The 56985-nt window shown below is 72.3% G+C and carries 52 protein-coding genes and 1 pseudogene (1 of these 53 only partly in view); 33 read left to right on the top strand and 20 right to left on the bottom strand.

All coding sequences use genetic code 11. The features are described 5' to 3' along the window. From ACZ404_RS12505 to ACZ404_RS12490, 4 genes are all read right to left on the bottom strand, one after another. A protein-coding gene (locus ACZ404_RS12505) for a cellulose binding domain-containing protein (protein WP_468438825.1) crosses the window boundary here: on the bottom strand, positions 1 to 108 show its start. The gene continues 1365 nt to the left of window position 1, outside the view; only the first 108 of its 1473 coding nucleotides appear in the window; the start codon lies at positions 106 to 108; the stop codon falls past the left edge of the window. A 269-nt stretch (positions 109 to 377) separates the two neighbouring features. Continuing rightward, positions 378 to 1706, bottom strand: a complete 1329-nt coding sequence (locus ACZ404_RS12500) for a radical SAM protein (RefSeq protein WP_468438823.1) — start codon at positions 1704 to 1706, stop codon at positions 378 to 380. Positions 1707 to 1870: 164 nt separating this feature from the next. Continuing rightward, positions 1871 to 2932, bottom strand: a complete 1062-nt coding sequence (locus tag ACZ404_RS12495) for a LacI family DNA-binding transcriptional regulator (protein ID WP_468438821.1) — start codon at positions 2930 to 2932, stop codon at positions 1871 to 1873. A gap of 55 nt (positions 2933 to 2987) precedes the next feature. Further along, positions 2988 to 3995, bottom strand: a complete 1008-nt coding sequence (locus ACZ404_RS12490; protein WP_468438819.1) for a hydroxyacid dehydrogenase — start codon at positions 3993 to 3995, stop codon at positions 2988 to 2990. Positions 3996 to 4102: 107 nt separating this feature from the next. Here ACZ404_RS12490 and ACZ404_RS12485 point away from each other — a divergent pair, with 107 nt between their 5' ends. The 9 genes and pseudogenes from ACZ404_RS12485 (at position 4103) to ACZ404_RS12445 (ending at position 15984) form a co-directional block, all read left to right on the top strand. Next, the gene (locus ACZ404_RS12485) at positions 4103 to 5356 is read left to right on the top strand and encodes an FAD-binding protein (RefSeq protein ID WP_468438817.1); all 1254 of its coding nucleotides are present in this window, start codon (positions 4103 to 4105) and stop codon (positions 5354 to 5356) included. A 237-nt stretch (positions 5357 to 5593) separates the two neighbouring features. Further along, complete coding sequence (locus ACZ404_RS12480) at positions 5594 to 6838, top strand: ROK family transcriptional regulator (RefSeq protein WP_468438815.1); 1245 nt, start codon at positions 5594 to 5596, stop codon at positions 6836 to 6838. An 11-nt stretch (positions 6839 to 6849) separates the two neighbouring features. Further along, entirely contained in the window at positions 6850 to 8742 is a 1893-nt protein-coding gene (locus ACZ404_RS12475; RefSeq protein WP_468438813.1) for a glycoside hydrolase, read from the top strand. 245 nt (positions 8743 to 8987) lie between these two features. Next, positions 8988 to 10250 carry an ABC transporter substrate-binding protein gene (locus ACZ404_RS12470; RefSeq protein ID WP_468438811.1) on the top strand — a complete coding sequence of 421 codons (1263 nt, stop codon included), beginning with the start codon at positions 8988 to 8990 and terminating at the stop codon, positions 10248 to 10250. Between the two features lie 20 nt (positions 10251 to 10270). Continuing rightward, positions 10271 to 11236, top strand: coding sequence for a carbohydrate ABC transporter permease (locus tag ACZ404_RS12465; protein WP_468438809.1), 966 nt, complete (start codon positions 10271 to 10273; stop codon positions 11234 to 11236). Beyond that, entirely contained in the window at positions 11233 to 12111 is an 879-nt protein-coding gene (locus ACZ404_RS12460) for a carbohydrate ABC transporter permease (protein ID WP_468438807.1), read from the top strand. The genes ACZ404_RS12465 and ACZ404_RS12460 overlap by 4 nt, the downstream gene beginning before the upstream one ends. A gap of 25 nt (positions 12112 to 12136) precedes the next feature. Beyond that, positions 12137 to 15040: a glycoside hydrolase family 2 TIM barrel-domain containing protein gene (locus ACZ404_RS12455; protein WP_468438805.1), complete on the top strand. Its 2904-nt coding sequence runs from the start codon at positions 12137 to 12139 to the stop codon at positions 15038 to 15040. 31 nt (positions 15041 to 15071) lie between these two features. Next, positions 15072 to 15308, top strand: a pseudogene (locus ACZ404_RS12450) (ABC transporter permease); the annotation flags it as partial. A 91-nt stretch (positions 15309 to 15399) separates the two neighbouring features. Continuing rightward, positions 15400 to 15984 (top strand): TetR/AcrR family transcriptional regulator, encoded by a 585-nt coding sequence (locus ACZ404_RS12445; RefSeq protein ID WP_468438803.1) that lies wholly within the window; start codon positions 15400 to 15402, stop codon positions 15982 to 15984. Between the two features lie 32 nt (positions 15985 to 16016). Here the strand turns inward: ACZ404_RS12445 and ACZ404_RS12440 are convergent, their stop codons facing one another. After that, a complete protein-coding gene (locus tag ACZ404_RS12440; protein ID WP_468438801.1) occupies positions 16017 to 16385 on the bottom strand; it encodes a VOC family protein in 369 nt (122 codons plus the stop codon). 130 nt (positions 16386 to 16515) lie between these two features. Here ACZ404_RS12440 and ACZ404_RS12435 point away from each other — a divergent pair, with 130 nt between their 5' ends. Beyond that, positions 16516 to 17058: a HEAT repeat domain-containing protein gene (locus ACZ404_RS12435; RefSeq protein WP_468438799.1), complete on the top strand. Its 543-nt coding sequence runs from the start codon at positions 16516 to 16518 to the stop codon at positions 17056 to 17058. Between the two features lie 40 nt (positions 17059 to 17098). On the opposite strand, the gene ACZ404_RS12430 is transcribed toward ACZ404_RS12435, so the two are convergent. From ACZ404_RS12430 to ACZ404_RS12420, 3 genes are all read right to left on the bottom strand, one after another. Next, complete coding sequence (locus ACZ404_RS12430; RefSeq protein WP_468438797.1) at positions 17099 to 17407, bottom strand: hypothetical protein; 309 nt, start codon at positions 17405 to 17407, stop codon at positions 17099 to 17101. 63 nt (positions 17408 to 17470) lie between these two features. Beyond that, entirely contained in the window at positions 17471 to 19180 is a 1710-nt protein-coding gene (locus ACZ404_RS12425; protein ID WP_468438998.1) for a DUF2264 domain-containing protein, read from the bottom strand. Between the two features lie 71 nt (positions 19181 to 19251). Next, positions 19252 to 20331, bottom strand: a complete 1080-nt coding sequence (locus ACZ404_RS12420) for a rhamnogalacturonan acetylesterase (protein ID WP_468438795.1) — start codon at positions 20329 to 20331, stop codon at positions 19252 to 19254. Between the two features lie 189 nt (positions 20332 to 20520). On the opposite strand from ACZ404_RS12420, the gene ACZ404_RS12415 reads away from it, so the two are divergent. The 4 genes from ACZ404_RS12415 to ACZ404_RS12400 all read left to right on the top strand — a co-directional run bounded on the left by ACZ404_RS12415 (position 20521) and on the right by ACZ404_RS12400 (position 23802). Beyond that, entirely contained in the window at positions 20521 to 22200 is a 1680-nt protein-coding gene (locus ACZ404_RS12415) for a rhamnogalacturonan lyase B N-terminal domain-containing protein (RefSeq protein ID WP_468438793.1), read from the top strand. 136 nt (positions 22201 to 22336) lie between these two features. Beyond that, entirely contained in the window at positions 22337 to 22636 is a 300-nt protein-coding gene (locus ACZ404_RS12410) for a hypothetical protein (RefSeq protein ID WP_468438791.1), read from the top strand. A gap of 9 nt (positions 22637 to 22645) precedes the next feature. Continuing rightward, positions 22646 to 23569: a homocysteine S-methyltransferase gene (mmuM, locus tag ACZ404_RS12405; RefSeq protein ID WP_468438789.1), complete on the top strand. Its 924-nt coding sequence runs from the start codon at positions 22646 to 22648 to the stop codon at positions 23567 to 23569. Next, positions 23566 to 23802 (top strand): substrate-binding domain-containing protein, encoded by a 237-nt coding sequence (locus ACZ404_RS12400; RefSeq protein WP_468438787.1) that lies wholly within the window; start codon positions 23566 to 23568, stop codon positions 23800 to 23802. The genes mmuM and ACZ404_RS12400 overlap by 4 nt, the downstream gene beginning before the upstream one ends. 1 nt (position 23803) lies before the next feature. Here ACZ404_RS12400 and ACZ404_RS12395 read toward each other — a convergent pair whose 3' ends face one another. Then, positions 23804 to 25366 carry a carboxylesterase/lipase family protein gene (locus ACZ404_RS12395; protein ID WP_468438785.1) on the bottom strand — a complete coding sequence of 521 codons (1563 nt, stop codon included), beginning with the start codon at positions 25364 to 25366 and terminating at the stop codon, positions 23804 to 23806. A 274-nt stretch (positions 25367 to 25640) separates the two neighbouring features. Between ACZ404_RS12395 and ACZ404_RS12390 the strand changes: the two genes are divergently transcribed. Then, on the top strand, positions 25641 to 25886 hold the full coding sequence (locus ACZ404_RS12390) for a beta-xylosidase family glycoside hydrolase (RefSeq protein WP_468438783.1): 246 nt from the start codon (positions 25641 to 25643) through the stop codon (positions 25884 to 25886). Between the two features lie 200 nt (positions 25887 to 26086). After that, positions 26087 to 27136: a LacI family DNA-binding transcriptional regulator gene (locus ACZ404_RS12385; RefSeq protein WP_468438781.1), complete on the top strand. Its 1050-nt coding sequence runs from the start codon at positions 26087 to 26089 to the stop codon at positions 27134 to 27136. Between the two features lie 88 nt (positions 27137 to 27224). Here the strand turns inward: ACZ404_RS12385 and ACZ404_RS12380 are convergent, their stop codons facing one another. The 5 genes from ACZ404_RS12380 to ACZ404_RS12360 form a co-directional block, all read right to left on the bottom strand. Continuing rightward, positions 27225 to 27488: a hypothetical protein gene (locus tag ACZ404_RS12380; RefSeq protein ID WP_468438779.1), complete on the bottom strand. Its 264-nt coding sequence runs from the start codon at positions 27486 to 27488 to the stop codon at positions 27225 to 27227. Beyond that, positions 27485 to 28348 (bottom strand): isocitrate lyase/PEP mutase family protein, encoded by an 864-nt coding sequence (locus ACZ404_RS12375; protein ID WP_468438777.1) that lies wholly within the window; start codon positions 28346 to 28348, stop codon positions 27485 to 27487. Before ACZ404_RS12375 ends, ACZ404_RS12380 begins: the two co-directional genes overlap by 4 nt. A gap of 160 nt (positions 28349 to 28508) precedes the next feature. After that, positions 28509 to 29159, bottom strand: coding sequence for a ThuA domain-containing protein (locus ACZ404_RS12370; protein WP_468438775.1), 651 nt, complete (start codon positions 29157 to 29159; stop codon positions 28509 to 28511). 86 nt (positions 29160 to 29245) lie between these two features. Then, positions 29246 to 31411, bottom strand: coding sequence for an RNA polymerase recycling motor ATPase HelR (helR, locus tag ACZ404_RS12365; RefSeq protein ID WP_468438773.1), 2166 nt, complete (start codon positions 31409 to 31411; stop codon positions 29246 to 29248). A gap of 196 nt (positions 31412 to 31607) precedes the next feature. Beyond that, on the bottom strand, positions 31608 to 32657 hold the full coding sequence (locus ACZ404_RS12360; protein WP_468438996.1) for a hypothetical protein: 1050 nt from the start codon (positions 32655 to 32657) through the stop codon (positions 31608 to 31610). A 148-nt stretch (positions 32658 to 32805) separates the two neighbouring features. On the opposite strand from ACZ404_RS12360, the gene ACZ404_RS12355 reads away from it, so the two are divergent. Continuing rightward, entirely contained in the window at positions 32806 to 33204 is a 399-nt protein-coding gene (locus ACZ404_RS12355) for a VOC family protein (protein WP_468438771.1), read from the top strand. On the opposite strand, the gene ACZ404_RS12350 is transcribed toward ACZ404_RS12355, so the two are convergent. Together ACZ404_RS12350 and ACZ404_RS12345 are read right to left on the bottom strand one after the other, a co-directional pair. Then, a complete protein-coding gene (locus tag ACZ404_RS12350; protein WP_468438769.1) occupies positions 33187 to 33873 on the bottom strand; it encodes a helix-turn-helix domain-containing protein in 687 nt (228 codons plus the stop codon). The two genes, ACZ404_RS12355 and ACZ404_RS12350, sit on opposite strands and share 18 nt — an antisense overlap. Positions 33874 to 34493: 620 nt before the next feature. Further along, positions 34494 to 35666 (bottom strand): YihY/virulence factor BrkB family protein, encoded by a 1173-nt coding sequence (locus ACZ404_RS12345; protein ID WP_468438767.1) that lies wholly within the window; start codon positions 35664 to 35666, stop codon positions 34494 to 34496. Between the two features lie 132 nt (positions 35667 to 35798). Between ACZ404_RS12345 and ACZ404_RS12340 the strand changes: the two genes are divergently transcribed. The 15 genes from ACZ404_RS12340 (at position 35799) to ACZ404_RS12270 (ending at position 50960) form a co-directional block, all read left to right on the top strand. Then, positions 35799 to 37436, top strand: coding sequence for an acyl-CoA dehydrogenase family protein (locus tag ACZ404_RS12340; protein WP_468438765.1), 1638 nt, complete (start codon positions 35799 to 35801; stop codon positions 37434 to 37436). 556 nt (positions 37437 to 37992) lie between these two features. After that, a complete protein-coding gene (locus ACZ404_RS12335) occupies positions 37993 to 39267 on the top strand; it encodes a helix-turn-helix domain-containing protein (RefSeq protein ID WP_468438763.1) in 1275 nt (424 codons plus the stop codon). Positions 39268 to 39433: 166 nt separating this feature from the next. Continuing rightward, positions 39434 to 40768 (top strand): hypothetical protein, encoded by a 1335-nt coding sequence (locus ACZ404_RS12330; RefSeq protein WP_468438761.1) that lies wholly within the window; start codon positions 39434 to 39436, stop codon positions 40766 to 40768. An 87-nt stretch (positions 40769 to 40855) separates the two neighbouring features. Then, complete coding sequence (locus ACZ404_RS12325) at positions 40856 to 41428, top strand: GNAT family N-acetyltransferase (RefSeq protein WP_468438760.1); 573 nt, start codon at positions 40856 to 40858, stop codon at positions 41426 to 41428. 92 nt (positions 41429 to 41520) lie between these two features. Beyond that, positions 41521 to 41604, top strand: a complete 84-nt coding sequence (locus tag ACZ404_RS12320) for a putative leader peptide (protein ID WP_309486338.1) — start codon at positions 41521 to 41523, stop codon at positions 41602 to 41604. A gap of 126 nt (positions 41605 to 41730) precedes the next feature. Then, positions 41731 to 43428, top strand: a complete 1698-nt coding sequence (locus ACZ404_RS12315; RefSeq protein ID WP_468438759.1) for a nitrite/sulfite reductase — start codon at positions 41731 to 41733, stop codon at positions 43426 to 43428. Next, a complete protein-coding gene (locus tag ACZ404_RS12310; RefSeq protein WP_468438758.1) occupies positions 43425 to 43604 on the top strand; it encodes a hypothetical protein in 180 nt (59 codons plus the stop codon). The genes ACZ404_RS12315 and ACZ404_RS12310 overlap by 4 nt, the downstream gene beginning before the upstream one ends. Then, positions 43601 to 44311, top strand: a complete 711-nt coding sequence (locus ACZ404_RS12305; RefSeq protein ID WP_468438757.1) for a phosphoadenylyl-sulfate reductase — start codon at positions 43601 to 43603, stop codon at positions 44309 to 44311. Before ACZ404_RS12310 ends, ACZ404_RS12305 begins: the two co-directional genes overlap by 4 nt. Then, positions 44308 to 44934, top strand: a complete 627-nt coding sequence (gene cysC, locus ACZ404_RS12300) for an adenylyl-sulfate kinase (protein WP_468438755.1) — start codon at positions 44308 to 44310, stop codon at positions 44932 to 44934. Before ACZ404_RS12305 ends, cysC begins: the two co-directional genes overlap by 4 nt. Further along, positions 44931 to 45866 carry a sulfate adenylyltransferase subunit CysD gene (gene cysD / locus ACZ404_RS12295; protein ID WP_468438753.1) on the top strand — a complete coding sequence of 312 codons (936 nt, stop codon included), beginning with the start codon at positions 44931 to 44933 and terminating at the stop codon, positions 45864 to 45866. Before cysC ends, cysD begins: the two co-directional genes overlap by 4 nt. 2 nt (positions 45867 to 45868) lie before the next feature. Beyond that, entirely contained in the window at positions 45869 to 47203 is a 1335-nt protein-coding gene (locus ACZ404_RS12290) for a sulfate adenylyltransferase subunit 1 (protein ID WP_468438751.1), read from the top strand. Positions 47204 to 47425: 222 nt separating this feature from the next. Continuing rightward, positions 47426 to 48529, top strand: coding sequence for an aliphatic sulfonate ABC transporter substrate-binding protein (locus ACZ404_RS12285; protein WP_468438749.1), 1104 nt, complete (start codon positions 47426 to 47428; stop codon positions 48527 to 48529). Between the two features lie 35 nt (positions 48530 to 48564). Then, on the top strand, positions 48565 to 49350 hold the full coding sequence (locus ACZ404_RS12280; protein ID WP_468438747.1) for an ABC transporter ATP-binding protein: 786 nt from the start codon (positions 48565 to 48567) through the stop codon (positions 49348 to 49350). Then, on the top strand, positions 49337 to 50221 hold the full coding sequence (locus ACZ404_RS12275) for an ABC transporter permease (RefSeq protein ID WP_468438745.1): 885 nt from the start codon (positions 49337 to 49339) through the stop codon (positions 50219 to 50221). Before ACZ404_RS12280 ends, ACZ404_RS12275 begins: the two co-directional genes overlap by 14 nt. 1 nt (position 50222) lies before the next feature. Continuing rightward, positions 50223 to 50960, top strand: a complete 738-nt coding sequence (locus ACZ404_RS12270; protein ID WP_468438743.1) for a sirohydrochlorin chelatase — start codon at positions 50223 to 50225, stop codon at positions 50958 to 50960. Positions 50961 to 51026: 66 nt separating this feature from the next. Here the strand turns inward: ACZ404_RS12270 and ACZ404_RS12265 are convergent, their stop codons facing one another. From ACZ404_RS12265 to ACZ404_RS12250, 4 genes are all read right to left on the bottom strand, one after another. Then, positions 51027 to 51353 carry a hypothetical protein gene (locus ACZ404_RS12265; protein ID WP_468438741.1) on the bottom strand — a complete coding sequence of 109 codons (327 nt, stop codon included), beginning with the start codon at positions 51351 to 51353 and terminating at the stop codon, positions 51027 to 51029. Positions 51354 to 51915: 562 nt separating this feature from the next. Continuing rightward, positions 51916 to 52554, bottom strand: coding sequence for a mycothiol-dependent nitroreductase Rv2466c family protein (locus ACZ404_RS12260; RefSeq protein ID WP_468438739.1), 639 nt, complete (start codon positions 52552 to 52554; stop codon positions 51916 to 51918). 55 nt (positions 52555 to 52609) lie between these two features. Next, positions 52610 to 53515, bottom strand: coding sequence for a sigma-70 family RNA polymerase sigma factor (locus tag ACZ404_RS12255; protein ID WP_468438994.1), 906 nt, complete (start codon positions 53513 to 53515; stop codon positions 52610 to 52612). Positions 53516 to 53597: 82 nt separating this feature from the next. Then, positions 53598 to 54182 (bottom strand): DUF1697 domain-containing protein, encoded by a 585-nt coding sequence (locus tag ACZ404_RS12250; RefSeq protein ID WP_468438737.1) that lies wholly within the window; start codon positions 54180 to 54182, stop codon positions 53598 to 53600. Between the two features lie 410 nt (positions 54183 to 54592). On the opposite strand from ACZ404_RS12250, the gene ACZ404_RS12245 reads away from it, so the two are divergent. Beyond that, the gene (locus ACZ404_RS12245) at positions 54593 to 56845 is read left to right on the top strand and encodes an MMPL family transporter (protein ID WP_468438735.1); all 2253 of its coding nucleotides are present in this window, start codon (positions 54593 to 54595) and stop codon (positions 56843 to 56845) included. The last annotated feature ends 140 nt before the right edge of the window (positions 56846 to 56985 follow it).

Below are 56985 nucleotides of genomic sequence, written 5' to 3'. Positions count from 1 at the left end.
CGTCAGGGAGCCGGAGGTGCACAGGTCGGCGTAGCTGAGCACGGCGTCCCAGCACTCCGAGAACAGCGCGGCCTCGGTGGCGTCCTGGGGGGTCGGCAGGTCGGGCATGAGACTCCTGCATCCACAAGCAAGGTCAACTCACCATAGGGGGAATGGAGTTGAAGGAACCCTCGCGGCGGCAGGAGCTTTTCACGTCACCGACACAACTGACAAGCGGCGTATTCAAAACCACCGGTGACCACCAGGTCGCGTGACGTGACCGCACTCGCCCGGGCCGACAACTCCGGCCCCTGATACGGACCGGAGCGCCGCTGCGTTCACCGCCCGGTGGAAAAAATCCCGGAGCCCCTCGGCCCCGGGGGTCCCGGAGTTCCGGCTCAGACCTCCGCCGGCTCCTCGGCGGGCAGGCTGTCCATGAAGGAGCTGACGGAGAACACCGCGCGGCCGGGTCCGGGCGGGCCGTAGCCGGGGGGCGAGGAGAGGCCGAAGTCGTCCATGGTCGCGCGGTACGCCTCCAGCAGCCGGATGTGGTACTCCAGCGGCGCGCCCTGCGGGTTGGCCTTGCCGAGCGGGGTGGTCGGCTCGGGGCACCAGGTGGTGAAGCGGGGCGTGATGCCGTGCGACATGAAGAAGCGCAGGCCCTCGGTGGTGGAGGCGATGGCCTCGTCGACGGTGGTGAAGCCGAAGGGCTCCGCCATCTCCACGCCGGCGACGAAGTTGGGGATGACGTTGCGGGCGCCGAAGACGTCGGCGGAGTCGAGGATCCGCCTGTGCCACTCGTCGCGGCCGACGTAGCGCTCCTTGCCGGGGCAGTACAGCTCGAACAGGCGGCGGTCCCACACCTCGAAGTTGGGATGGTAGATCTGCACGCCGTAGTCCTTGAACCGCTGCACGTCCGGCTTGGGCAGCGCCTGGGCGACGACCTTGCCGATCCAGCGGCCGGGGAAGCGCTCCTCGATGGCCCGGGCGTAGTGGCCGTAGAAGTCGGCCTCGTCGCGGCCCGCCACCTTCGACGTGATCGCGCCGCCGGTCAGGGTGTACGCGGTGGACGCCTTCTGGGTGTCGTACCGGTCGATGATCTCGAGGGCCTCGAGGACCTCCTCGACGTCCTTGACGCCGGTGTAGGGCCGGCCGGCGGCCTTGTGCTGGCGCCAGTTGTGGTTGATGTCGCAGTACTGGCACTCCTCCTTGGCGCCGAAGTACTGGCAGACCCGGAACACGGTCAGGTAGATCAGGTAGCCCCACTGGATGGTGGGGGCGACCTCCATGACGGACTTCCCGTTGGCAAGGGTGTGCCGGTAGTACTCCGGCATGGGGGGTACGCCGACGTCGGCGATGCGCCTGCCGTCGAGGTAGAGGCCGAGCATCCCGTCCTCGTTCGCGGCGACGCGGTACGGGGAGGCGGGGTTCACCCGTACGGAGACCACCGTACGGCGCAGGTCGTACGGGCCGCCGGTGAGGATGATCTCCTCCGGCGGGCGGCGCAGCGCGGCCTCGCCCAGTTCCGGCAGGGTGCCGTGGTCGAAGGAGAAGATGAAGTACGACTTCGGCTTGACCTCGCCGGCTGCCTCGTTGGCGGTATCGCTGAGGGCGGAGGGGTCGAAGGCGACGCCGCCCCGGAGCAGGTCCTCCTTGAAGACGGCCTCCCGCGGCACGTGCGGGAAACGCTCCATCAGATCCTCGACCAGCGCGGTGCGACTGCCCATCCGTATGTCTCCTCCCGGCTCAGGCGTTCACCCCTCACCGTATGCCCCCACCCCCGGCCGGACCGTGCCGGGTCCCCGCACGCCACGCGGGGGCCCGGCCGCCGGTCGCGTCGGCTCCGCCCGGTGGAGGGCCGGGCGGAGGGCGGCGGGCCCGGCGCAGCCGCTCAGGTTCCCCGTCGGGTGGAGTCGCGCAGCACCACGTGGGTGCCCAGGACCAGGTGCTGGCTCTCCGGGAGGTCGGCGCGGTGGAGGGCCAGGCGGACGGCGGCCCGGCCCAGTTCCTCCTGGGGTACGTGGACGGTGGTGAGGGACGGGTACACGTCCCTGGCCACCGGGATGTCGTCGTAGCCGGCCACCGCCACGTCGTCCGGGATGCGCCGGCCCGCCTCGCGCAGGGCCTGCACCACCCCACTGGCGATCATGTCCGTGGCGGCGAAGACCGCGCTGAACCGCTTTCCGGAGGCGAGGAGCTCCCGCGTGGCCCGGTAGCCGTACGAGCGGGAGAAGGCGCCGTCCACGATCAGCTCGGGGTCCGGGGCGAGGCCGAGGAGTTCGTGGGCGCGGGTGAAGCCCGCCAGCCGCTGGCCGCTGGTGGACAGGCCGGCGACCCGGCCGAGGTAGGCGATGCGCCGGTGGCCGCCGGAGAGCAGGTGCGTGGTGAGGGCGAAGGCACCGCCCTCGTTGTCGTAGTCGACCACCGTGGCCGGCACGCCGGGCCCGAGCGGCGGGCGGCCGACCAGGACCAGCCGGGAGCCCGCCCGGTCCAGCGCGTGCGCGAAGTGGGTCATGCGGTCCTGGTACGCCTTGTCCTCCCAGGCCCCGCCCACCACGATCACCGCGTCGGCCCGCTGCTCCCGCATGGTCTCCACGACCGCGAGGATGCGCTGCGGGTCGCCGTGCGTGGTGCACAGCATGCACAGCCGGCCCTCGGCGGAGGCCTGCTCCTCCACACCGCGGGCGATGTGGGCGTAGAACGGCCCCGTGACGTCGTCCACGACGAAGGCGACCGTGTTGTTGGTCGCGCCGCCCAGGGCGCGGGCGTGCGCGTTGACCACGTAGTCCAGCTCGCGCATCGCCTTGAGCACCTTGGCGCGGGTGGCCGTGGCCACCGGGTAGGTGCCGCCCAGCACCCGGGAGACCGTCGACGCGGAGACCCCGGCGCGCGCGGCCACGTCCCGGACGGTCGAGGTGTCCGGTCCTGCGCCCGGCTGCGCCTTCCTGGCCACTGTTCGGCTCCCCTTCCTGCTGTGTTCGGGTCACCCCGGAGGGCGGTCCGGATCCTTACGCCGCCCGCTCGAGCTGTGCCGGGTCGACGGTATGCACAAGCTCCTCGCCGGCCGACAGCCGCTCGGCTTCCTCCACCACCGTCCGCCCGAGCCGGGCCACCTCGTTGCCCTGGGAGCCGGCGAGGTGCGGGGTGATGAAGGCGCCCGGCAGCCCGAACAGCGGGGAGTCGGCGGGCAGCGGCTCGGGGTCGGTGACGTCGAGCACGGCGCTGAGCCGGCCGGTGCGCAGCTCGGCGGTCAGGGCGTCGTGGTCGACCAGGGATCCGCGCGCGGTGTTGATCAGCACCGATCCGCTGGGCATCAGGGCGAGCCGGCGCTCGTCGATCAGATGCCGGGTCTCGGGGGTCTGCGGGGCGTGCAGGCTGACGATGTCCGAGGTGCGCAGCAGGTCGTCCAGCGGCAGCAGGGGCACCCCGAGCCGGGCCGCCTCGGCCTCGTCGACGTACGGGTCGGCGAGGGTGACCCGCAGGTCGTAGGGGCGCAGGAGTTCGATCAGGCGGCGGCCGATGCGGGAGGCGCCGACGAGGCCGACCCGGCGGCCGTAGTTGCCGATGCCGGGGAGGATGTCGCCGTAGGGGAAGGTGCGGCGGGTGCGGAGCTGGTCGCGGTAGCCGAAGGCATCCTTGCCGGCCAGCAGGATCATGGCGAGCGTGTACTCGGCGACCGGCAGCGCGTTGGCGGCGGCGGCCGAGGAGACGGCGATGCCGCGCTGCCACACCTCGGGGGTGGTGAAGCCCTTGACCGAACCGGCCGCGTGCAGCACCGCGCGCAGCCTCGGGGCCGCGTCCAGGGCGGCCGGGTCCAGGCGCGGGCAGCCCCAGCCGGTGATCAGCACCTCGGTGCGGGCCAGGGTCTCCCGTACCCGGGGGTCGGCGAAGTCCTGCGCCACCAGAGTGGGATCGATTTCTACCTGCTCGCGCAGCCGTGCCAGCAGCTCGGGCGGGAAAAGGTGCGGCACGTTCTGGGCTGTCATGGCGAACATCGCCTGAGGACGCTCGGGCAAGGAAGTGGCCTTCCGGCTCGGTGACGCTGGATAGCAACCGTTCTCTACGGTAGGTCGCGCGGAATGAGAGGGTCAATGAACCAGCACTTCCGGGAGGGGCACGACAGATGACACAGGCGGCACAGCACGTCACCAACTGGGCGCGGAACATCACGTACACGGCGAAGGAGTTCCACCGCCCGGACACGCTCGAGGCCCTGCGGGCCCTGGTGGCCGGCAGCGCGCGGGTGCGGGTGCTGGGCAGCGGGCACTCCTTCAACCGGATCGCCGACCCGGGGAGCGACGGCGTGCTGCTGTCGCTGGCCGGGCTGCCGGCCCTGATCGACGTGGACGAGGCGGCCCGTACGGTGCGGGTCTCGGGCGGCGTGCGGTACGCCGAGCTGGCCCGCGCGGTGCACGCGCACGGCCTGGCGCTGCCCAACATGGCCTCGCTGCCGCACATCTCGGTGGCCGGCTCGGTGGCGACCGGCACCCATGGCTCGGGTGTCACCAACGGGTCGCTCGCGGCGCCGGTGCGGGAGGTGGAGCTGATCACGGCGGACGGCTCGACGGTGCGGATCGCGCGGGGCGGGGCCGGGTTCGAGGGGGCGGTGACCTCGCTGGGCGCGCTGGGCGTGGCGACGACGCTCACGCTGGACCTGGAGCCGGCGTACGAGGTCGAGCAGTACGTGTTCACGGAACTGCCGCTGGACGGGCTGGACTACGAGGCGGTGGCCGCGTCGGCGTACAGCGTGAGCCTGTTCACCGACTGGCGGGAGCGGGGCTTCCGGCAGGTGTGGGTCAAGCGGCGCACGGACCAGGCGCCGGTGGACTTCCCGTGGGCGCCGGCCGCGACCGAGGCGCTGCACCCGGTGCCGGGCATGCCGGCGGTGAACTGCACCGAGCAGGGCGGGGTGGCGGGGCCCTGGCACGAGCGGCTGCCGCACTTCCGGGCGGAGTTCACGCCGAGCAGCGGGGCGGAGCTGCAGTCGGAGTACCTGCTGCCGCGGCCGGCCGCCCTGGAGGCGCTGCACGCGCTCGACGGCATCCGGTCGGCGGTCTCGGGCGTCCTGCAGACCTGCGAGGTGCGCACGATCGCCGCCGACCCGCAGTGGCTCAGCCCCGCTCACGACCGGGACTCGGTGGCGCTGCACTTCACCTGGGTCGAGGACACGGCGGCGGTGCTCCCGGCGGTCCGCCGGGTCGAGGAGGCCCTGGCCCCCTTCGCCCCCCGCCCCCACTGGGGCAAGGTCTTCACCCTCCCCCCGGCGACGCTCCGGACCCTCTACCCCCGCCTCCCCGAGTTCCGCGAACTGGCGGAGTCCCTGGACCCGACGGGCAAGTTCACGAACGACTTCGTACGGGAGGTCCTGGAGGGCTGACGCCCGGGGGCCGCCTGCCCGACGCATCCGTCCACCGCAGCAGGCCGTCGGCCCGGCGGTCGGCGGTTTCGCGGCCGGGGGCGGGCCTGGCAGACTGACCGGCACAGGGGTGCCGGGGGACTTTTTCCAGCCCCTTTCCTAACCCCTTGTCGAAAGTCCCTCCCTGCCCATAGCCTGGGGCGGCGCCGTGGCCGTTCGTGTCTCGGCCTGGCCTGACGGGACGGGAGGGGCAGCTCCGTGAAGCGCACATCACGTGACATCCGCACGGCGAACCGCTACGAGGTGCTGCGCCAGATCATCGCCGAGTCTCCCACCTCCCGGCAGGAGCTGGCGGCAGCCACCGGGCTGAGCCTGGCCACCGTCGCCACCCTCGTCGGCGAGCTGCTGGACCTGCGCATGATCACGGAGGTCGGCTTCGAGGACTCCGCCGGCGGCCGCCCCCGCGGCCTGGTCGCCGTCAACGCGTCGGGGGGCGCGCTGATCGGCGTCGACATCGCGGAGACGTACGTCCACGTCGAGCTGTTCGACCTGGCGCTGGGCGTGCTCGCCCGCGCCGACGAGGACATGCGCCCCGGCGAGAGCCGCCCCGAGCAGGTGGTCGGCCATGTCGCCGCTGCCGTCGGCTCGGTGGTCGCGCAGGCCGGGATCGAGGCCGCCCGGGTGCTCGGCGTCGGCGTGAGCGTGCCGGGCCAGGTGGACCGGGACACCGGGATCGCCGAGTACGCGCCCAACTGGAACTGGCACGACGTCCCCCTGCTCGACCTGCTCTCCGAGCACATCGCCTATCCCCTGTACCTGGACAACCCGCTGCGCGCCTGCGCGGTCGCCGAGCTGTGGTTCGGGGCCGCCCGGGGACGCGGGGACGCCGTGGTGGTGAACCTCGGCACCGGCGTCGGCGCCGGTCTCGCGCTCGGCGGCGCCCTGCACCGGGGCGTGAGCAACAGCGCCGGCGAGTGGGGCCACACCACGCTCGTGCTGGACGGCCGGCTGTGCCACTGCGGCAACCACGGCTGCGTGGAGACGTACGTCGGCGCGCCCGGCATCATGCAGAACCTGCGCGAACTGAGCCCCCGGTCCACCCTGTTGCACCCCGAGGACCAGACGGCCACCATCGACGCGCTGGCCCGCGCGGTCGCCGCGGGCGACCCGGTGGCGCTCAAGGTGGTCCGGGACACCGCCCGTTACCTGGGCGCCGGGATCTCCGACCTGATCAACCTGCTCAACCCCGAAGTGGTCGTCCTCAGCAGCTGGGTGGCGTCCCGGCTGGGCGAGCCGCTGCTGGAGGAGGTGCGCGCGGCCGTCGCCCGGCACGCGCTGCGCCGGCCGCTGGCCTCCACCGAGATCGTCCTCTCCCCGATCCCCACCGACCCGGTGTCCCTCGGCGCGGCCACCTTCGCGCTGGAGGGCGCCCTGCAGTCCGTCGGGCAGAGGGCCGCCAAGCGCACCACCCCCGCAAGGAGCCGTACCGCACCGCCTTCATGACGACGGAAGGGATGCACGTGTCTCACCCCCGCACCACTCGTCCCCGCACCACTCGTCCCCGCACCGCTCGCCCCCGCTCCAGGAGATCCCTCCTGCTGACGGCCTCGGCGGCGCTGGCCGTCACGGGAGCCCTCCTCACCTCTCCGCCGGCGAGCGCCGCCGACGCCCCGGCCGCCGCCGAGGTCTCCCCGCACGCCGCCCAGACCATCGACGACATCGGCGCCTCGGGCGCCTGGTGGGTCAACGACCTCCAGCACTTCGACCCCAAGGTGCAGGCCCGGGTCGCCGAGCTGCTGTTCTCGAAGCAGGGCCTCGCCCTCAGCTCGTACCGCTACAACATCGGCGGAGGCGGCACCGGGGTCACCACACCGGCCCGCGCCCCCGAGGACTTCCTCGACCCGGACGGCTCCTACGACTGGAGCAGGGACAAGGGCGGCCGCACGTTCCTGAAGTACGCCGCGAAGTACGGCGTCAAGGACCTGATCGGCTTCGTCAACAGCGCGCCCGCCGAGTGGACGACCAACGGCAAGAGCTGCGGCGGAGAGCTGAAGGCGGAGAACGAGACGGACTTCGCCAGGTACATCGCCGACGTCACCGGCCACTTCGCGCGCCAGGGCGTCCGGCTCGACTACATCAGCCCCTTCAACGAGCCGGACAACAGCTTCGCCGACTGCGGCCAGGAGGGCATGCCGGTGCCGGTCGCCCAGCGCGACGACATCGTGCGCGCGCTCGGCGCCGAGCAGCGGGCCCGGCACCAGAAGACCGGCATCATCGCCGACGAGTCCAGCCGGACGACGCAGTTCACCAGCGAGGTCCCGCAGTGGATCGGACAGCCCGGCACCGCGCAGTACGTCTCCAAGCTGGCCCACCACACGTACGACAACCCCAATGACGGCCAGCTGGGCAATGTCTACGAGACCGCCCGGAACATCGGCAAGGCGTCCTGGGCCACCGAGATCTGCTGCTTCGGCAAGGGCTCCACGGGCTGGAACCAGGAGTACGACCCGACCATCGACAACGCCCTGCTGATGTCGAGGATCATCTACAAGGACTTCGCGAGCTCCCACGACTCCGCGTTCCAGTGGTGGGTGGCCCTGGCCGGCGGCTACGGCACCTCGCCCACGGAGAAGAACAGCCAGGGCTGGAACGACGGCCTGATCTACTACGACCCCGACTACGCCACCGACGGCAACCAGGCCCTGTACTTCACCAAGCGGTACTACGCGCTCGGCCAGTACAGCAAGTTCGTCCGGCCGGGCTCGGTCGCGCACAACGTGACCGGCGCGCCGAGCGGCGTGGAGGTGTCGGCGTACCACCGGGACGGCCGCTGGGTGGTCGTGGTCAACAACCACAACACCACCGACACGGCGCTGAACCTGCACTTCAACAGCAGTGCGCCGGTGCGCGCGGGCAAGGCCGTGCGCACTTCGGCCACCGAGGACTGGGCGAACGTCGCGAAGCCCGCGGTGCGCGGCGGCACGCTGTCCACGACCCTCGCCGCCCGCTCCGTCACGACGTACGTCCTCGACGGGAAGGGCCGTGGCACGACGGCGGTCACGGGCGCCTGGAAGGGGCAGCAGTCCGGCAAGTGCCTGACGGCAAACGCCTCGGGCGCCGCGATCAGCGGCTGCACGGGCGGGGCCGAGCAGGCGTGGTCGTACGCCGCGAACGGCACGCTGAGGGGCGCGAACGGCTATCTGACGGCCGGCGCCTCGGGTCTGACGACGACGCCGACCGCGACCGGTGACGGCACCCAGCGCTGGCTGCTGAACGGCAACGGGCAGATCGTCAACGAGGCGTCCGGCATGTGCCTGGACGTCAGCGGGCAGGCGACGGCCGAGGGCAGCAAGGTGATCGCCTACAGCTGCAACGGCGGCGCCAACGAGGCCTGGTCCAGGCAGTAGTCCAGGAGCCTCCCTCCGACCGAGGGCCCGCCGGCCTCATCCCTGACCCGGCGGCCCTCACCCCCTTTCCCCCGACCCGCGTTCGGGATCCCGAACCATAGACAACGCTTTCAGCAGGCTTCGTCCAACCCCTTGCCGAAGGCTTAGCCGAAGGTTAACGTCCCGGCACCACATGGCAATTCGAGCCACCTGGCTCACGAGGCGCTTGAGCCGCTGCCGCACTCGATCAGACAAAGGACGTCAGCATGTCGGCACTGAGCAGCAACTGGGACCGCCGATCGATCTTCCGGGCCGCCGCGGGCCTGGCCGCCGCCGGCACGCTCTCCGCGTGCGGCGGCAACAACGGACGTGGGGGCGGGTCTGGTTCGGGCAAGCAGCTCACCCAGATGTTCCATGCCTACGGCGAGGCGGGCACGGAGCAGGCGATCAAGCGGTACGCCGCCGCCTACAAGGACGCCAACGTGACCACGCAGTGGATCACCAGCGCCGACTACGAGAGCAAGCTGTTCGCCACGCTGCTCACCAAGAACGCGCCCGACCTGTTCGAGTTCCACCCGCAGATCCAGATGGTCAAGAGCGGCCAGGTCGCGGACCTGAGCGACATCGTCGACCCGGTCAAGGACGACTTCAACCCGGCCGACATCAAGTCGCACACGGTCGACGGGAAGATATACGGCGTCCGGATGATCGACGACCCGCAGTTCTTCTTCTACCGGCCCTCGCTCTTCAAGAAGGCCGGCGTGAAGGTCCCGGAGACCCTCGACGAGCTGATCGAGGCGGCCGCCAAGCTCACCACCGGCAAGGTCAAGGGCCTCTACCTCGGCAACGACCTGCACGCGATCGTCAACCCGCTGATCTGGTCCGCCGGCGCCGACACCCTCGACGACAAGAACCAGATCGCGTACCACACCCCCGAGGTCGTCGAGGGCCTGAAGAAGATGCGGAAGCTCTTCACCAGCGGCCACCTGCTCCTCGGCGCCCCGACCGACTTCTGGGACCCGTCCTCGCTCACCCAGGGCCTGTGCGCCATCCAGTTCTGCGGCATGTGGGCCATGCCGCAGTTCCAGAAGGCGCTCGGCGACGACCTCGGGATCTTCCCGTTCCCGAAGACCGTCGACTCGGGCAAGCCGTCGGTCTACAACGGCGGCTGGTCGATGTTCGTCAACGCCAAGGGCAAGGACGTCGACGCGGCCAAGGAGTACGTGAAGTGGCTGTGGATCGACCAGAAGAAGTACCAGGAGGACTGGGCGACCTCGTACGGCTTCCACATCCCGCCGCGCACCTCGATCGCCGCCTCCGCCGCCAAGCTCAAGTCGGGCCTGCCGGCCGAGGGCGTCAAGCTCTTCAACCAGTACGGCCACTTCGACAACATCGGCTGGACGCAGGCGATGATCCAGGCCTCGTGGGACGTCGTCGCGAACTGCGTGCGCAAGTCCGGTGACCCGGAGAAGGCCCTCGACGCGTGTGACAAGACGGTCAACCGCGAGCTCAAGAAGCTCTTCGGATAGGCCGCCGGACGGACCACGACATGTCGACGACCACGACGCGCGACCTCGCGAGCCCCGCCCCGGCGAAGCCCTCACCGGCCAAGCCGCGGGGGGGCCTGCGGGGCAGCCGCACCCTCAACTTCTGGCTCTTCTCCGCCCCGTTCCTCATCGGGCTGGTCATCTTCATCTACGTGCCGATCGGCTGGAGCGTCTACCTCAGCTTCTTCGACGCCCGGTTCACCGTCACGCCGGACAAGTTCATCGGCCTCGACAACTACACCTACATGCTGACGGATCCCAAGTTCGTCGGCTCGCTCGGCACCTTCACCGTGTTCGCCGCGTTCATCGTGCCCATCACCTGGGCGGTGTCGCTGGGCCTCGCCCTGCTGGTGAACCGGCTGCATTTCATGCGGGCGTTCTTCCGGTCGGTGTTCTTCCTGCCGACCGCGTGCTCGTACGTCGCCGCGTCGCTGATCTGGAAGATGTCCCTCTTCAGCGGCGTCCGCTTCGGCCTGATGAACACGATCCTCGACTGGTTCGGGATCGACAACATCGCCTGGCTGGCCTCCCCCAGCCCGCCCTGGTACTGGCTGGTCATCGTCACGGCCCGGCTGTGGCTGCAGTCCGGCTTCTACATGATCCTCTTCCTGGCGGCGCTGCAGAACATCCCGGCCGAGCTGTACGAGGCGGCCGCCATCGACGGCGCCAAGTCGGGCTGGCAGACCTTCCGGTACATCACCCTGCCCCAGCTGCGGGCCACGTCCACCGCCGTGATCCTGCTGCTGCTCATCGCGGCCTACCAGGCCTTCGACGAGTTCTACAACCTGCTCGACAAGACGACCTGGGGCCGGCCTCCGCTGGTCGAGCTGTACTACACCGCTCTGGGCACGGAGCAGGACTACGGCGCCGGCAGCGCGGGAGCCGTAGTCCTGACCCTGCTGATCATCATCGTCTCCCTGTTCCAGGGCAAGATCATGGGCTTCGGAAGGGGGGACGAGTCCAAGTGACCGCCACCACGCCCGACATCCGCAAGAGCAAGCCCCGCGGCCCCCGGCGCGGCGGGGTCATGGGCAACACCGGCCTCTACATCGCCACCGGTGCCGCCACCTTCCTCTTCCTGATCCCGTTCTACGTCCTCGTCCGCAACGCCCTGTCCACGGACGCCGCGATCACCGGCGAGCACTGGGAGTTCTTCCCCACGCACCTGCAGTGGGGCAACGTCGGTGAGCTGTTCGACGACCAGCAGGTGGACTTCGCCCAGTCGCTGTGGAACTCGCTGGTCGTCGCCGTCTCCATGACCGTCGGCATCCTGCTGGTGTGCTCCCTGGCCGGCTACGCCCTGGCGCGCATCCCGTACCGGCACGCCAACAAGATCTTCTACCTCGTCCTCGGGACCCTGATGGTCCCGACCTCGGTGACCTTCGTACCGAGCTTCGTGCTGGTCTCGTCGCTCGGCTGGGTGGACACCTACCGGGGTCTGATCATCCCGGGGCTGTTCAGTGGTTTCACCTGCTTCCTCTTCCGGCAGTACTTCCTGGGGTTCCCCAAGGAGCTGGAGGAGGCGGCACGCGTGGACGGGCTCGGCTACTGGGGCGCCTACTGGCGTGTCGTCGTACCGAACTCGCTGAACTTCTTCGCGGCCATGGCCACCATCACCTTCATCAACGGCTGGAACGCCTTCCTGTGGCCGCTGGTCATCGGCCAGGACCCCGGCTCGTGGACCGTCCAGGTCGCGCTCTCGTCGTACATGACCAACCAGACGGTCGTGTTCCACACGATCTTCATGGCCACCGCCATTTCCATCCTGCCCCTGGTGTTCGTCTTCCTCTTCCTCCAGCGCTGGCTGGTCCAGGGGATCGCGCAGACCGGCATCAAGGGCTGACGCCTCTCTCAGTACCTGGAGACCGATGACTTTCCGCACCACCACCGACTATGTCGAGGACGTCGCGCCCGGCGACGGCGCCCTGCCGCCCCGCGCCTGGTACCCGTCCTCGGACGCCAGTTCCCTCTCGTTGAACGGCACATGGCGCCTGAGAGTGTCCGCCACGGCCGACGCGCAGGACGACTCCTTCGCACGGGAGGGCTACGACGCCGGTGACTGGGCGGAGGTCGCGGTCCCCGGCCACTGGGTCCTCCAGGGGCACGGCTCCCCCCTGTACACCAACCATCTCTACCCGTTCCCGGTCGACCCGCCGCGCGTGCCGACCGAGAACCCGACCGGCGACCACCTGCGCGTCTTCGACCTGCCCGCGGACTGGCCCGACCTCGCCGAGGGCGGGGCGGTGCTCCGCTTCGACGGGGTGGAGTCCTGCGCGCGGGTGTGGCTGAACGGCACGGAGCTGGGCCAGTTCAAGGGCTCCCGGCTGCCGCACGAGTTCGCGGTCGGCCATCTGCTGAAGCCCGCCGGCAACGTCCTCGCGGTCCGTGTCCACCAGTGGTCGGCCGGCTCCTACCTGGAGGACCAGGACCAGTGGTGGCTGCCGGGCATCTTCCGGGACGTCACCCTGCTGCACCGCCCGGCGGGCTGCGCCCTGGACTTCTTCGTGCACGCCTCCTACGACCACGTGAGCGGCGCGGGCACCCTGCGCGTCGACTCCGACGTCGACGGCCGGGTGGCCGTGCCGGAGCTCGGCATCGACACCCCGACCGGCGAGCCGGTGACGGTGCCGGTCGAGCCGTGGTCGGCGGAGACGCCGAGGCTGTACGACGGTGTGCTGGCCACCGAGGGCGAGCGGATCCCGCTGCGCATCGGCTTCCGCACGGTGGAGCTGTCGGACGGGCTGATCAAGGTGAACGGAAAGGCGGTGCTCTTCAAGGGCGTCAACCGGCACGAGTGGCACCCCGAGCGCGGCCGGGCGCTGGATCGGGACACCATGCGCGAGGACGTGCTGCTGATGAAGCGGCACAACATCAACGCCGTGCGCACCTCCCACTACCCGCCGCACCCGGCCTTCCTCGACCTGTGCGACGAGTTGGGCCTGTGGGTGATCGACGAGTGCGACCTGGAGACCCACGGCTTCACCGAGCAGGGCTGGCGGGACAACCCCGTCGACGACGACCGCTGGACCCCGGCCCTCCTGGACCGAGCCGCCCGCATGGTCGAGCGGGACAAGAACCACCCCTCGGTGGTCATCTGGTCCCTCGGCAACGAGGCCGGCACCGGCCGGGGTCTGACCGCGATGGCCGAGTGGATGCACGGCCGGGACTCCTCCCGGCCGGTGCACTACGAGGGGGACCTCAACTGCCGTGACACGGACCTCTACTCGCGGATGTACGCCAGCCACGCCGAGTGCGAGGAGATCGGCAAGGAGCTGGACGGCGGCACTCTGAAGCGCCGCGGACTCCCCTTCATCCTGTGCGAGTACGCCCACGCCATGGGCAACGGTCCCGGCGGACTCGCCGAATACCAGCGGCTGTTCGAGACCTACGACCGGCTCCAGGGCGGCTTCGTCTGGGAGTGGATCGACCACGGCATCAAGGACGAGCGGTTCGGCTACGCCTACGGCGGCGACTTCGGCGAGGAGCTGCACGACGGCAACTTCGTCTGCGACGGCCTGCTCTTCCCCGACCGGCAGCCCTCCCCCGGCCTGGTCGAGTACAAGAAGGTGATCGAGCCGGTCGCCATCGTGGGCGACGGCACCGGCGGCAGCGTCCGCATCACCAACAAGTACGACTTCGCCGACCTGTCGGCGCTCGCGTTCACCTGGTCCTACGAGGTGAACGGCGAGCCGGTCGAGACGGGCGCGCTGACCGTGCCCGCGCTCGCGCCCGGCGAGTCGGCCGAGGTCAAGCTGCCCGAGCCGCCCGTCGCCACCGCCGCCGGCGAGGCCCACTGGACGGTCCGGGCACGGCTCGCCGCCGACACCCCCTGGGCGCCGAAGGACCACGTCATCGCCTGGGGCCAGTTCGCCGTGGCCGCCCGTCAGGTGCCGTCGGTCGCGGCGACCGACGGTCCGGTGCTCGGCGACGGCCTGATCACCCTCGGCCCGGCCTCCTTCGACGCCCGCACCGGCGCGTTGCGTACCGTCGGCGGGGTGGCCGTCGACGGGCTGCGGCTGGATGTGTGGCGGGCCACCACCGACAACGACGACGGCGCCGAGTGGCAGACCGACATCCGCCACGGTCTGCTGTGGCGCAAGCTCGGCCTGCACCGGATGCGGCACCGGCTCGACGCGGTGGAACTCGGCGACGACGCGCTCACCGTGCGGACCCGGGTGGCCCCGGCCGCCTGGGAGATCGGCCTCGCGGCCGTGTACCGCTGGACGTCGGACGGCAACCGGCTGCGGCTGACCGTGTCCGTGCGGCCGGAGGGCGACTGGACCGTGCCGCTGCCCCGGCTCGGCATCCGGTTCGCGCTGTCCGCGGCCGACCAGGTGCAGTGGTACGGCGGCGGGCCGGGCGAGGCGTATCCGGACAGCAGGCTGGCGTCCGCGGTCGGCCGCTGGCAGTCGACCGTCGACGGCCTGCAGACCCCCTACGTCCGTCCGCAGGAGAACGGCGCCCGCGCCGACGTCCGCTGGGCCGAGCTGGGCGGGCTGCGCATCGAGGGCGACCCGGAGTTCTTCCTCACCGCGCGCCGCTGGACCACCGAGCAACTGGACGCGGCCACCCACCGCACCGACCTCACCCCGGGCGACGCGGTCTGGGTCAACCTCGACCACGGCCAGCACGGCCTGGGCACCGCCTCCTGCGGCCCCGGCCCCCTCCCGCAGTACTACCTGCGGGCGGAGCCGACGCAGTTCTCCTTCGTGTTCTCGGAGACGGGTGCTGCGCAGACGGCCCGTAACTCCACCTCCGCGGAGGCCGTTTGACCGGCGCTGTCCTGACCGACCCCGCGGCCGGCCGGCGGCTGTTCTCCCGGCCGGCCGCGGTCTCGTCGTGCGTGGGGCCCGTCCTCGTCGGCCGCTGGCGGTCGGGGCGTACTTCCCGGCGGCCGTCCTGACCGGCCACGGCCACAGCACCGGGGCGCGCCCGTACTGGCAGGCGGCCGCCTCCCCGCTGCTCGGCGTCCTGGCGTACCTGGCCGCGCGGCTGCTGTGGCGGTGGAGCCTCGGGCACTGCACCGGGGTGAACGGCTGACACCCGCGGGACGCTTCCTAGACCCTCTAGGTTCTGGCTATCCTAGGGCTCCTAGGTTTCAGATGCGCGGGTGGTTGGGAAAGGGGGCCCGATGCCCCGAGCCGGGCTGACAGCGGACCGTATCGTCGCGGCCGCGGCCGAACTCGCCGACGAGGCGGGGTTCGAGCACGTGAGCCTGTCCGCGCTGGCCCGGCACTTCGGGGTGAAGGACGCGAGCCTGTACTCGCACGTCCGCGGCCTGAGCGATCTGCGCACCCGGCTCGCGCTGTACGCCGGCGGGGAGCTGATCGAGCGGATCGCGGTGGCCGTCGCCGACCGGACGGGCAAGGAGGCGCTGGCCGCCTTCGCGGGCGCCTACCGGGCCTACGCCCTGAGCCACCCCGGCCGGTACGCGGCCACCCAGATCCGCATCGACCAGTCCCTGATCGTGGACTCCCCCGCCCTGCGCCGCACCGCCGAGATCACCTACGGCATGCTCGGCGCGTACGGGCTGGAGGAGCCGGACCTGACGGACGCCGTACGTCTGCTGCGCAGCACCTTCCACGGCTACTGCGCCCTGGAGTCGGCGGGCGGCTTCGGCGCGGCCCGGGACGTCCGGGCGTCCTGGGACAAGGCGGTGGAAGCCCTGCACACGACCCTCACCCACTGGCCCCGCGAGCCGCAGGGCGCGCCGTAGCGTACGGCCGGATGGCCGGGGCCCCGGTCGCCTCACTCCCCGCGTTCGGCCGCGCTGCGCTCCACACAGAACTCATTGCCCTCGGGATCGGCGAGCAGCGCCCACCCGGTCCCGTCGGCGTTGCGCCGGTCGGCGACCAGCGTCGCCCCGAGGCCGAGCAGCCGCTCGACCTCCTCGTCCCGGCTGCGGTCCTGCGGCTGCAGATCGAGATGCACCCGGTTCTTGACGGTCTTGGCCTCCGGCACGGCGACGAACAGCAGACCCGCCCCCTCGATCAGCGCCGCCGGGTCCCCGGGGTGATCGTCCTCGTGCAGCGGCAACTCCAGCACACGGGACCAGAAGCTGCCGAGGGCATGGGGGTCGGCGCAGTCCACCGTCACATGCCGGATCCTGGAAGCCATACGGGGATTCTCCTGACCTCACCGCACGCAGGGCAAGGCAACCCCAGCGGCACGCTCTGCTCTTCGGGCCTCTTCGGCCGCGGGGGAAATGCCGTTGCCCTCCTCCCGGGCCCGGTTCGACACTGAGCCCATGCTCGGATTCGCCAGAACCGACAACGAAGCCCTCGTCTCCTGCCTGGGCGACCCGCAGCGCGCCGTCGCCGCCCACCGCGCCCTGCTCCGGCGCGGCCACGACGCGACGAGCGCCATCCGCGCCGGCCTTCGCCACGAGAACCCGGCAGTCCGCGAGGGCTGCTGCCGCCTCCTCGACCATCTGGTCGACACCGACTCCATGGACGCGCTCGTCACCATGGCCGAGGACCCCGACGCCCGGGTCAGGATCGCGGCCTTCCACGCCCTCGCCTGCGACCGGTGCAAGGGCGACACCTGCGCACCAGGCGCGGACCGCGTCCTCGAACCCGCCCTGAGCCACCTGGCCCACGACCCGGACCCGCATGTCCGCGCCATGGCCGCCGAACTCGTCGGCAAGTTCGCCCACACCGATGCCCGCGCCCTCACCGCGCTGCGGACATCGCACACCCATGACCCGAGCCCGGCGGTCCGCAAGAAGACCGGCTGGTACATCCCCGGCGGAACCATCTACGCACGCACCGCGCCGGGCGGCCACGGGTGACGGGGCCACCACCACCCACTCGTGATAGTGATCGCCCGGCTCACCCGGTGAAGGGCGGGCCCATCCGCTCCACCATCCGGTCCACGACCGAGGCCGGCAGTGCCGGGTTCCGAGCGGCTGTTTCCGCTGCGCCGGTGCGCAGGAGCCAGGTCAGGAGCCGGGCCGGGAGGTGCGGGTGGCGGGCTGCCGCGCCGCGGATGTGTTCGCGGGGGTCCTCCAGGAGGCGGGCGGCGGCAGCCGGCGACAGACGCGGGTCGACGGCCGCGCGGTAGCGCACCTCCGCGTCGGCATCACGGGCGCAGCGTTCGACCGGGCCGGGCGTGGACTCGGGTGCCGAGTCCACACCCACCGCAGCAGGTGTGGTTGAGCGCGCGGATCGCCGGTCACGTCGTGGTCCTGAAGGACTCCACGCTCACCGGGGCGTCACCGACCACGACGCGCCTGCGGATCGCCCGTCCGACGCCCTGAACCGGAAGGCCTTCGGCGGGCCTGCCGCCCAGTGCACCACCAGCCCGTGATCCTCCTGCTCCTCCACGGTCACCAGGTCCGTGAGGGGCGGGGGGTCCGGCTCGGCGGTGAGCCGGGCGAGGGCGACGAAGAGCGTGGCCCCCGCGCCCGTGACGCCCTCGAGTTCTTCCGACAGGCCTACGGCCGCGGCCAGTTCGGCCCGTACGCCCTCGCCCGCCGCCCAGCCCGTCACCCGCACCGGCGTTCCCGGAGCCGCTCCCGCGACCAGATGTGCCCGTACCTCGACCGCCCCCTCGGCCACGACCAGGCTGGTCACCGTGATGCCGTCCCGGACCGTGTGCCGGGAGGCGGCCCAGCCGTCGCCGGTGCCGAGCGGCACGATGTCCGTGCGGGCCGGGTCGCCGTCGACGATCACGCTGTTGTCGTACCGGGCCGTGGGTGCCGTCACCGTCGAGTAGGCCAGCCGCGTGTAGTACGGGTCGTAACGGACGTCCTCGCTGCCGTGGTTGTGCAGGCGGACCACGCCGTCCGCGCGCGTCGACTGCAGCAGCCAGTTGGGACCCCGGATCCCCGTCACCGCGTCCCCGCGCTCCACCGGGCCCCGCTGTTCGGTGGCCGTCCACACCGCGTGCTCCGGCGGCAGCAGCAGGCCGAGGAAGCCCTTGCTCGCCCAGTAGGGGGAGGCGGGGCCGGAGTATCCCTGCAGCACCGCCTCGTCGGGGCCGTGCCAGCCGAGGGTCAGCAGGTTCCGCTCGTCGACCGCGCCCCGGTCGAGGAAGTGCTTCAGCGCCCCCGAGGCCAGCCGCCGGGTCTCCCCCGGTGCCAGCGGCGTACGCCCCGTCAGCGCGCCCAGCCACAGCGGGGCCGTCGTCGCGAAACGGTAGGTCAGCGAGCGGCCCTGGCGCATCGGGGCTCCGTCGGCGCCGAACAGGCGGGCGTAGTCGGCGAGGTGGGCCTCGAGGCGGCCGCCGTAGAGGTCGAGCAGAGCGGGGTCGCCGGCCAGCCAGGCGTGCAGCACCGGGTAGAGGTGCATGGCCCAGCCGTTGTAGTGGTCGAACTTGCGGCCGTCGCCGTCGGTGTACCAGCCGTCGCCGACGTACCACTGCTCGATGCGCTCCAGACCCTGGTCGACCGCCTTGCGGGCCGCTTCCGGGCGGTGGCCGATCTCCTCGAGGAAGCCGCCGACGGTGACCGGGAACAGCTCCCAGTTGCACGGCCAGGGTGCGGCGGTGAGGGCGTCGGCGAGCCAGGCCGCCGCCCGCTGCCGTACGCCCTCGTCCAGGCGGTCCCACAGCAGCGGGCGGGTCAGCCGCAGGGCGAGGGCGATCGAGGCGGCCTCGACCAGGGGCTGGCCGCGGTCCTCGATGCGGGGCCAGACGCCCGCGGTGCCCGCGGCGAGCCCCTCGGCGTAGCGGCCGAGCGCGCTCTCGTCACGGCGGAAGGCCGCGAGCAGCAGGGTGCGTGCGTAACCCTCCAGCCCGTCGGAGAGACGGCCGGACCAGCTCTCGCGCTCACCGGGCAGGTGGTACAGCGCCTGGTCGGCGGTGGCGTACGGCTCGACGGCGGCGAGCAGCGCGTCCGCGGCGGCCTCCCAGTGGGCGCGGGTGTAGCCGGTGTGCGGGCTGGACGCACGGTCCTCGGCGGGCAGGTCGATCACGGCGGTGGCGTTTCCTTCCTTGCGCGGTGCCCGGGGCGCCCCGGTTCAGGTCGGGGCGCCCCGGGTCTCTATCCCACCCGCACCTTGCCCCTGGGCACCAGGTGCTGGGCGAGGAGTTCGTCGCGGACGAGTCCCGCGTAGACGGTGGCGCCGTGCGCGGAGGTGTGCGTGTTGTCCCGCTTCTCGTTGTAGAGGTAGATCGCCTTGGAGCCCTCCACGCCGAGCGACTCCACCAGTGCCTTCGTCCGGGCGGTGAGGTCGATCAGCGGGAGGTGCTCGGCGGCGGCCACGGAGCGGATGACGGCGGGGTGGTCGACACCGAGGCCGTTGACCAGCAGGGCGGTGTCGTTGTTCAGGGTGCCGTCGGCGTTGAACCAGCGGCGCACGACGGGCGTGACGAGCACCGGCTCGCCGCCGCGCGCCCGGATGCCGGCGACCAGTGCCTCCAGGTCGGCCCGGTAGGTCGGCTCGTCGGTGGTCTTGTCGTTGTGGGCGAGCTGGACGAGGACCAGGTCACCGCGGTGGATCAGCGGCTGGACGGTGGCCCAGAGCAGGGGGTTCTGCAGATAGGTGACCGTGCTCTCGCCGGAGTCGGCGTAGTTGGCCACGGACAGGCCCTTGCCCAGGTACTGCGGGAGCTGCTGGCCCCAGCCGGAGTACGGGGCGCCGGGCTGGTCGCAGACGGTGGAGTCGCCGATCAGGATGATCTGCCGGGCGATGGGGGTCCCCCCGCGCGAGCGGATTCGAGCGTGGGCGAGGGCGGGGGTGACCCGGATGCCGGCGAGGGCGGGCGCGGAGCCGCCGAGGGCGAGGTCCAGGCCGGGGGTGCCGTCGGGGCCGGTGGGTTCACCCTCGGGGGTGCGGACGTTGACGGTGAAGCTGCGGGTGAGGTGCTCGCCCGCCGCGACGGCGGTCTCCGGCAGCAGTGAGCGGCGGGTCTCACCGCTGATCGCGGTGGCGGAGGCGGCCGGTCCGCCGAGGCGCACGGTCACGTCGTAGGTGCCCGGCGGGACGTCGAAGTGGCAGGCGGTGGCGGTGCAGTGGTCGATGCCCAGGGGTGGGGTCCGGTCGTGCGCCTGAGCGGGTGCGGCCGTCAGCGCACCGCTCAGGGTGACCGCCGCCAGCAGGCCGATGCTGAAACGTCTCACTCGGGCTCCTCCGTCCGCCGACAAGGTGGCGGCTGGACGGTACCCCCAATCTGCAAGCGCTTTCCAGTCCCTGCACGGATTTCCCGAGGCCCTCAACGCTCCACGCGTGAAAGCCCTTTCGCGAAGTCGATTCAACTGTCACCCTGCCAACACCCGCACCCCCACACCGCTTCCGGAGGAGGCACCCCCATGTCCGAAACTCCGAGCCACTCGGTCGGACGCCGTACCTTCGTGCTCGGCGCCGCGGCCGGCGCCGGATCGGCGGCCCTCGCCGGTCCGTTCGCCCCCGCCGCCTCGGCCGCGTCCTTCGGCTGGTCGGACGACGGCTCGAACTACGTCGTCGACACCGGCGCGAGCCTCGTGTTCAAGGTCAGCAAGTCCACCGGCGACCTGACCTCGCTGGTCTACAAGGGCACCGAGTACCAGGGCTACGGCGGCAAGAACTCGCACATCGAGTCCGGCCTCGGCGCGTCGGCCGTCGGCGTCAAGCAGTCGGGCTCGACCGTCCTCGTCTCGGTCACCCACGGCACGCTGCGGCACTACTACGCGGCCCGCAGCGGCGAGAACAACGTCTACCTGTGGACCAACAAGGCCGACGACTCGGTCTCCGCGACCCGCTACATCGTGCGCGTGAAGGCGGGCAGGTTCCTCAACGACGAGCCCGACTCGTACACCTGCGCGCCCACCACCATCGAGTCCGCCGACGTGTTCGCGAAGTCCGACGGCCGGACCCGCTCCAAGCACTACTCCCGGCGGCGCGTCATGGACTACGACTACATCGGCTGGAGCAGTGGCGGAGTCGGCCTGTGGGTCGTGCGCAGCAACCACGAGAAGGCGTCCGGCGGCCCGTTCTACCGCTCCCTGCTGCGCCACCAGAGCGCGGACGGCGGCGGCCTGTACGAGATCCTGTACTACGGCGAGAACCAGACCGAGGCGCAGCGCTTCGGCCTCCAGGGCCCGTACGTCATCGCCTTCACCGACGGCGGCGCCCCCTCCTCGGCGCTGTACCACGGCAACCTCACCACCCCGTGGGCGGACTCGCTCGGCATCGCCGGGTACGTCCCGGCGAGCGGGCGCGGGAAGGTCACGGGCGTCGGGATCGCGGGGCGCGACACGAGCCGGCCGTACACGGTGGGGCTCGCCAACTCCGCCGCGCAGTACTGGGCTTCGGCCCGCTCCTCGGACGGCTACTTCTCCCTCGCGGGCGTGCTGCCGGGGGCGTACACGCTGACCGTGCACAAGGGTGAGCTGGCCGTGTACAGCACCTCGGTGAGCGTGTCCGCGGGCGGGACGACGACCCTGAACACCCTCACGATCCCGTCCTCCAACGACCCGTCGCACGCGAGCGCGATCTGGCGGATCGGCGACTGGGACGGCACACCGGGCGGGCTCAAGAACGCGGACCTGATGACGTACGCGCACCCCTCGGACGTCCGGGCCGCGTCCTGGACCGGCAACGTGGTGATCGGCAGCGGCAGCGAGACCTCCGCCTTTCCCTGCTACCTGTGGAAGGACGTCAACAGCGGCCTCGTCGTGTACTTCCGGCTGACGGCCGCCCAGGCCGCCGCCGCGCACACCCTGCGCATCGGTGTGACGACGGCGTACGCCAACGGCCGCCCGCAGGTGGTCGTCAACGACACCTGGACGTCCGCCGTTCCCTCCCCGCCCGCCCAGCCGAGCACCCGGTCGCTGACCGTGGGCTCGTACCGGGGCAACAACCACACGTTCACCTACAGCGTCCCGGCCTCCGCCTGGCTGACGGACGCCGGCGCCTACAACACGCTGAAGATCCATGTGGTGAGCGGTTCGGGGACGACGTCCTATCTGAGCGCGGGCACCTCGATCGACGCGATCGACCTGCTGGCCTGACTCGTCTCCCGCGCGTGGGGCTGTCGGGCAGGTCGTGATCGCGGTGGCGATTTCTCCCGGGAGCGTGATCCGGCGCGAATTTCTTATCGGTGCGCCGGCCGCTCCGTCTCCGAGGCGTGCGCAGCCATCTCTCCAGTTGAAGCTCGCCGACACCGTCCACCGGATGACCTACCGGGGCGGCGACGGCAACGACGTCGTCCTCACCGCCACCTCCGGCCGCGCGACGGCGAAGGCCGCCCCCGCCGCGTCCTCGCCCGGCCCACGGAACATCGGCACCCACAGCGCGAGCAGCGAGTCCGACGGCTTCGGCTGGTGGCCGTACGCCCTCGCGGCCGGTCTGCTGTGCGCCCTGGCGTTCCCCATGACCCGGCGCAGGCGCCGCCCCGGCACCGGACGCCGCCGGGGCGGGCGGCACGCGGCGCACGGCGTGGACTAGCGTCATGACATGAGCAGCGGCAACACCACCTCCCCCAGCCTCGCCGAAGCACTCGCCGCCGGAACGCTGGTACTCGACGGCGGCATGTCCAACCAGCTCGAGTCGGCCGGGCACGACCTGAGCGACGAGCTGTGGTCGGCGCGGCTGCTCGCCGAGCGGCCCGAGGCCGTCACCGAGGCCCACCTCGCCTACTTCACGGCGGGCGCCGACGTGGCGATCACCGCCAGCTACCAGGCCACCTTCGAGGGGTTCGCCCGGCGCGGCATCGGCCGCGCGGAGGCGGAGCGGCTGCTGGCGCTGAGCGTGGACCTGGCCCGTGAGGCGGCCCGGCGGGCGCGGGAGACCGGGGCCGCCCGGCCGCTGTGGGTGGCGGCGTCGGTCGGGCCGTACGGGGCGATGCTCGCGGACGGGTCCGAGTACCGGGGCCGGTACGGGCTGAGCGTGGCGGAGCTGGAGCGGTTCCACCGGCCCCGCATGGAGGTGCTGGCCGCCGCCGCGCCCGACGTGCTGGCGCTGGAGACCGTGCCGGACGCGCAGGAGGCTCAGGCGCTGCTGCGGGCGGTGCGGGGGCTGGGGGTGCCGGCGTGGCTGTCGTACACCGTCGAGGGGCGGCACACACGGGCGGGGCAGCCGCTGTCGGAGGCGTTCGCGCCGGCCGCCGAGGTGGACGAGGTCGTCGCCGTGGGGGTGAACTGCTGTGCGCCGGAGGATGTGGAGTATGCGGTCGGCGTCGCCGCGGAGGTGACCGGCAAGCCGGTCGTCGTCTACCCGAACAGTGGGGAGGCGTGGGACGCGGGGGCTCGGGCCTGGCGGGGGCGGAGCACCTTCGAGGCCGGGCAGGTGCGGGGGTGGGTGGCAGCGGGGGCCCGGTTGGTGGGGGGTTGTTGCCGGGTGGGGCCCGAGGGGATCGCCTCCCTCGCTCGGGCGGTGTGAGCAGCGGAGCGGAGCCGCGCACCGGCTGGGACGTGTCGCCGGCGGGCTACGACGGCCTCCCGTTCGCCCGTGACCTGGGCCCGGCCCCGACCACCGTGCACGTGCCGTACGAGGAGCGGGGCCGGCCGGCGGTGCGGACGGCTCTGGGGCACACCGCCGACTCGGCCGAAGAGCATCTGCTGCTGGGCACGCATGTGGTGGTGCGGGACTCGGTGGCGGCGGTGGCCGGCTGAGTCAGCGGCGCCTGGCTCCCACGGTGCGGCGCAGGCGCCGTACCGCCGAGGCGAGTTCCGCTCCCGGGGCGCGGATGTCGGCGGCGGCCGGTTCCGGGACCGCGGCGGCCGGCCAGAGGGCGAACTCCGCGTCCCGGGGACCGTGCGCGGTGTACGGCGCACCGTCGCCGAAGATCCGTACCGGGTGCGAGGCGTCCCAGGCCGGCCAGCCGGGGTCCCCGGTCTCCGCGAACCGGACCCAGGCCCCGTGCATCGCGTCGGCGAGTTCCTGCGGGGCGCCCTCGCCGGCCAGCCGGGTCGACTCCGGAACCTCGCCGGAGTCGAAGACGAACCCGAGTTCGAGGGCATGGCAGGAACCGAGGTCCGGGCGGCGGGACGGCCAGGCGAACTCGTAGAGGTGGCTGCCGGCGGGCCGGGCGTCGGCGAGCCGCCGCAGGGGGATCCGGAGGAGGTGGTCGGTGACCATCTGTCCGACGATCTCGGCGGTGCCGGCGTCGGGGTGGAGGGTGCGGTAGCCGCGCGGCACCTCGGCGCCGGCGTGGCAGCGGGCCATGGCGCCGGCCAGGGCGACCGGGCCGAGCCGGTCGACGCGCTCGAGCAGCCCGCCGGGCACCAGCCACAGCCGGTACTCGTCCCGGGTCCAGCCCATGAGCAGCGGGACGTCCCGCGCGGCCCCGCCCTCGGTCAGGGCCCTGAGCGGGTCGCGGGGCACGAGGTCGCCGTCGACGACGATGCCGAAGGCGGGGCCGCCCAGCACGGGGCTGCTGAGCCGGCCGATCTCCGCCTGGGTGCGCAGCAGCAGGTCGCGGTCGACGGCGGCGAAGGCCTCGGCGGTGGCGGGGATCTTCAGCCGCGCGGCCATGCGGCGCACCATCCGCCGTACCTTGTCGCGCTCCGAGACCTCCGGCGGGCCGCTCTGCAGCACCGCCCGCCGGATCAGGCCCTGGGTCTGGGGTGCGGCGAGCAGGACGCCGGTGCTGATGGCGCCGGCCGACTGTCCGCACAGGGTGATGCGGTCCGGGTCGCCGCCGAAGGCCGCTATCGCCTCGTGGACCCATCGCAGGGCGGCGAACTGGTCGCGCAGGCCGGGGTTGGGCGGCGCGTCCGGGAACAGTCCGTAGCCCTCCACCCCCAGTCGGTAGTTGACCGAGACGAAGACGACCCCGTCCCGGGCGAAAGTACGGCCGTCGTACACCGGAACGGCGGAGGAACCCCTGGTCAGGGCGCCGCCGTGAAGCCAGACCAGGACGGGGAGCCGGGCGCCGCGGCCCGGCTCGGGGGTCCATACGTTGAGGTTGAGGCAGTCGTCACCGGGGACGACCGGGTCGGACAGATACTGGGCGAACGCCTCGGAGTACGGCGGTTTCGGCGCCGTCGGCCCGAACGCGCCGGCCTCGCGCACTCCGTCCCAGGGCTCGGGCGCCCCGGGCGGGCGGAACCGCCGGGGGCCGAAGGGCGGCGCGGCGTACGGGATGCCGCGGAACACCGCGATCCCCCGCTCGTAGCGGCCGCGTACGGCCCCGTGCGGCGTTCTGACCACGGGGCCCGTCCGGTCTGCCGTCATCGCCCACCAGCCCTTCGCCGAGCTCGTGCACCGTCTCTTCAAGAGCGCTGCGTCGCCCTTGTATATTCCCGTGCACAAACCGGGCCGGCGGCCGGACGGCTCAGGCCGTCCCTGCCGGTGGACGAGCCGCGTGACGTCGTCGATCGGCGGCGGGGCTGCTGCTCTGGTACAGCACGGCGGCGTATTGCGCACTGGACCTGACCTGGGCGGAGGCCGGGGGCGGGGGCCGGCACGGCCGGCAGTGGCGGGCGGCGGCCGGACCGTGCTCAGCCTGGTGACGCACGACGAGGACGAGACGCATCTCGTGGCGGACGGCGAGGCGCGGTTCTGGTACGTCGCCGCCGGCACCCGCGTCCCGGTCGGCCCGCTCCTGGACGTCACCCGGCTCTCCGACGACCACGGCACCCGGCTCCGCTTCACCGGCGCGAGGGCCGCGATCCACGCCGTCGATCCGGTGGACGCCTCGTTCACCGCCGACTTCACCGGATTTCGGCTCGTCTGCACCCCGAGTGAGCGGTGACGCCACCTCACCTCCCCGCCGCTGTTCGGAGTTTCGAAAGCACGGCCCGCCCGGATCCCGCGAATTCCCATGTCTTCCCGACGTCTTGAGGCGCATCTATCGTAGGAAGCGCTTTCTGCATGATCGGTGCGAAGGACGCAGAGGCAGCGTTGGTCGCAACTTTCGATGGCCCACGGGCGGGCCGGAGAGGCGGGTTTTCCATGGTCCGTGCGGGGAGTGCGAGCGTGACGGCCGGGCCGACGCTGGCGGTGGTGGCCCGCGAGGCGGGCGTGTCGGTGCCGACCGCGTCGAAGGTCGTCAACGGCCGGGAGGACGTGGCTCCCGAGACCCGCCGCCGGGTCACGGAGGCGCTCGACCGGCTCGGCTACGTGCGCAGACCCCGCTTCGACGCGGCGAAGGCGCCGGGCCTGGTGGACCTGGTGGTCCACTCGTTGGAGAGCTCCTGGTCGGGCGCGGTGCTGCACGGCGTGGAGGAGGCGGCGTACGAGGCGGGCCTGGAGGTGGTCGTCTCGGCCGGCCTCAACCGCGCCCGGGGCGACCGGCCGGAGCGCGGCTGGCTCGACAAGCTGACGGCACGCGGCTCCTCGGGCGTGCTGTTCAACCTGGCGGAGCTGTCCCCGGCGCAGTACTCCTGGCTGGAGCACCACCGCATCCCGTACGTGATGATCGACCCGGGGCACGAACCCCCGGCGGGCGTCGTGTCGGTGGGGGCCGCCAACTGGCAGGGCGGGGTGAGCGCGACCGAACACCTGCTGGGGCTCGGGCACGAGCGGATCGCGGTGATCGCCGGGCACCGGCGCAAGATGTGCAGCAGCGCGCGGGTGGCGGGCTACCGCTCGGCGCTCGCCTCGGCCGGGCTGCGGCACCGCGCCGAGTACGTGCGGTACGCGGGGTTCGACGAGAAGACGGCCCGGCTGCGCATGCACGAGCTGCTGGATCTGCCCGAGCCGCCGACGGCGGTGTTCGTCTGCTCGGACCGCATGGCGCTCGGTGTCTGCACGGCGCTCGCCGAGCGGAGCCTGCGGGTGCCGGACGACCTCAGCGTGGTCGGCTTCGACGACCTGCCCGAGGCCCGCTGGGTCGCCCCGGCACTGACCACGGTCCGCCAGCCGCTGTCGGAGATGGCGGCGACGGCCTTCAGACTGCTGGTGCGGATGATGAACGGCGAACGCCCGGAGAGCACCCGGACCGAACTGTCGACCCGCCTGATACGCCGAGCCAGCACGGCGGCGCCGCCCCCCGGCCGTTGAGGCCCCCTCCCACCACGGCGGCGGCCGGCACCTCCCGCACGGGGTGGCCGGCCGCCGCCTGCTGAAGTCCGCCTCAGTCCTCTCCGGGTCAGTCGGCGGAGCCGACCAACGCCTCCACCACGTCGACGGCGCTGCCGTCGTGGTCGCTGCCGGCGGTACCGCTGCCGGTCTGGACGTTGGCCGTGCGGTCGACCTCGAGGATCGAGTCCGCCCGCGAGTTGTCGATGACGGTGATCAGGCTGCCGGTCGCGGCCGCGGACCCGGCACCGGCGGTCAGCAGCGCCGCGGCCACCGCGAGGACGGCACCGGTCCCCCGGGCACCGCCCGGGGTGCGCCCGTCGGCCCGCGTCACACGCCCACGCCCTCGGGCGTCAGCCGCTCGGGCGCGATGTTGCGCTCCAGCAGGCTGGTCGACGCCGCCACCCCGACCCCGCGCGCCGGATCCACGTGCGGCAGCCGGCCGTCGGCGGACTTGAGTTCGGCGAGCGCGGAGTCCATCGCCTCATGGGCGGCGAACAGACAGGGTGTGCTGTAGATCGCCACGTCCACCCCCAGGTCGGAGAGTTCGCCGAGCGACAGCCGGGGCGACTTGCCCCCGGCGATCTGGTTGAACAGCAGCGGCTTGTCCCCGACGACCTCGCGGATCCGCTTGATCCAGGCCACGCTGCGCACCCCGTCGACCAGCACCACATCGGCGTCGGTCGCGGCGAGCCGCTCCGCGCGGTGCAGGATGTCGTGCTCGTCGGTGGCGTCCGTACGGGCGACGACCACCAGGTCCTTGCGCGTCTGCAGCACCCGGTGCAGCTTCTCCAGGTACTCCTCCAGCGGCAGCACCTGCTTGCCGTCGGCGTGCCCGCAGCGCCGGGGCCGCTTCTGGTCCTCCAGGATCACCCCGGAGGCACCGATCCGCTCCAGGCCCTCGACGACGTGACAGGCGACCTCGGGATCGACGTACCCGTCGTCGATGTCGACCAGCAGATGGTGGTGCGGGAACGCGCCCCGCAGCCGCTGGACGAAGGCCACCATGTCCGGCCAGGCGATGAAACCGATGTCCGGCAGGCCGTAGTACGAGGCCGCGAAGCCGAAGCCCGAGACGAACATCCCGTCGTAGTGCTTGGCCGCGATCGACGCCGAGTACATGTCGTACACGCCGATCAGCGGTGTGGTCCCGGGCCCGGCGATCCGCTCGCGCAGCTTCTTCCCGTAAGTCAAGGTCCGGCTCCTTCTGTGGGTGGGTGACGCGGGGCGGGATCGGGGCCGCCGCGTCTCGACGCCCTTTGCCAAGCCAAGAGCATTCCCGGGTACGCACGTGACCGGCGAATTACGCGAGCTTTACTCACTCCGATGGCCGAACGGGTTCACCGCAGAAACGTCACTCGGACATCCGCGCCGCCCAGGCCAGACCCCCGCTCAGGTGGGCGAGGAAGTCGGGATCACGGTAGGCGCCGGCGGCGTGCCCGAGGGCCGTGTAGAACACCCGTCCGTCCCCCTGCCGGCGGCACCAGGCCGGCGGGTGGTCCTCCCCCATCCCGCCGCCCTCGTACGACGCCTCGTCCGCGCGCAGCAGCACCCGTGCCCGGCCGCGCGGGCCGGCGTCGAAGTCGTACCACTCGTCCGTGAAGTCCCGGACGGCGGGCAACCGCCGGGTCGCGGGGTGCTCGGAGTCCGCCACGACGGCCTTGCCGGGCTGGAAGGCCGGGTGCCGTACGAAGCGGGCGCCGAGGAGTTCGCCATGGTACGGCCGGCCGTACTCGGTGCAGGCCGCCGCGTGCACGCCCGCGAAGCCGCCGCCCGACTCCACGTACCCGGCGAGCCGCCCGCGCCCTTCGAGTGTCAGCACGTCACCGCTGGTGGAGAGGAAGACGACGGCCGCGAACCCGTCGAGCGCCCGCTCGAGGTCCGCCGGGTCCTCGCTGTGCTCGACGGCGAACCGCCCCAGCCCGCGTACGGCGTCGACGGCGGCCGGGATGGAGTCGTGGCGGTAGCCGGTGGTGCGGGTGAAGACGAGCAGCCGGGGAGTCATGCGCCCGAGTCTCGCCGCTCACCGGGCGGCAGTCACGCGTGTGCGTCCTCCGGCGGCGGCCGGAGGAACGGGGTCGGTGAACCGGGTCAGGGACCGGTGAGCACGACGAGTTGCCGAGTCGCCCGGGTCATCGCCACATAGTGGTCGACCGCCCCCTCGACGCCCTCGCCGAACATCTGCGGGTCGACGAGAACGACCAGGTCGAACTCGAGCCCCTTCGACAGCTCCGGGGTGAGCGAGCGGACGCGCGGCGTCTCCCGGAAAGCGGGGTCGCCGATGACGCAGGCGATGCCCTCGGCGTGCGCGGCGAGCCAGGTGCCGAGGATCTCGTCCCGGTCCGCGAGCGGACGGTGAAGGACGGGGACCTGGCCCTTGCGGATGGAGGTCGGCACGTTGGCGTCCGGCAGCGCGGCCCGGATGACCGGCTCGGCCTCCGCCATGATCTCCTCGGGCGTCCGATAGTTGACGGTCAGCGAGGCCACCTCGATCCGGTCGAGCCCGATCCGCTCGAGCCGCTCCCGCCACGACTCCGTGAACCCGTGCCGGGCCTGGGCGCGGTCGCCGACGATGGTGAAGCTGCGGGACGGGCAGCGCTGCAGCAGCATCTGCCACTCCGCGTCGGTCAGTTCCTGGGCCTCGTCCACGACGATGTGTGCGAACGGGCCGGCGAGCAGGTCGGGTTCGCCGGCGGGCAGCGCGTCCGCGTCGACCAGGCTGTTCTGCAGATCCTGTCCGGTCAGCATCGTCATCAGCATGCCTTCCCAGTCGTCGTCGGTCCTGAGCAGGTTCTCGGTGACCTGCGCCCGGTAGGCGCGTTCGGCGGCGACGGAGGCCTCCCGCCGGCGCCTGCGCCGGGACGCTTCCGGGTCGCCGAGCCGCTGCCGCGCCGCGTCCAGGAGCGGCAGGTCGGACACCGTCCAGGCCTGCGGCTCGGCGCGCTGCAGCCTGCGCACCTCCTCGCGGCCGAGCCAGGGAGCGCACATCCGCAGGTAGGCGGGCACCGACCACAGGTCGCCGACGAGGTCGGCCGCTTCGAGCAGCGGCCAGGCCCGGTGCAGGGTCTCGGTCAACTCCCTGTCCCGCAGCAGCGATCCGCGGAACTGCTCGACCGTGACGTCACTGCCGTCGTCGGCGCGGTCGTACTTGTCCCACAGGATGGTGACCAGTTCCTCCCGGATCTGGTCGCGTGCCTCGTTGTGCGGCGTGCTCGGGCCCGGTGCCCGGAAGGCCTCGGCCCAGTCCTCGGCACTCAGCCGAAGCTCGCACCAGTCGGTCGTGACCGTCGTCGCCTCGGCGGGCGGCTCCTCGTAGAACCGGACGGCGGTCTCGATCGCCCTCACCAGATCGGCGGACGACTTCAGGCGGGCCACCTCCGGGTCGGTCTCGGCCGTCGCCGCGGCCCCCTCGGCGACGAGGTCCCGCAGGATGCAGGTCTGCACGCCCTCCTCGCCGAGGCTGGGCAGGACGTCGGACACGTAGTTCAGGTAGGGCCGGTGCGGCCCGACGAACAGCACGCCGCCGCGCCGGTGGCCGAGGCGCGGGTCGGAGTACAGCAGGTGGGCGGTGCGGTGCAGGGCGACGACCGTCTTGCCGGTGCCCGGGCCGCCGTCGACGACGAGCGCGCCGCGCGACCCCGCCCGGATGACGGCGTCCTGGTCTGCCTGGATGGTGGCGAGCACGTCGCGCATCCGGGCCGACCGGTTGCCGCCCAGACTGGCGATGAAGGCGGACTGGTCGTCGAGCGCGGCGTGCCCGTCGAGCGCGTCGGCGGTGAACACCTCGTCCCAGTAGTCGCCGATCCGGCCGTCGGTCCAGCGGTACCTGCGGCGGCTGGCGAGGCCCATCGGGTCGGCGTGGGTCGCCCCGAAGAACGGTGCGGCAGCCGGGGACCGCCAGTCGAGCAGCAGCCGGCGCCCCTCGCTGTCGGTGAGACCGAGCCGGCCGATGTACAGCGGCTCGGGGTCGTCGGCGCGGACCATGCGTCCGAGGCACAGGTCCAGGCCGAAGCGGCGCAGGGTGCGCAGACGGGCGGTCAGCCGGTGCGCTTCCAGGTCCCGGTCCATCGCCTCCTGGCCCTTGCCGCCGGGCGCCTTGAGCGCGGCTTCGAGGCGGGCGGACAGGTCGGTGACGGACTGCTCGAGGCACTGCGCGAGGGCCGCGAAGTGCCGCTCGTCGCCGGCGATCAGCACCGGGTCGGCCTTGCGGGAGAGACGGTCGGGAAGGTCGAACGCGCCGGCGGTCAGGGGCTTCACGTCATCGACTCCGCTCGAAAACCACATGTAGGGATGACACTCGCATTTCTGCCGGTTCCTGGCTCGGGCCGACGATTGTGCAGCACAACGGGGGCCTTGCGGCAAGGCCCCCCGTGCGCTATACGTTGAGAGTGGCAAGGAGTGGGCGAACTCCTTGCCTTCACTGTTTCCGCCCACCTGACGACGGGGGTCGGGTTCAGAGCAGCCAGAAACCCCGCGGGTCCAACACCCGGTCGTAGACGGCGCGCAGCCACGGCCGGCGGGCGGCAGGCAGCCTGGCGAGCGTGCGCAGAAACAGGGACCGGTCGGGCCGGAGCGGCTGCCGCGGCCGCAGGGGCAGCGGATCGTCGCGCTGGACGTCGCGGGGCAGCCCGCCGGTGACCGGGAGCAGCGAGCGCTCCTCGGGGAAGGCGAGTCCCAGCCAGACGTCGATGGGCAGCGGTACGGTCGCCGGATCGTGGGGCGGCCGCCACGCCTCGCCGGTCTGCGGGTGCACCGGCACCAACGCGATGCCGGGGGCCGCCGCACCGGGAACGGGCAGACCCGGGCCCGCCAGTGCCGCCGTACGTGCCGGGCGGCCGGGCGGGAGCAGGGTGTCGAGCGCCCGGCCGAACATGACCGTGACGAGTCCTGGGGGCAGGTCCACACGTACGCCCTCGCAGGCCCCCAGCAGGTGGGCCAGGGCCACACCGGCGGCCGCCTCCCACTGGGGGCTCCAGTACCCGAGCTGCTCGACCGGCGGCGTGCTGTCCCCCTGGGTCACCAGGGTCTCCCAGTCGGTGATCCGTTCCGGGTGGCCGGGGACGAGGCGTACGGCGGTGGGTTTCAGCCACACGGTCTGCCATTGGCCGCAGTCGTCGACACGGGTCGCCACCGGCCGACCGCACCCCTCGCAGGCCAGGTTGGGGCCGTCCCTGCCGTCCACGCCGCAGCAGCAGCCGCCGCACCGGTCCGGAATCAGCACGGTGCCGCGGATGTCGCCCGGCGCGACGACGACCGCACCCGGCGGCCCGAAGCACAGCTGGTGGACCGGGGCAAAGACGCCCCGCTGCGCGGCCTGCTCCTCGCCGACCTCGGCCCAGGGCCGACAGGGACCGCCCCAGGGCTGTGGGTCGACCGCGTACGTCCCCTGCGCCATCAGCGCGGGCAGCAGCTCGTGCCCGTAACTCTGATGGGCCCGCACCGGAAGCGCGACCCTGGACACCGTGGCGGTCAGCTCCGCCTCGCACCCCACGCACACGAACATGTCGGCCAACAGCCACTCCCCCACCGTCGAACAGGCGGATCCTGGCGGGCGCGGAAGGCGGAGGCAAGTGATTATCGGTGTGCCGGCCGGGCTCGCCGCGTCCGATTTCTTCAAGACCGGGTGGGGTGGGCGTGCCTACGGTGGCCGTATGACTCCACGATTCGCTGTGATCGGTGTGGTGGCCTCCGACATGGCCGCCTCGCTCGCCTTCTACCGCCGTCTCGGGCTGGTGTTTCCCGAGGGCGCCGAGGACCAGCCGCATGTCGACGCCGAGCTGCCCGGCGGTCTGGTCTTCGCCCTGGACACCGAGGAGACCATCCGGTCCTTTCACGCCGGATGGCGGCCGCCGGATGGAGGGGGCCGTGTCTCGGTCGCCTTCCGGTGCGACTCGCCCGCCGAGGTCGACGCCGTGTACGAGGACCTCGTGGGCGCCGGGTACCACGGGGAGCTGAAGCCGTGGGACGCCTTCTGGGGGCAGCGGTACGCGACGGTGCTCGACCCCGACGGCAACGGTGTCGACCTGTTCGCGTCACTGGGCGGCGAGTAGCTCGCCGAGCGTCCGCCCCGCCAACTCCCGTACGTCACGGGCGAGATGAGCCTGGTCGGCGTACCCGGCACGGGCCGCCGTCTCGGCGTAGGGAACGCCGGAGCGGGCCAGGGCCAGGGCGCGCTGCAGGCGCAGGACACGGGCGAGGGTCTTGGGGCCGTAGCCGAAGGCGGTCAGGCAGCGGCGGTGCAACTGGCGGGTGCCGAGGCCCAGTTCGCCGGCCGCCGCCGCCACCGTACGGCCCTGCCGCAGGGACTCGACCAGCCGGTGGTGGAGCGGGTCCGGCGCCGGTGACTCGGCGGCGCGGTCCAGCGCGATGTCCTCCAGGGCCGCCGCCGGGTCGGGCGCCGCCTCGATACGGTCACGCAGCCGCCGCACCCGGGCGTCCGGCCACAGCTCGGCCAACTCCACGCGCGCGTCGCGCAGTTCATGCGCCGGTACGCCGAGCAGGGCGGGGGCCGTGCCGGGGAAGAACCGGATCCCGGCCCAGGCGCGGGGCGGCCCCTCGGGCACGAACGCCCGCGTGTCGGGTCCGGCGACCAGCAGCCGGCCGTCGCTGAACAGCAGGTCCATGCAGCCGTCCGGCAGCACGGGCCGGGCGCCGGGGTCCTCCGGCGTACGGCGCCAGACCACCGCACCGGTCAGCCGCGACGGCCACTCCTCGTACACACACGCCAGGCTACGCCGCTCACGGGCGGGGCCGCCCGTCCCGCCGGGGTGTCACCTGTGCGCGAGAGGGCCGTGACCCATGGGTCGTGGTCCCGCGGGGGGTGGCGGTGCCCCGGTCGCGGCGGTGCGGCTGCTCCCGCCACCGCCCGGGACGCCTTCCCGCGCTCGCCCCTCGGGCGACGGGACGCGCGGCGGTGGTCGAGCACGGCGCGCCACCACTCCGGCCGGTCCGCCGACGACTGCGGCAGGGCGCGCACGAGCAGGCGCGCCAGGGCGAGGAGCGTGCCCGTGAGGGCGTCAGGACGACGAGGCACACCGCGGCCCACGGCGGGAGCGCGGAGAGGGTGGAGAGGGTGGAGAGCGCGGAATCCCGGCCTTCCGGAAAGCGCGGGGGCGAGGTTCCGACGACAGACCCTGGCCGGGTCTCGCCGAGGGGCGCGCTGTCGGGAGGTCGCCCGACTCGGCCCGGTGGGAGGCGGCCCGTCACCGGGTTCGGCATGCCGGTGACGCCGTCGGCGTCACGTCTGGCATGTGCATCCCCCATACGCCCGATCTCCGTTGCCCGGCGGCTTCCCGTTCCGGAAGATTTCTGCACCCCACACGTCCGCGCGGGGCGGGGCTCACTGGTTGTGGGGTGGGGGCGTGCCGTTGGTGTGGTGGGGCCCGGGGGCGTGGGGGGTGGGCTTGGGGTGGGTGCGCAGGCGGGCGGTGACGTCTTCCGGGGGCAGGAAGCGGGACCAGCGCTCGGGGAACTCGGAGGGCATGTCGGGGTCGTCGGGGTCGTCCGGGTCCGCCTCGCGGGCGGCGGCGGCGCGGGCGACGTACTCGGCGACCTGGGCCCGCCGCATCCGTTCGTTGGCCTCGCGGGCGGCGGCCGTGGCGGCGGCCGGCCAGACCCGGTCGATGGCGGCGTTCACCGCCGCGCCGACCAGCACCGCGAAGGCCGACACGCCGATCCACAGCAGCACGGCGACAGAGGCGGCCAGGGAGCCGTAGATGGTGGCGCCCTCGATGGTGTGCACGAGGTAGAGCCGCAGCAGGAAGCTGCCCAGCACCCACATCGCGAGGGCGACGAGCGCGCCGGGGACGTCCTCGATCCACGGCGAGCGGACGGGCACCGACACGTGGTAGAGGGTCGTGAGGAAGACGATGGACAGGACCATGACCACCGGCCAGTACAGGACCTGCACGACCGTCTCCGACCAGGGCACCACCCGCACCACCGCGTCCGGCCCCGCCACCATCAGCGGCAGCGCCACCGAGCCGATCAGCAGCGCCACGATGAACAGCAGGAACGCCATGAGCCGGGTCTTGACGATGCCCCGCACGCCGTCGAGGCCGTACATCACGGTGATCGTGTCGATGAAGACGTTCACCGCGCGCGAGCCCGACCACAGGGCGAAGACGAAGCCGATGGAGATGACGTCGGGACGGCCGCCCTTCATCACGTCGTGCAGGATCGGCTGGGTGATCTCCTTGACGCCCTTGTCGGACAGCACGGTCCGGGAGGCGTCGAGGATGTTGGTCTCCAGGCTCCTGATGGTGTGGGCGCCGGTCCACGTGTCGACGTAGGCGAGCAGCCCGATGAGGCAGAGCAGCAGCGGCGGCACGGACAGCAGCGTGAAGAACGCCGCCTCGGCCGCCAGGCCCAGGATGCGGTATTCCATGCACGAGTTGACGGTGTCCTTGAGCAGCAGCCAGGCCGTCCTGCGCTTGGAGACGTTCCGGTAGAGGGCTCTGGCCCGGTGGAGCCGGCCCGCGGGCCGCTCGGGGGATTCACTTCCTGGCTGCACGACCTAACGGTATCCGCCGCACCGGGCCGCCCTCACCTTCCGGGGCAGGGGGGCGGGGTCCGCAGTGCCACCGGGGGTGCCGCGGCGGATCCGGAGGACGGCATCGGCGCGATCCCGGGTAGGTTTCCTGGCATGGCAGGCCACTCCACGCACACCGTGACGAACCAGCCGCCCGAGCTGGTGGGCTACGACCTCTTCACCGCCGACCGGGCCCTGGTCGACGCGGTCGAGCGGCACACCGATCCCGCGCTGCTCCCCGAGGTGCGCTCCGAGCTGTCCGGGCTCGGCCGGACCTCGGGCTCGGCCCAGGTGCGGGAGTGGGCGGCGCAGGCGAACGAGCAGCCGCCGCGGCTGCGCACCCACGACCGGTACGGCCGGCGGATCGACGAGGTCGACTTCCACCCGGCCTGGCACCGCCTCCTCGGCAAGGGCGTCTCGGCGGGGCTGACCGGCGCCTGGACCCGGCCGGCCGGTCATGTGCGCCGGGCGGCCGCGTTCGTGATCTGGACCCAGGCCGAGGCGGGCACCTGCTGCCCGCTGTCGATGACCCATGCGGCGGTGCCCGCGCTGCGGGCCGACCCCGCGCTCGCGGCCGAGTGGGAGCCCCGGCTGACCTCCACGGTGTACGACCGCGATCTGCGGCCCGCGGAGCAGAAGGCCGGCGCCCTGCTCGGCATGGGCATGACCGAGAAGCAGGGCGGCAGCGACGTACGGGCGAACACCACCGAGGCCCGGCCGCTCGCCGAGGCCGGGACGTACGAGCTGACCGGGCACAAGTGGTTCTGCTCGGCGCCGATGTCCGACGGCTTCCTGGTGCTGGCCCAGGCCCCCGGCGGCCTCACCTGCTTCCTCGTCCCGCGCGTCCTCGCCGACGGCACCCGCAACGTCTTCCTGATCCAGCGGCTCAAGGACAAGCTGGGCAACCGGTCCAACGCCTCCGCCGAGGTGGAGTTCGACGGCACCTGGGCGCGCCGGGTCGGCGAGGAGGGGCGCGGGGTGCGGACCATCATCGAGATGGTCGCCGCGACCCGGCTGGACTGCGCGCTCGGCTCGGCGGGTCTGATGCGGCAGGCGGTGACGCAGGCGATCCACCACTGCACGCACCGGGAGGCGTTCGGCGGCCGGCTCGTCGACAAGCCGCTGATGCGCAATGTGCTGGCCGACCTCGCGCTGGAGTCCGAGGCCGCGACGGCGCTCGCGCTCCGGCTCGCGGCCGCCTGCGACGACGGCGGCGAGGAGGAGCGGGCCCTGCTGCGGCTGGCGGTGCCGGCCGCCAAGTACTGGATCACCAAGCGGTGCGCGCCGGTGGCGGTGGAGGCCGCCGAGTGCCTGGGCGGCAACGGGTACGTCGAGGAGTCGGGCCTGCCCCGGCTGGTGCGCGAGTCGCCGCTGAACTCCATCTGGGAGGGCGCCGGGAACGTGCAGGCGCTGGACGTGCTGCGGGCGCTGCAGCGCGAGCCGGGCGCGCTGGACGCGTGCCTGACCGAGATCGGGCGGGCGCACGGCGCGGACCACCGGCTGGACCGGGCGGTCAAGGACCTGTTCACCGAACTCGCCGACCTGGAGGGCGTCGAGGGGCGGGCTCGGCGCCTGGTGGAGCGCCTGGCCCTCGTCCTGCAGGGATCGCTGCTGGTCCGGCACGCGCCACCCGCCGTCGCCGACGCCTTCTGCGCCTCCCGCCTCGGCGGCGACCGGGGAGCGTCCTTCGGCACACTGCCGGGCGGCCTGGACCTGGCCTCGGTGGTGGAGCGCGCACGGCCGGTGTCCTGATCGGAACGGGAGGCGGACCCGACCGCAGTGGCCGGGGCCCCGGGCGGGTCCCGACGGCTCATGCGTCTCTCCCCGGGCCTCCGCGCGGGCCCGGCCCCCGACCTGACGAAGTCTGCCGGTGTTCCGGGGCGGGCTGGGCGGCGTCCTGACCGGAGTGAAACGCAGAACTGAACGAACTTGGCTGAATGCTGACCCAATTGGTCCATTCACTGACCGAAGTCGGTCGGTGGCTCACCGGAGTGGGTGGCCTCGTTCGGGGCAGACGTCACGGGGGTGGTGCTGCGCCGACACGGCACCACCCCCGCCTCATGGGCCCGTTGGAGGCCACGAACGCCACCCGGAGGCGGCGCCGTGGTCAAGTCTCGGCCAGCTCCGGGCGATTCACCAGGGTTGCAGGGGGTTGCAACGTGTCGGTGACTGTGCGCGGAGTGTGTGCCTTCGGCATGCTCCGAGCGGCAGTATGTGCACAGCGGCCGGGCCGGAAACCGCCGCCGGAACGGCTTGACACGTGTGTTCGACGCCCATCCCCGGGAGGACCCCAGTGGTGAACCCGCCGATGAACGTGGCGCGCCTGGCCGCCGTGGACGCGGCACAGGCGGCGCGGGTACTGCACGAGGTGCGCGAGGCGACGCTCGCCGGCCACCGTGCGCGGATCCCGCCCCGGCCGGTGATCGAGCAGTCCTGGAGCCGGATGCTGCGCAGCGGCGTCGATCCCGACCACGATTTCAGGAGCCGTCCGCTCTCCGCCGACGAAGTGCGCCGCAGACGCGAGGAGTCACCCCTGCGCCATGTCCTGCCCGTGCTCCGCGAGGGTCTGCTTTCAGTCGCGGACGTCGCCCAGCACATCATGGTCGTCGCCGACGCCGAGGGCCGCGTGCTGTGGCGGGAGGGCTCACCGCAGGTGCTCCGCAAGGCCGACGGCCTCGGCTTCGAACTCGGCGCGGACTGGCGGGAAGACGTCGTCGGCACCAACGGCGTGGGCACCCCCGCGGTCGTACGGCGGCCCGTGCAGGTCTTCGCCGGGGAGCACTTCGTCCGCTCGCACACCTCCTGGACCTGCACCGGCGCCCCCATCACCGACCCCAGGGACGGCCGGCTCATCGGTGTGGTGGACGTCAGCGGCCCGCTGGAGACGATGCACCCGGCCACGCTCGCCTGGGTCGACGCGGTCGCCAAGCTCGCCGAGGCGCGGCTGCGCGAGCGGCACCTGGCCTCGCTGGAGCGGCTGCGCGCGGTGGCCGCGCCGGTGCTGGCCCGGCTCGACGGCAGGGCGCTGGTGGTGGACCGGGACGGCTGGGCGGCGGCCGTGACCGGGATGCCCTACGTACGGCGGCTGACGCTGCCCAAGTCGCTGACGCCGGGCCGCCGGTGGCTGCCCGCGCTCGGTTCGTGCGCGGTGGAGCCGCTGGCCGGGGGCTGGCTGCTGCGGGCGGCCGACGAACCGCCGGCCGGCGGCGCCACCCGGGTCGCGCTGGACCTCAGCCGGCCGGGGCGTGCCGCGGTGACCGTGTCCGGGGCGGCCGGTTCCTGGTCCCGGGAACTCAGCCCCCGGCACGCCGAGTTGCTCTACCTGCTGGCCGAACACCGGTCCGGGCGCGGTGCCGCGGAGCTGGCGGAGGACCTGTTCGGGGACCGCTCCCGGACCGTGACCGTACGGGCGGAGATGTCCCGGATCCGGCGGTATCTGGGCGACCTTCTGGGGCACCGGCCGTACCGCTTCCGCGAGGGCGTGGAGGTGGAGGTGGTGCTGCCCGGCGACCCCCGTGACCTGCTGCCCCGGTCGACGGCGTCGGCGGTGGCCCGGCACCGGACGGCACCGGACGGCGGCTGAGGAGACCGCGGGGAGCGCCGTGCGGCACGGGGTGTCTTCAGGCTGTTTGCGGCGTCTTGGCCCTGTGGCGCCCGTCGCTGCCGTAGCATCCCCTACGGGCCTCCCCACCTGTGCCTCGGTCAACGCGACGACCACCAGGCTCAGTTGGCCCGCCTCGGGAGGAGACATGAAGCATCGCGGCAGACACCGCCGGCGCAGACGGGGCGCGGCCCTGCGCGCGGTTCTGGCCGGAACCGCGCTGGCGCTCACCGCGACCGCCACCCTGATCAGCACCTCGCAGGCCGAGGTCGCCGAGAACCCCGGCGCGATCAAGCCGTTGACCTCCCGGGCGGACACCGGACCGCTGCGGCTCCAGGAGCGCCTGGTCCCCGCCCGCACCCTGAACCGGCTCGCCGCGGCCATGGGCCGCCCGGTCGGCGTGAGCACCGTACTGCGCAGCGCCGACCGCACCCTGCGCACGGGCGCCGGCTGCTCCTCCGGCGACCGGGCGACGCTGCCGGTCACCCCGGCCACCGGCCGCGCCTACTGCTGGGACCGGGCCGACGCCGCCGCCACGGCCTGGCGGCCCGCCTCGGTGACCACCTCCGGGGACGCCGACGACGACGGCGTCTGGGGCACCCACCGGGTGGTCCTCGCCGGCTGGACCCACAGCACCACCTCGGGCCGCGCGGACGAACGGGGCCTGGCCCGGGTCGCCTTCGTCGACACCGACGACCCCGCCCGGCCCGTCTACCGCTGGGTGCTGCTGGTGGTGCCGGTCGACGGCGGCCGTGACTACCGGGGGCTGGCCTCGGGCATCTCCGGGATGGTCTGGTACCAGGGCAAGCTGCTGGTCACGACCACGGCCGGCAGCGCCGACGCGCTCTACGTCTACGACCTCGACCGCATCCAGCGGACCACGGCCACGACGCCTGCGATCGGCCGGGTGCCGGGCGGCTGGTCCGCCGACGGGTACGGGTACGTGATGCCCGCCGTCGGCTCCTACCGCTACACGGCCGGCCGCTGCACCGCCTCCGGGCCGCCCTGCCCCGGCGCCCTCTCGCTGGACCGCGGGTCGGTGCCCGACAGCCTCGTCGCCGCCGAGTGGACCGCGCCCGGCAGCGACCGGCGCGCCCGGCTGTGGCGGTACGCGTTCAGCTCGGATCCCGCCCGCGGCGGCCTGCTGGCCGCCGACTCCTCGGGGCGCGTGGACGCGGTCGATGCGTACACGACCAAGGCGACCGGGATCCGCGGAGTGCTGTCGTACCGTCGACCCGGTGCGGCAGGGCCGTCCTGGTATGTGGGACACCTGTCCAGCCCCGCCGACGCGCACGGCGGCCTGTGGCGGCAGGACACCGAGGGCGCCCGGGCGGCCCACTGCGGCTTCGACTCCTCCCACCACTGCTGGGCCCGGTCGACGGGCTCCCTGTCCTACTGGCAGGCGACAGGGGAGGTCTGGTCCCTGTCGGACCGCATGCTGTTCGCGGTGCCCCTGCCGGCGCTCGACCGGTCGGTCGGCTGACGGCCGGGCCGGCAGAGCGCCGCCCCCGGCGGCGGGTGTGACCGGGTCGATCGACAGACCGGCCGACGGGGTGATTCCCTGGCCCGCATGAGCACCGTCCCCGTCACCACCTGGTCCCTGGAGCAGACCTCGCCGGCCGACCTGCTGCCGGCCGCCGCCCCCGAGGGCGACGTCCGCATCGTCCGCGCGGAGGTCCCCTCCCCCGAGTTCAGCCGCTTCCTGTACACCGCGGTCGGCGGCGACATCCGCTGGACGGACCGGCTCGGCTGGAGCCACGCCCGGTGGCGGGAGCACCTGGACCGGCCGGGTGTGGAGACGTGGGTGGCCCTCGACCGCGGCACCCCCGCCGGGTACGTGGAGCTGGATCCGCAGGACGACGGTGTGGTGGAGATCGCATACTTCGGCCTGATCGCCCCGTTCCGCGGCCGCCGCATCGGCGGGCACCTGCTCGCGTACGGCACGGCCCGCGCCTGGGACCTGGCCGAGCGGTGGCCCAGCCGGACGCCGACGAAACGGGTGTGGCTGCACACCTGCAGCAAGGACGGCGAGTTCGCGATGGACAACTACCTGCGGCGCGGCTTCAAGCTCTTCGACACCAAGGTCGAGGAAGAGCACCTGGCGCCGCCGCCGGGACCGTGGCCCGGCGCCTGTCCCGCGTGACCCACACCACTTCGTCTCGTATTTCGAAATAGTTCCGTCCGGATAGTGGATGACGGTGGACTGGCCAGAGATCCCCGTGACACGCTTCCGTCATGTCTGGAACTGGAATTGCCTTGGTGAGTCGGCGGCACGTCGACCTCGGCCGCATGTCCAGCGCCATCTGTCCGGCGAGCTGACCGCCCCCAGCACCGCCGACCTCCTCGTATGAGTCTCCCGCTGCGCAAGGACGCGCACGCATGCTCGCGTGCGCGCGTATGCGCAGTTCAGAGCCGCTTGTCGCCTGTCCGAAGGACGTAGAAACCATGGCCGCCACCCCGCAGAACCCCGCCGCCTCCGCGCCCCGCCGCAAGGTGAGCCGTCACCGCGGTGAGGGTCAGTGGGCCGTAGGCCACTTCACCCCGCTCAACGGCAACGAGCAGGTCAAGAAGGACGACGACGGTCTCAACGTGCGGACACGCATTGAGACGATCTACTCCAAGCGCGGCTTCGACTCCATCGACCCCAGCGACCTGCGCGGCCGCATGCGCTGGTGGGGCCTGTACACCCAGCGCAAGCCCGGCATCGACGGCGGCAAGACCGCGATCCTGGAGCCGGAGGAGCTGGACGACCGCTACTTCATGATGCGGGTGCGCATCGACGGCGGGGCGCTGACGACGCAGCAGCTCCGGGTGATCGGCGAGATCTCCCAGGAGTTCGCGCGCGGCACCGCCGACATCACCGACCGGCAGAACGTCCAGTACCACTGGATCCGGGTGGAGGACGTGCCCGAGATCTGGGACCGGCTGGAGGGCGTCGGCCTGTCGACGGTCACCGCCTGCGGTGACACCCCGCGTGTGATGATCGGCTCCCCGGTGGCGGGCATCGCCGAGGACGAGATCATCGACCCCACGCCGGCGCTGGAGGAGATGAAGCGCCGCGTCCTGAACAACAAGGCGTACTCGAACCTGCCCCGCAAGTTCAAGACGGCCATCTCGGGCTCGCCGCTGCTGGACGTGGTGCACGAGATCAACGACGTGGCCTTCGTCGGCGTACGGCACCCCGAGCACGGCCCGGGCTTCGACCTGTGGGTCGGCGGCGGCCTGTCCACCAACCCCAAGCTGGGCGTGCGGCTCGGCGCGTGGGTGCCGCTGGAGGAGGTCGCGGACGTCTACGAGGGCGTCGTGTCGATCTTCCGTGACTACGGTTACCGGCGGCTGCGCAACCGCGCCCGCCTGAAGTTCCTCGTCGCGGACTGGGGCGCGGAGAAGTTCCGTCAGGTGCTGGAGGACGAGTACCTGGGGCGCAAGCTGGTCGACGGTCCGGCGCCCGAGCAGCCGGTGCAGCAGTGGCGCGACCACATCGGTGTGCACCGGCAGAAGGACGGCCGGTTCTACGTCGGGTTCGCCCCGCGCGTCGGCCGCGTGGACGGCGCCACGCTGACGAAGATCGCCGACCTCGCGGAGGCGCACGGCTCGGGCCGGGTCCGCACCACCGTCGAGCAGAAGATGATCATCCTGGACGTCGCGCAGGACAAGGTCGACTCGCTGGTGGAGGCCCTGGAGGCGCTGGACCTCACCGCCCGGCCGTCCTCCTTCCGGCGCGGCACCATGGCCTGCACCGGCATCGAGTTCTGCAAGCTCGCCATCGTCGAGACCAAGCAGCGCGGCTCGACGCTGATCGACGAACTCGAGCGGCGGCTGCCGGACTTCGACGAGCCGATCACCATCAACCTCAACGGCTGCCCGAACGCCTGCGCCCGTATCCAGGTGGCGGACATCGGTCTCAAGGGCCAGCTGGTCCTCAACGACCAGGGCGAGCAGGTCGAGGGCTACCAGGTGCACCTGGGCGGCGCCCTGGGCCTGGAGGCGGGCTTCGGCCGCAAGGTGCGCGGCCTGAAGGTGACCGCGGAGGAGCTGCCCGACTACGTCGAGCGGGTGCTGAAGCGCTTCCAGGCCGAGCGCGCCGAGGGCGAGCGCTTCGCCGCCTGGGCCGCGCGCGCCTCCGAGGAGGACCTGTCGTGAGCGAGCGCGCGGCGCCCTTCTACTGCCCCTACTGCGGCGACGAGGACCTGCGTCCGCACGAGGAGGCACACGGCGCCTGGGAATGCGGGGCGTGCAACCGCGCATTCCAGCTGAAGTTCCTCGGGCTGCTCGCCCGGGGGCTGCAGCGAGCCGACAACGGAGGGGACCTGACATGACGACGGCTCAGGAAAAGCGTACGAACGAGGAGTTGAAGGCCCTCGCCGAGCAGGCGGGCCGGGACCTGGAGGACGCCTCCGCGCTGGAGATCCTCCAGTGGGCGGTGGACACCTTCGGCCGCGAGTTCTGCGTCACCTCCTCCATGGAGGACGCCGTGGTCGCCCATCTCGCCTCGCGGGTGCTGAAGGGCGTCGACGTCGTCTTCCTCGACACCGGCTACCACTTCCCGGAGACCATCGGCACCCGGGACGCGGTCGAGGCCGTGATGGACGTCAACGTCATCACCCTCACGCCCAAGCAGACGGTCGCCGAGCAGGACGCCGAGTACGGCCCGAAGCTGCACGACCGCGACCCCGACCTGTGCTGCAAGCTGCGCAAGGTGCAGCCGCTGGAGGAGGGCCTGAAGGGCTACCGGGCGTGGGCGACCGGCCTGCGCCGCGACGAGTCCCCGACCCGGGCGAACACTCCGGTGGTCGGCTGGGACGAGAAGCGGCAGAAGGTCAAGGTCTCCCCGATCGCCCGCTGGACCCAGGACGACGTGGACGCCTACGTCGCCGAGCACGGCGTGCTGACCAACCCGCTGCTGATGGACGGCTACGCCTCCATCGGCTGCGCCCCCTGCACCCGCCGGGTCCTGGAGGGCGAGGACGCGCGCGCCGGCCGCTGGGCGGGCCGCGCCAAGACCGAGTGCGGGCTGCACGGATGACGGCGCCCGCAGCGACGCCCACGTCGTCCGCAGCCGCCGCTGCCACTGCTGTACCGGACCCGACCACTGCGACCCAGGAGAACCACGTGACCACCGGAGCCACCGTCTGGCTCACGGGTCTGCCGAGCGCCGGCAAGACCACCATCGCCTACGAACTGGCCGGCCGGCTGCGCGCCGAGGGCCACCGGGTCGAGGTGCTCGACGGCGACGAGATCCGCGAGTTCATCTCGGCCGGCCTCGGCTTCTCCCGCGAGGACCGGCACACCAACGTGCAGCGCATCGGCTTCGTCGCCGAGCTGCTCGCCCGCAACGGTGTGAAGGCGCTGGTCCCGGTGATCGCGCCGTACGCCGACAGCCGCGAGGCGGTGCGAAAGCGGCACGCGGAGAACGGCACGCCGTACCTGGAGATCCATGTGGCGACTCCGGTCGAGGTGTGCAGCGTGCGCGATGTGAAGGGGCTCTACGCCAAGCAGGCCGCGGGCGAGCTGTCGGGACTGACCGGGGTCGACGACCCGTACGAGGAGCCCGAGACGCCCGATCTGCGGATCGAGTCGCAGCACCAGAGCGTGCAGGAGTCCGCGGCCTCCGTGCACGCCCTGCTGAGCGAGAGGGGACTGGCATGACGACCGTGGCGAAGGCCGAGGAGGGCACGGACAGTCCGTACGCCCTGTCGCACCTGGACGCGCTGGAGTCCGAGGCGGTGCACATCTTCCGCGAGGTGGCGGGCGAGTTCGAGAACCCGGTGATCCTGTTCTCCGGCGGCAAGGACTCCATCCTCATGCTGCACCTGGCGCTGAAGGCGTTCGCGCCGGCCGCGGTGCCGTTCGCGCTGCTGCATGTGGACACCGGGCACAACTTCCCGGAGGTGCTCGAGTACCGGGACCGCGTGGTCGCCGCACATGGGCTGCGCCTCCATGTGGCCTCCGTCCAGGACTACATCGACCGCGGTGTGCTCAAGGAGCGTCCCGACGGCACGCGCAACCCGCTGCAGACGCTGCCGCTGACGGAGAAGATCCAGAGCGAGAAGTTCGACGCGGTCTTCGGCGGCGGCCGGCGCGACGAGGAGAAGGCCCGCGCCAAGGAGCGCGTGTTCTCCCTGCGCGACGAGTTCTCCCAGTGGGACCCGCGCCGCCAGCGCCCGGAGCTGTGGAACCTGTACAACGGCCGACACGCCCCCGGCGAGCACGTCCGGGTCTTCCCGCTGTCCAACTGGACCGAGCTGGACGTGTGGCAGTACATCGCCCGCGAGGGCATCGAGCTGCCGCAGATCTACTTCGCGCACGAGCGCGAGGTGTTCCAACGCGGCGGGATGTGGCTGACGGCGGGCGAGTGGGGCGGCCCGAAGGACGGCGAGACCGTCGAGAAGCGGCTCGTGCGCTACCGGACGGTCGGTGACATGTCCTGCACCGGCGCCGTCGACTCCGACGCCACCACGCTGGACGCCGTCATCGCCGAGATCGCCGCCTCCCGGCTCACCGAGCGCGGCGCGACCCGCGCCGACGACAAGCTCTCCGAGGCCGCGATGGAAGACCGCAAGCGCGAGGGGTACTTCTAAGCATGAGCACGACCACGACCGAGGCGCTCTCGGCCACCACCCTGCTGCGGTTCGCCACCGCCGGCTCCGTCGACGACGGCAAGTCCACCCTGGTCGGACGGCTGCTGCACGACTCCAAGTCGGTCCTCACCGACCAGCTGGAGGCCGTGGAGCGGGCGTCGGCGAGCCGCGGCCAGGACGCCCCGGACCTCGCCCTGCTGACCGACGGCCTGCGCGCCGAGCGCGAGCAGGGCATCACCATCGACGTGGCCTACCGCTACTTCGCCACGCCCCGGCGCCGGTTCATCCTGGCCGACACACCGGGCCATGTGCAGTACACCCGCAACATGGTCACCGGTGCCTCCACCGCCGAGCTGACGGTGATCCTGGTCGACGCCCGCAACGGCGTGGTCGAGCAGACCCGCCGGCACGCCGCGATCGCGGCCCTCCTGCGGGTCCCGCACGTCGTGCTGGCCGTGAACAAGATGGACCTGGTCGACTACCAGGAGTCCGTGTTCGCCGCGATCGCCGAGGAGTTCACGGCGTACGCCACCGAGCTGGGCGTCCCGGAGGTCACCGCCATCCCGATCTCGGCGCTCGCCGGGGACAACGTGGTGGAGCCGTCCGCGAACATGGACTGGTACGGCGGCCCGACCGTCCTGGAGCACCTGGAGACGGTCCCGGTCAGCCACGACCTGAGCCACTGCCACGCCCGGCTGCCCGTGCAGTACGTGATCCGGCCGCAGACCGCCGATCTGCCGGACTACCGGGGCTACGCGGGTCAGATCGCGGCCGGTTCCTTCCGGGTCGGGGAGCAGGTCACGGTCCTGCCGTCGGGCCGTACGACCCGGATCTCCGGCATCGACCTGCTCGGCGAGCCGGTCGACGTCGCCTGGACCACGCAGTCGGTGACCCTCCTGCTGGAGGACGACATCGACATCTCGCGCGGCGACCTGATCGTGCCGAGCAAGGACGCCCCGGCCACCACCCAGGACGTGGAGGCGACCGTCTGCCACGTCGCCGACGCGCCGCTGACGGTCGGGCACCGGGTGCTGCTCAAGCACGGCACCCGCACGGTCAAGGCGATCGTCAAGGACATCCCGTCCCGGCTCACGCTGGACGACCTGTCCCTGCACCCGCACCCGGGGCAGCTCCTGGCCAACGACATCGGCCGGGTGAAGATCCGTACCGCCGAGCCGCTGCCGGTCGACTCCTACGCCGATTCGCGCCGCACCGGCTCCTTCATCCTGATCGACCCGAACGACGGCACCACGCTCACCGCGGGCATGGTCGGCGAGTCGTTCGCCTCGCCGGAGCCCGTCAAGGACGCGGCCGAGGACGACGGGTGGGACTTCTGACATGAACCCCACCGACTTCTACTCCACGTTCGCGAAGGAGGGCGGCCGCATCGGCAGCGGCAACCTCGGCAGCGGGCAGGGCGGAGTGACGCGATGTGTGCGCTGACGTACGCGCACTGCCTGCGCGCCCTCACCCCCCACCGCCGTAGACGTAGACCTGCCGAACTCCCGGCCACGACCTGAGAGACCGTGACCGCCGGGCCTCCGAGAGGAACACCTCCCGTGCCTGCACCGACCTCCCTCCGCCGCGGCCTCGCGGTGATAGCCGCGCTGCCCCTGCTCGCCCTCGCCGCCTGCGGCTACGGCTCCGAGTCCAAGAACGACGAGACCACCAAGGTGGCCGCCGGGGCCAAGAAGACCGACGGCCTCGACTCGGTCAAGATCGGCTACTTCGGCAACCTGACCCACGCGACCGCGCTGGTGGGCCTGCAGAAGGGCTTCTTCCAGAAGGAGCTGGGCGCCACCCGCGTCGACCCCGCGATCTTCAACGCCGGCCCCTCCGAGATCGAGGCCCTCAACTCGGGCTCCATCGACATCGGCTGGATCGGCCCGTCCCCGGCGATCAACGGTTACACCAAGTCGGACGGCAAGAGCCTGAAGATCATCGGCGGCTCGGCCTCCGGTGGCGTCAAGCTGGTCGTGAACCCGAAGAAGATCAAGTCCGTCAAGGACGTCAAGGGCAAGAAGATCGCCACTCCGCAGCTGGGCAACACGCAGGACGTGGCGTTCCTGAACTGGGCGGCCGAGCAGGGCTGGAAGGTCGACGCGCAGAGCGGCAAGGGTGACGTCACGGTCGTCCGCACCGACAACAAGATCACCCCGGACGCCTACAAGTCCGGTTCGATCGACGGCGCCTGGGTGCCGGAGCCGACCGCGTCGAAGCTGGTCGCCGAGGGCGGCAAGGTGCTGCTCGACGAGTCGTCGCTGTGGCCGGACAAGAAGTTCGTGATCACGAACATCATCGTGCGGCAGCAGTTCCTCAAGGAGCACCCGAAGGCCGTCGAGGCCGTGCTGAAGGCCTCCGTCGAGACCAACAAGTGGATCAACGCCAACCCGGACCAGGCGAAGGCCGCGGCGAACAAGCAGCTGGCCGTCGACTCCGGCAAGGCGCTGCCGGCCGACGTCCTGGACCCGGCCTGGAAGTCGATCCAGTTCACCGACGACCCGCTGGCGGCCACCCTCGACACCGAGGCGGCGCACGCGGTCAAGGCCGGTCTGCTGCAGAAGCCCGACCTGAAGGGCATCTACGACCTCACGATCCTGAACAAGGTCCTCAAGGGCGAGGGCGAGAGCACGGTCGGCGACGCCGGTCTCGGCACCAGCTGACGCAGCACCCGACGAGTTCCCAGGAGGTGACGACCATGGCCACGACCACGACTCTCGCCAAGGCCGCCGAGTCGGTGGAGTACGCGGCACGCCTCGAGCATGTCTCGAAGTCCTTCACGACTCCGGGCGGGCAGCAGCTGGTCCTGGACGACATCAGCATCGATGTCGCGCCGGGCGAGTTCGTCACCCTCCTGGGGGCCTCGGGCTGCGGCAAGTCCACGCTGCTGAACCTGGTGGCGGGCCTGGACCGGCCCACCGCCGGGTCCATCACCACGGACGGCCGCCCCGCCCTGATGTTCCAGGAGCACGCGCTGTTCCCGTGGCTGACGGCGGGCAAGAACATCGAACTCGCCCTGAAGCTCAGGGGAGTCGCAAAGAACGAGCGGCGCGGCAAGGCCGAGGAGCTGCTCGAGCTGGTCCGGCTGAAGGGTGCGTACGGCAAGCGCGTCCACGAGCTGTCGGGCGGTATGCGGCAGCGGGTGGCGATGGCCCGTGCGCTGGCGCAGGAGAGCAATCTGCTGCTGATGGACGAGCCGTTCGCGGCGCTGGACGCCATCACCCGGGACGTGCTGCACGACGAGCTGACCCGGATCTGGGCGGAGACGGGCCTGTCCGTCCTGTTCGTCACGCACAACGTGCGCGAGGCGGTGCGGCTGGCCCAGCGGGTCGTCCTGCTGTCCTCCCGTCCGGGCCGGATCGCCCGTGAGTGGACGGTCGGCATCCCGCAGCCGCGTCGTATCGAGGACGCGCCCGTGGCCGAACTGTCCCTTGAGATCACCGATGTACTGCGTGGGGAGATCCGCCGCCATGGCCAGCACTGAGACCACTGAGGTTCAGGACGCCGGAAGTGTCGAGGCGGGCCTCGACGCGCTGGAGACCACGGCCACCGGCCGTACCTCCCTGCGGCAGACCCTGGTCGCCAAGGTCCTGCCGCCCCTCATCGCGGTCGCGGTGGTCCTGGTGGTCTGGCAGGGGCTGATCTCCCTGAGGATCGCCGACGACCCGAGCAAGCTGCCGTCGCCGGCCGACGTGTGGCGCGTCTTCCACCAGTCGTGGCTCGAGGGCACGCTGCTCGGCTACATCTGGACCAGCGTCTCGCGCGGTCTGCTCGGCTTCTGCTTCGCGCTGCTCATCGGCACCCCGCTGGGGCTGCTGGTGGCCCGGGTGAGGTTCGTGCGCGCGGCGATCGGCCCGATCCTGTCCGGTCTGCAGTCGCTGCCGTCGGTGGCGTGGGTGCCGCCGGCCGTCATCTGGCTGGGCCTGAACAACTCGATGATGTACGCGGTGATCCTGCTGGGCGCGGTGCCGTCGATCGCCAACGGCCTGGTGTCCGGCGTCGACCAGGTGCCGCCGCTGTTCCTGCGGGCGGGCCGCACGATGGGCGCGACCGGTCTGAAGGGCACCTGGCACGTCACGCTGCCGGCCGCGCTGCCCGGTTATGTGGCGGGCATGAAGCAGGGCTGGGCGTTCTCCTGGCGCTCGCTGATGGCCGCCGAGATCATTGCCAGCTTCCCCGACCTCGGGGTCGGGCTCGGCCAGCTGCTGGAGAACGCGCGCACCGCCAGCGACATGTCCATGGTGTTCGAGGCCATCCTGCTCATCCTGTTCGTCGGCATCGCCATCGACCTGCTGATCTTCAGCCCGCTGGAGCGGTGGGTGCTGCGCAGCCGAGGCCTGCTGGTGAAGGGCTGACATGCGCCGTCCGGTTCTCCTCGTCATCGCCCACGGCAGCCGCGACCCCCGGCATGCCGCGACGGTGCACGCGCTCGTGGAGCGGGTGCGGTCGCTGCGGCCGAGGCTGCGCGTGGAGACCGGCTTCCTGGACTTCAACGTGCCGTCGGTGCAGGGGGTGCTGGAGTCGCTGGCGGCGGAGGGCGTCCGGGACGTCGTCGCCCTGCCGCTCCTGCTCACCCGCGCCTTCCACGCCAAGGCCGACATCCCGGCCGTGCTGCGGGACGCCCCGCCGCTGCTGCGGATCCGGCAGGCGGACGTGCTCGGCCCGTCGCCACTGCTGCTGTCGGCGCTGGAGCGGCGGCTGTACGAGGCGGGGCTGACGCCCGCCGACAAGTCCTCGACCGGGGTCGTGCTGGCCTCGGCGGGGTCCTCCGACCCGGAGGCGATCGCAGTGATCGCCGACATCGCGCGGGAGTGGTGGCGTACCGGTTGGTGCGCCGTGCGGCCTGCGTTCGCCTCCGCATCCCTTCCCCGCACCGAGGACGCCGTGCGCGAGCTGCGCGCCCTCGGCTGTGCGCGGGTCGCCGTCGCGCCCTATGTGCTGGCGCCCGGGTTCCTCCCGGACCGCATCGCGCGCGGTGCCGCCGGGGCGGACGTCCTGGCGGATGTGCTGGGCTCTGCGCCCGAGGTGGCGCGGGTGCTGCTGGAGCGCTATGACGAGGCGGCCCTGCCGCTGCCGGCGGCGCTCGGCGCCTGACGCCGCCGCTGCTGCCGGGCGGCCGGGCAGCGGCCAGGGCCCCGTGGCGGCGGGGCCCCGCCGGTCTCAGAGGTCCATCGCGTGCATCAGCTGCTGGGTGAAGGCGAGGCTGGCGCTGCCGGCCGAGGCGCCGATGCTGATCAGCTCCAGCGAGGAGCGGATACGGCCCCGGTTGGGCGGACCGCCGTCCCCGAGGGCCTCCTCCAGCGACTCGCGGATGATCTCTCCCCGCTCGACGAGCCCGGGGTACTCGGCGTGGAGCGCCTCGAGGAGTCCTTCGGTCAGCCGGAGGAGACCCTCGAGGTCCAGTTCGCGGCGGTGGCTCCCGATGCGGCCGGGATCGCGCAGGGGGGCGGGGCCGTTGCGGGGCCCGGGGTAGTTGTAGGTGCTCATGGTCGTGATCCTGACTCCTGGTCCAGAGAGAGCGAGCGGGGCCGGCGGGCCTGGCTGGAGGCTACGGCGCGGGTGGGCGGGCCCCCGGGGGGCTCGGACAGCCCCTGGGTCCGCGCGGCGGTGGTCTTCGGGGAACCTGCGGCAGTATGCCCGCCGAGACGGCCGAAAATAGTCACCCGTTCGGGTGAATGGCGGCCGTTGACCGCGTTCCCCGCTCCGGTCGGAACGGACAGCGGAACGAGCCCGGCGCGAGCCCGAACCCCCCTGCTGCTGCGGCGACTTCGGCACCACGGTGCCCGTCCCCCTCATCCGTCCCCCTCCGGCCGATCCCCGCGCGCCTCACCCTAGGGACAACGGGTGAGCCGTGTCGCGGGTTCTGGTGAGACGGGTCACTCCGCGACGGCCGCAGTGGTCGGCCGGCCGCGGTCCGGCGCTCCCCTGTGACGTCGGACCGCGGTCGGCTCTTGGTTCTGCGTCGGGCCCGGCGGATATGTCACTGGCCAGGAGCGCGCGTCACACTCAAGGGACTGAAATCGGCCAACGCGCCTGTACCGGCCGCCGATCAGTCGAAACGGAGCGCTCCCGTACGGGTCCGCTTGAGCTCGAAGACGTCGGGGTGACGAGCCAACGTCCGGAAGGCGTCGAAGAGTTCGGCCGCCTCGGCGCCGCGCGGAACGGCCCTCAGGACGGGGCCGAACCACACCGTGCCGTCGACATGGAGGGTGGGCGTGCCCACATAGCCGCCCTCCGGCTCGGCGCCGGCCTCGTGGCTGCGGCGCACCGCCTCGTCGTAGGACGCGTCGTGCGCGGCGGCCGCCAGGTCCGCCTCGAGCCCGAGTTCGGCCAGGGACTCGGCGATCACCACGTCGAAGTCCTTCACTCCGCGCTCGTGGATGCGGGTGCCGAGGGCGGTGTACAGGTCGCGCAGCACCTGCTCGCCGTGCCGCTGCGCCGCGGCCACGGCGACCCGCACCGGCCCGATGGACCGGTCGACCAGGTCCCGGTACCAGTCGGGGAGTTCGTTGCCGACGTTGTGCAGGTACAGGCTCATCACGTGGAAGCGGAGGTCGAGCGGGTGCTCGCGCTCGACCTCCAGCAGCCAGCGGGAGGTGATCCAGGCGAAGGGGCAGGCCGGGTCGAAGTAGCAGCCGACCCGGGCCGGGGCGGCCGCGGGGCCGTCGCTGTCGTGCGCAGGTGTCATGACGGGGACGCTAGTGCGCCGTCGGGTCGGAGTCCCGGACCAATTCCCCGCCTTGTCACTGGTCCAATTCCCGCTCCCCCGATCCGGGGACCTCGATCTCGATCCTCCGCAGGCGGTCGGGCTCCGCGACGATGTCGATCCCGGTGATCCGGCCCGTGTCGTCGAACGTGAACGCCAGGACGAGGCGCGGACGGCCGTACGGCGCCATGACGAGGCCGATCCGGCCGTCCAGCAGGGCGGGGCCGGTGAAGCGGGCGCGGGCCACGGCGGCCAGGGCGCCCCGGGCGACGGTCTCGGCGCCCCGGACCGTGACCGGTTCGGGGGTGGGGCCGGCGTAGGTGTCGGCATGCAGGACCACGTCGGGGGCGAGCAGGGCGAACAGCGCCGCGAAGTCGCCGCCCCGGGTGGCGGCCAGGAAGGCCTCGACGGCCTGCCTGCGGCGGCTCGCGTCGCCGGTGGGCGCGGGAGTCGCGCCCCGGACCCGGCGGCGGGCCCGGCTGGCCAGCTGCCGGGTGGCGGCCGGGGTCTTCTCCAGCAGCGGGGCGATCTCGTCGAAGGGCGTGGCGAACAGGTCGTGCAGGACGAAGGCGACCCGCTCGGCGGGCGACAGGGTGTCCAGGACGACGAGCAGGGCGACGCCGACCTCGTCGGCCAGCAGCGCCTCCCGGGCCGGGTCGCCGGCGGCGCCGAGGGCCGCGTCGGGCTCCTGGGCCTCGAGGGGGTCCTCGCGGCGGTTGCTGCGGGCGCGCAGCTGGTTCAGGCACACCCGGGTGACGACCGTGGTCAGCCAGCCGGTGAGGTTCTCGACCTCGGCGGTGTCGGCTCGCTGCGCGCGCAGCCAGGCGTCCTGCAGGGCGTCGTCGGCCTCGGCGGCCGAGCCGAGCAGCCGGTACGCCACCGCCGTGAGGTGCGGCCGGTCCGCCTCGAAACGCGCCGCGAGCCGTGCCCCGTCGTCCGTGATGCCGTCCACTGGTTCCCCGTTCCTTCGTCCGCGCGGGGCGAGTCCCGCGCGGGAGCCACGAAACGCGATCCGGGCCCGGAGATCAACTCCCTTTGCCCTCAGAGGTGTTCGGCGATCCCTGCGGGGCGGTCAGCTCGACCAGCTTGAGGACCGTGTTCCAGTTCCGGCTGGTGGCGATCACGCCCTTGGTGAGCCGCGGCCGGGACAGCACCTCGGCGAGCTTGGAGCGGCCGAGGCCCTCGGGGGCGTACAGATAGAGGCAGCGGTCGCCGAGGCGGAACTCCTCGGGGAGGTGGGTCGCGGGATCGATCTCCGCGTAGCGCTCGGCGGTGACCGGTGCCGAGAAGTAGGTGACGTGCAGTTGCTTGGGCTGCAGTTCGGCGGCCGGGAAGGGGCAGGCCTCGGCCACCGCGCGCAGATAGGCGTGGTCGCGCACGATCACGTCGACCGCGAAGCCGAACCGCTCCTCGATCGCCCGGGCCAGCTCGGCCGCCAGGGACTCCTCGTCGCCGTGGCCGCTGGTGAAGACGGCCTGGCCGCTCTGCAGGTGGGTGCGTACGCCGTCATGACCGAGGCCGGTCATGAGGGTGCGCAGGTCGGCCATCGGCAGCTTCCGGCTGCCGCCGACGTTGATTCCGCGCAGCAGCGCCGCGTAGGTGGTCGTCATCCCGCCACCATAGAGCGGCCCCTCGTGCCCCGTGGGGGCGGGCACGAAGGGCCGCGCTCCGGCGTGCGCGGGGACATGCATGCATGCGCCTGCGTGCGCCGGCTTGTGCGAAACTCTGGCGGATCGGCGGGGTGCGGTTCAACTCTTGCGCACATGTGTGACTTGTTCAACAAGGTTGCACAATACGCAACAACGCTGCAGAGGTGTGTCCGGATGTCGCCCCCGAGCCCCACCCCCGGAACATCCCGATAGATGTAAGGGGCCGCTGTCCTCCCCAGTGCTGAGCCGGGCGCCGCGCACTTCACCGGGCAGCACGACGAGACGTCCTTGTGCCGCTCCTACCGTCGTAACGAGCAAGCGAAGACGTGGCGGCAGGGGGCCGTCACCGCACACGAGGGGGACATCCCGTCATGGGGAACACAGACGTGCGCGTGCGGGGCCTGGCCGCCCGCGCCGGCGGCTGGAGCGCCCGGCACCGCCTGGCCGCCGTCGGCATATGGGTGCTGTTCGTCGTCCTGGCCATGGGGCTCGGCTCGGCTGCCGGCCGGGTCGACGTGAACGAGAGCGACCAGCTCAAGGGCGAGACGCACACCGCCGCGAAGATCATCGACGACGCGGGCATCGAGCAGTCGGCCGGGGAGACCGTGCTGATCCAGTCGCGGGACGGCGCCATGAAGGCCACGAGCGGCGAGTTCCGCGCCGCCGTCGCGGACGTGGTCCGGGCCGTCGACGGCACCGGGAAGGTCACCCACGTGACCTCTCCGTACGTCACGCACACCATCTCCCGGGACGGGCGCAGCGCCCTCGTGCAGTTCGACATGCGCGGCGAGGCGGAGACCGCCGCCGACCGGGTCGAGCCGGTGCTGGACGCGGTCGCCGGGGTGCAGAAGGCGCACAGCGGGCTGCGGATCGAGGAGATCGGCGGCGCCAGCATGAACAAGCAGTACAAGGACGCCTTCGGGGACGACTTCCAGAAGGCCGAGTACTCCGCCGTGCCGGTCGCCCTCGGCATCCTGCTGATCGCGTTCGGCGCGCTGGTGGCCGCGCTGCTGCCGGTGGGGCTGGCCATCACCGCGATCATGGCGACGATGGGCCTGATGGGTCTCGTCAGCCATGTGCAGCCGATGAGCGACACCGCCAACTCCGTGATGCTGCTGGTCGGTATGGCCGTCGGCGTCGACTACTGCCTGTTCTACCTGCGCCGGGAGCGCGAGGAGCGGATGGCCGGGCGGGACGCGGGCGCCGCCCTGCGCATCGCCGCCGCCACCAGTGGCCGCGCGATCATCGTCTCCGGGGTCACGGTGTGCGTGGCCATGGCGGGCATGCTGTTCACCGGGCTCGCGGAGTTCGAGGCGATGGGCCTGGCGTCGCTGATGGTGGTCGCCGTCGCCATGGTCGGCTCGGTGACCGTGCTGCCCGCGCTGCTCTCCCTGCTCGGCGAGCGGGTGGAGAAGGGCCGCATCCCGTTCCTGGGCCGCCGGCGCCGGCGCGGTGGCGGCGGCGAGAGCCGGTTCTGGACCGCCGTGCTGCGCGGTGTGCTGGCCAGGCCGCTGGTCTCGGTCGTCGTCGCGGTGGGCGCGCTGCTCGCGGTGGCGGCGCCCGCCCTGGGCATGAAGACCCAGCAGCTCACGCTGGACCAGGAGTTCGGCGACTCGCTGCCGATCGTGCAGACCTACGACCGGCTCAACGAGGCGTTCCCGGGCGGCTCCGAACCCGCCCAGGTCGTCGTCAAGGCCAAGGACATCGACGCGCCCCGGGTCAAGCAGGCGCTCGCCGACTTCAAGCAGCGGGCGATCTCCTCGGGCGCCTCGCGCGGCCCGGTCGAGGTCACGGTGCACCGGGCGCAGAACGTCGCCCTGGTCTCCGTGCCGCTGGTCGGCGGCTCCGACATGGACCGGGCGGTCAAGAGCCTGGGCACGCTGCGCGACGAGGTGCGGCCCGCCACGCTCGGCAGGGTCGAGGGCGTCCAGGCGCCCGTCACCGGGCAGGTCGCGGGCAACCACGACTTCAACGACCAGCTCCTCGGCTCCGTCGTCCCGGTGTTCGCGTTCGTGGTCGTCTTCGCCTTCCTGCTGATGCTGCTGTCGTTCCGCTCGCTGACCGTCGCGATCACGTCGATCCTGCTCAACCTGCTCTCGGTGGGCGCCGCCTACGGCATCCTCGTCGCCGTCTTCCAGCACGGCTGGGGCGCCTCGCTGGTGGGCGCGGAGGGTGTCGGCGCGATCGTGACCTGGCTGCCGCTGTTCCTCTTCGTGATCCTGTTCGGTCTGTCGATGGACTACCACGTGTTCGTGGTGTCGCGGATCCGTGAGGCCCGGATGCGCGGGCGCAGCACCAAGGACGCCATCCAGCACGGCGTGGTCACCACGGCCGGTGTGGTCACCAGCGCCGCGGTCATCATGGTCGCCGTGTTCGCGATCTTCGGCACGCTGTCCATGCAGTCCATGAAGCAGATGGGCGTGGGCCTGGCCGCCGCCGTCCTCATCGACGCGACGGTCATCCGCGGGGTGCTGCTGCCGGCCGTGATGGCGCTGCTCGGCGAGCGCAACTGGTATCTGCCGAAGTGGCTGCACCGGCTGCCGGACCTCACCCATGACGAGTCGATGGAGCCGGCCGCGCCGGCCCCGTCGCCGGCGGCCGAGGGGGAGACCGTGCGGATCTGATCCGGACAGGGGCGAGGGGGGGGGGGGGGGGGGGCCACCCTCCCCCCCCCCCCCCCCCCTTCCGTTCCTTCCCACGGTACGTATTTCCCTCTCCTCTTCCTCAGAAGACAAGAGGGAGGCGAAAAAGAAAGGCCCCAACA

It is taken from the genome of Streptomyces sp. NPDC030798 (genome assembly GCF_055572275.1).
Note: the sequence above shows the minus strand (reverse complement) of the source record. Positions and strands in the feature narration are given on the sequence as shown.

Bases quoted from the DNA above. Each gene is read 5' to 3' on its own strand.
- ACZ404_RS12500 (WP_468438823.1), bottom strand. From the start codon at position 1,706: ATGGGCAGTCGCACCGCGCTGGTCGAGGATCTGATGGAGCGTTTCCCG.
- ACZ404_RS12485 (WP_468438817.1), top strand. From the start codon at position 4,103: ATGACACAGGCGGCACAGCACGTCACCAACTGGGCGCGGAACATCACG.
- ACZ404_RS12475 (WP_468438813.1), top strand. From the start codon at position 6,850: ATGCACGTGTCTCACCCCCGCACCACTCGTCCCCGCACCACTCGTCCC.
- ACZ404_RS12470 (WP_468438811.1), top strand. From the start codon at position 8,988: ATGTCGGCACTGAGCAGCAACTGGGACCGCCGATCGATCTTCCGGGCC.
- ACZ404_RS12465 (WP_468438809.1), top strand. From the start codon at position 10,271: ATGTCGACGACCACGACGCGCGACCTCGCGAGCCCCGCCCCGGCGAAG.
- ACZ404_RS12455 (WP_468438805.1), top strand. From the start codon at position 12,137: ATGACTTTCCGCACCACCACCGACTATGTCGAGGACGTCGCGCCCGGC.
- ACZ404_RS12445 (WP_468438803.1), top strand. From the start codon at position 15,400: ATGCCCCGAGCCGGGCTGACAGCGGACCGTATCGTCGCGGCCGCGGCC.
- ACZ404_RS12440 (WP_468438801.1), bottom strand. From the start codon at position 16,385: ATGGCTTCCAGGATCCGGCATGTGACGGTGGACTGCGCCGACCCCCAT.
- ACZ404_RS12435 (WP_468438799.1), top strand. From the start codon at position 16,516: ATGCTCGGATTCGCCAGAACCGACAACGAAGCCCTCGTCTCCTGCCTG.
- ACZ404_RS12415 (WP_468438793.1), top strand. From the start codon at position 20,521: ATGTCCGAAACTCCGAGCCACTCGGTCGGACGCCGTACCTTCGTGCTC.
- mmuM (WP_468438789.1), top strand. From the start codon at position 22,646: ATGAGCAGCGGCAACACCACCTCCCCCAGCCTCGCCGAAGCACTCGCC.
- ACZ404_RS12395 (WP_468438785.1), bottom strand. From the start codon at position 25,366: ATGACGGCAGACCGGACGGGCCCCGTGGTCAGAACGCCGCACGGGGCC.
- ACZ404_RS12385 (WP_468438781.1), top strand. From the start codon at position 26,087: ATGGTCCGTGCGGGGAGTGCGAGCGTGACGGCCGGGCCGACGCTGGCG.
- ACZ404_RS12370 (WP_468438775.1), bottom strand. From the start codon at position 29,159: ATGACTCCCCGGCTGCTCGTCTTCACCCGCACCACCGGCTACCGCCAC.
- ACZ404_RS12360 (WP_468438996.1), bottom strand. From the start codon at position 32,657: ATGTTCGTGTGCGTGGGGTGCGAGGCGGAGCTGACCGCCACGGTGTCC.
- ACZ404_RS12355 (WP_468438771.1), top strand. From the start codon at position 32,806: ATGACTCCACGATTCGCTGTGATCGGTGTGGTGGCCTCCGACATGGCC.
- ACZ404_RS12340 (WP_468438765.1), top strand. From the start codon at position 35,799: ATGGCAGGCCACTCCACGCACACCGTGACGAACCAGCCGCCCGAGCTG.
- ACZ404_RS12335 (WP_468438763.1), top strand. From the start codon at position 37,993: ATGAACGTGGCGCGCCTGGCCGCCGTGGACGCGGCACAGGCGGCGCGG.
- ACZ404_RS12330 (WP_468438761.1), top strand. From the start codon at position 39,434: ATGAAGCATCGCGGCAGACACCGCCGGCGCAGACGGGGCGCGGCCCTG.
- ACZ404_RS12325 (WP_468438760.1), top strand. From the start codon at position 40,856: ATGAGCACCGTCCCCGTCACCACCTGGTCCCTGGAGCAGACCTCGCCG.
- ACZ404_RS12320 (WP_309486338.1), top strand. From the start codon at position 41,521: ATGTCTGGAACTGGAATTGCCTTGGTGAGTCGGCGGCACGTCGACCTC.
- ACZ404_RS12315 (WP_468438759.1), top strand. From the start codon at position 41,731: ATGGCCGCCACCCCGCAGAACCCCGCCGCCTCCGCGCCCCGCCGCAAG.
- ACZ404_RS12305 (WP_468438757.1), top strand. From the start codon at position 43,601: ATGACGACGGCTCAGGAAAAGCGTACGAACGAGGAGTTGAAGGCCCTC.
- cysC (WP_468438755.1), top strand. From the start codon at position 44,308: ATGACGGCGCCCGCAGCGACGCCCACGTCGTCCGCAGCCGCCGCTGCC.
- cysD (WP_468438753.1), top strand. From the start codon at position 44,931: ATGACGACCGTGGCGAAGGCCGAGGAGGGCACGGACAGTCCGTACGCC.
- ACZ404_RS12290 (WP_468438751.1), top strand. From the start codon at position 45,869: ATGAGCACGACCACGACCGAGGCGCTCTCGGCCACCACCCTGCTGCGG.
- ACZ404_RS12280 (WP_468438747.1), top strand. From the start codon at position 48,565: ATGGCCACGACCACGACTCTCGCCAAGGCCGCCGAGTCGGTGGAGTAC.
- ACZ404_RS12275 (WP_468438745.1), top strand. From the start codon at position 49,337: ATGGCCAGCACTGAGACCACTGAGGTTCAGGACGCCGGAAGTGTCGAG.
- ACZ404_RS12270 (WP_468438743.1), top strand. From the start codon at position 50,223: ATGCGCCGTCCGGTTCTCCTCGTCATCGCCCACGGCAGCCGCGACCCC.
- ACZ404_RS12265 (WP_468438741.1), bottom strand. From the start codon at position 51,353: ATGAGCACCTACAACTACCCCGGGCCCCGCAACGGCCCCGCCCCCCTG.
- ACZ404_RS12260 (WP_468438739.1), bottom strand. From the start codon at position 52,554: ATGACACCTGCGCACGACAGCGACGGCCCCGCGGCCGCCCCGGCCCGG.
- ACZ404_RS12250 (WP_468438737.1), bottom strand. From the start codon at position 54,182: ATGACGACCACCTACGCGGCGCTGCTGCGCGGAATCAACGTCGGCGGC.
- ACZ404_RS12245 (WP_468438735.1), top strand. From the start codon at position 54,593: ATGGGGAACACAGACGTGCGCGTGCGGGGCCTGGCCGCCCGCGCCGGC.